The organism is Pseudomonas sp. NPDC086278 (assembly GCF_050280905.1).
Taxonomy (GTDB): domain Bacteria; phylum Pseudomonadota; class Gammaproteobacteria; order Pseudomonadales; family Pseudomonadaceae; genus Aquipseudomonas.
In genome coordinates this window covers 1-57,671 of record NZ_JBNNWE010000017.1, presented here as the reverse complement: position 1 = coordinate 57,671, position 57,671 = coordinate 1, and the positions used below count along the sequence as shown (strand labels likewise).

The 57,671-nt window shown below is 60.9% G+C and carries 45 protein-coding genes and 2 pseudogenes; 29 read left to right on the top strand and 18 right to left on the bottom strand.

Annotated features, from left to right (window positions below):
* Nucleotides 1-33 precede the first annotated feature (33 nt).
* From grxD to ACQKP4_RS07825, 3 genes are all read right to left on the bottom strand, one after another.
* Nucleotides 34-375: a Grx4 family monothiol glutaredoxin gene (gene grxD, locus ACQKP4_RS07835; protein ID WP_149631462.1), complete on the bottom strand. Its 342-nt coding sequence runs from the start codon at nt 373-375 to the stop codon at nt 34-36.
* Nucleotides 376-472: 97 nt separating this feature from the next.
* On the bottom strand, nt 473-2,581 hold the full coding sequence (locus ACQKP4_RS07830) for a molybdopterin oxidoreductase family protein (RefSeq protein WP_427631944.1): 2,109 nt from the start codon (nt 2,579-2,581) through the stop codon (nt 473-475).
* Between the two features lie 134 nt (nt 2,582-2,715).
* Nucleotides 2,716-3,006: a hypothetical protein gene (locus ACQKP4_RS07825; protein WP_427631942.1), complete on the bottom strand. Its 291-nt coding sequence runs from the start codon at nt 3,004-3,006 to the stop codon at nt 2,716-2,718.
* A 404-nt stretch (nt 3,007-3,410) separates the two neighbouring features.
* On the opposite strand from ACQKP4_RS07825, the gene argF reads away from it, so the two are divergent.
* Nucleotides 3,411-4,331 carry an ornithine carbamoyltransferase gene (gene argF, locus ACQKP4_RS07820; RefSeq protein ID WP_427631940.1) on the top strand — a complete coding sequence of 307 codons (921 nt, stop codon included), beginning with the start codon at nt 3,411-3,413 and terminating at the stop codon, nt 4,329-4,331.
* Entirely contained in the window at nt 4,328-5,437 is a 1,110-nt protein-coding gene (locus tag ACQKP4_RS07815) for an ABC transporter ATP-binding protein (RefSeq protein ID WP_427631938.1), read from the top strand. The genes argF and ACQKP4_RS07815 overlap by 4 nt, the downstream gene beginning before the upstream one ends.
* A gap of 50 nt (nt 5,438-5,487) precedes the next feature.
* On the opposite strand, the gene ACQKP4_RS07810 is transcribed toward ACQKP4_RS07815, so the two are convergent.
* Nucleotides 5,488-6,270, bottom strand: coding sequence for a PhzF family phenazine biosynthesis protein (locus ACQKP4_RS07810; protein ID WP_427631936.1), 783 nt, complete (start codon nt 6,268-6,270; stop codon nt 5,488-5,490).
* A gap of 92 nt (nt 6,271-6,362) precedes the next feature.
* Nucleotides 6,363-6,833 carry a Cys-tRNA(Pro) deacylase gene (ybaK, locus tag ACQKP4_RS07805; protein ID WP_427631934.1) on the bottom strand — a complete coding sequence of 157 codons (471 nt, stop codon included), beginning with the start codon at nt 6,831-6,833 and terminating at the stop codon, nt 6,363-6,365.
* 371 nt (nt 6,834-7,204) lie between these two features.
* On the opposite strand from ybaK, the gene ACQKP4_RS07800 reads away from it, so the two are divergent.
* From ACQKP4_RS07800 to glpD, 4 genes are all read left to right on the top strand, one after another.
* Nucleotides 7,205-8,056: an MIP/aquaporin family protein gene (locus ACQKP4_RS07800; RefSeq protein WP_427631932.1), complete on the top strand. Its 852-nt coding sequence runs from the start codon at nt 7,205-7,207 to the stop codon at nt 8,054-8,056.
* 75 nt (nt 8,057-8,131) lie between these two features.
* On the top strand, nt 8,132-9,637 hold the full coding sequence (glpK, locus tag ACQKP4_RS07795) for a glycerol kinase GlpK (protein ID WP_427631930.1): 1,506 nt from the start codon (nt 8,132-8,134) through the stop codon (nt 9,635-9,637).
* 95 nt (nt 9,638-9,732) lie between these two features.
* Nucleotides 9,733-10,488 (top strand): DeoR/GlpR family transcriptional regulator, encoded by a 756-nt coding sequence (locus ACQKP4_RS07790; protein ID WP_007916700.1) that lies wholly within the window; start codon nt 9,733-9,735, stop codon nt 10,486-10,488.
* A gap of 333 nt (nt 10,489-10,821) precedes the next feature.
* Nucleotides 10,822-12,360 (top strand): glycerol-3-phosphate dehydrogenase, encoded by a 1,539-nt coding sequence (gene glpD, locus ACQKP4_RS07785; RefSeq protein ID WP_427631928.1) that lies wholly within the window; start codon nt 10,822-10,824, stop codon nt 12,358-12,360.
* A 5-nt stretch (nt 12,361-12,365) separates the two neighbouring features.
* On the opposite strand, the gene ACQKP4_RS07780 is transcribed toward glpD, so the two are convergent.
* Entirely contained in the window at nt 12,366-12,689 is a 324-nt protein-coding gene (locus ACQKP4_RS07780) for a hypothetical protein (RefSeq protein ID WP_427631926.1), read from the bottom strand.
* Between the two features lie 117 nt (nt 12,690-12,806).
* Between ACQKP4_RS07780 and ACQKP4_RS07775 the strand changes: the two genes are divergently transcribed.
* From ACQKP4_RS07775 to ACQKP4_RS07735, 9 genes are all read left to right on the top strand, one after another.
* Complete coding sequence (locus tag ACQKP4_RS07775) at nt 12,807-13,721, top strand: glutamate/aspartate ABC transporter substrate-binding protein (protein WP_427631924.1); 915 nt, start codon at nt 12,807-12,809, stop codon at nt 13,719-13,721.
* A gap of 192 nt (nt 13,722-13,913) precedes the next feature.
* On the top strand, nt 13,914-14,660 hold the full coding sequence (locus tag ACQKP4_RS07770) for an amino acid ABC transporter permease (RefSeq protein WP_427631922.1): 747 nt from the start codon (nt 13,914-13,916) through the stop codon (nt 14,658-14,660).
* Complete coding sequence (locus ACQKP4_RS07765) at nt 14,660-15,331, top strand: amino acid ABC transporter permease (protein ID WP_427631920.1); 672 nt, start codon at nt 14,660-14,662, stop codon at nt 15,329-15,331. Before ACQKP4_RS07770 ends, ACQKP4_RS07765 begins: the two co-directional genes overlap by 1 nt.
* Entirely contained in the window at nt 15,328-16,062 is a 735-nt protein-coding gene (locus ACQKP4_RS07760; RefSeq protein WP_427631918.1) for an amino acid ABC transporter ATP-binding protein, read from the top strand. The genes ACQKP4_RS07765 and ACQKP4_RS07760 overlap by 4 nt, the downstream gene beginning before the upstream one ends.
* Nucleotides 16,063-16,312: 250 nt before the next feature.
* Nucleotides 16,313-18,214 carry a sensor histidine kinase gene (locus ACQKP4_RS07755; RefSeq protein ID WP_427631916.1) on the top strand — a complete coding sequence of 634 codons (1,902 nt, stop codon included), beginning with the start codon at nt 16,313-16,315 and terminating at the stop codon, nt 18,212-18,214.
* Nucleotides 18,211-19,539: a sigma-54-dependent transcriptional regulator gene (locus tag ACQKP4_RS07750; protein WP_427631914.1), complete on the top strand. Its 1,329-nt coding sequence runs from the start codon at nt 18,211-18,213 to the stop codon at nt 19,537-19,539. Before ACQKP4_RS07755 ends, ACQKP4_RS07750 begins: the two co-directional genes overlap by 4 nt.
* An 8-nt stretch (nt 19,540-19,547) precedes the next feature.
* Nucleotides 19,548-19,877 carry a GlpM family protein gene (locus ACQKP4_RS07745; protein WP_427631985.1) on the top strand — a complete coding sequence of 110 codons (330 nt, stop codon included), beginning with the start codon at nt 19,548-19,550 and terminating at the stop codon, nt 19,875-19,877.
* Nucleotides 19,878-20,065: 188 nt separating this feature from the next.
* Complete coding sequence (locus ACQKP4_RS07740; protein WP_427631983.1) at nt 20,066-20,440, top strand: EamA family transporter; 375 nt, start codon at nt 20,066-20,068, stop codon at nt 20,438-20,440.
* On the top strand, nt 20,433-20,849 hold the full coding sequence (locus tag ACQKP4_RS07735; protein WP_427631912.1) for a transporter: 417 nt from the start codon (nt 20,433-20,435) through the stop codon (nt 20,847-20,849). Before ACQKP4_RS07740 ends, ACQKP4_RS07735 begins: the two co-directional genes overlap by 8 nt.
* Before the next feature lie 318 nt (nt 20,850-21,167).
* Here the strand turns inward: ACQKP4_RS07735 and ACQKP4_RS07730 are convergent, their stop codons facing one another.
* Nucleotides 21,168-21,929 (bottom strand): MipA/OmpV family protein, encoded by a 762-nt coding sequence (locus ACQKP4_RS07730; protein WP_427631910.1) that lies wholly within the window; start codon nt 21,927-21,929, stop codon nt 21,168-21,170.
* Between the two features lie 218 nt (nt 21,930-22,147).
* On the opposite strand from ACQKP4_RS07730, the gene ACQKP4_RS07725 reads away from it, so the two are divergent.
* The 5 genes from ACQKP4_RS07725 (at nt 22,148) to ACQKP4_RS07705 (ending at nt 28,340) form a co-directional block, all read left to right on the top strand.
* The gene (locus ACQKP4_RS07725; RefSeq protein WP_427631908.1) at nt 22,148-22,846 is read left to right on the top strand and encodes an MtnX-like HAD-IB family phosphatase; all 699 of its coding nucleotides are present in this window, start codon (nt 22,148-22,150) and stop codon (nt 22,844-22,846) included.
* On the top strand, nt 22,839-24,233 hold the full coding sequence (locus tag ACQKP4_RS07720) for an aspartate aminotransferase family protein (RefSeq protein ID WP_427631907.1): 1,395 nt from the start codon (nt 22,839-22,841) through the stop codon (nt 24,231-24,233). Before ACQKP4_RS07725 ends, ACQKP4_RS07720 begins: the two co-directional genes overlap by 8 nt.
* Nucleotides 24,230-25,108, top strand: coding sequence for an alpha/beta hydrolase (locus ACQKP4_RS07715; RefSeq protein WP_427631905.1), 879 nt, complete (start codon nt 24,230-24,232; stop codon nt 25,106-25,108). Before ACQKP4_RS07720 ends, ACQKP4_RS07715 begins: the two co-directional genes overlap by 4 nt.
* Before the next feature lie 81 nt (nt 25,109-25,189).
* Entirely contained in the window at nt 25,190-26,962 is a 1,773-nt protein-coding gene (locus ACQKP4_RS07710; protein ID WP_427631904.1) for an ATP-binding protein, read from the top strand.
* Nucleotides 26,952-28,340 (top strand): sigma-54-dependent transcriptional regulator, encoded by a 1,389-nt coding sequence (locus ACQKP4_RS07705; RefSeq protein WP_427631903.1) that lies wholly within the window; start codon nt 26,952-26,954, stop codon nt 28,338-28,340. Before ACQKP4_RS07710 ends, ACQKP4_RS07705 begins: the two co-directional genes overlap by 11 nt.
* A gap of 43 nt (nt 28,341-28,383) precedes the next feature.
* Here ACQKP4_RS07705 and ACQKP4_RS07700 read toward each other — a convergent pair whose 3' ends face one another.
* The 4 genes from ACQKP4_RS07700 to ACQKP4_RS07685 all read right to left on the bottom strand — a co-directional run bounded on the left by ACQKP4_RS07700 (nt 28,384) and on the right by ACQKP4_RS07685 (nt 32,091).
* A complete protein-coding gene (locus ACQKP4_RS07700; protein ID WP_427631901.1) occupies nt 28,384-29,292 on the bottom strand; it encodes a hypothetical protein in 909 nt (302 codons plus the stop codon).
* Nucleotides 29,289-29,984 carry a hypothetical protein gene (locus ACQKP4_RS07695; RefSeq protein WP_427631900.1) on the bottom strand — a complete coding sequence of 232 codons (696 nt, stop codon included), beginning with the start codon at nt 29,982-29,984 and terminating at the stop codon, nt 29,289-29,291. Before ACQKP4_RS07695 ends, ACQKP4_RS07700 begins: the two co-directional genes overlap by 4 nt.
* Before the next feature lie 113 nt (nt 29,985-30,097).
* Nucleotides 30,098-30,763 (bottom strand): DsbA family oxidoreductase, encoded by a 666-nt coding sequence (locus ACQKP4_RS07690; RefSeq protein ID WP_427631898.1) that lies wholly within the window; start codon nt 30,761-30,763, stop codon nt 30,098-30,100.
* 293 nt (nt 30,764-31,056) lie between these two features.
* Nucleotides 31,057-32,091, bottom strand: a complete 1,035-nt coding sequence (locus tag ACQKP4_RS07685) for an alpha/beta fold hydrolase (RefSeq protein ID WP_427631896.1) — start codon at nt 32,089-32,091, stop codon at nt 31,057-31,059.
* A 205-nt stretch (nt 32,092-32,296) separates the two neighbouring features.
* Between ACQKP4_RS07685 and ACQKP4_RS07680 the strand changes: the two genes are divergently transcribed.
* Nucleotides 32,297-37,510 (top strand): hypothetical protein, encoded by a 5,214-nt coding sequence (locus ACQKP4_RS07680; protein ID WP_427631894.1) that lies wholly within the window; start codon nt 32,297-32,299, stop codon nt 37,508-37,510.
* A gap of 41 nt (nt 37,511-37,551) precedes the next feature.
* On the opposite strand, the gene metE is transcribed toward ACQKP4_RS07680, so the two are convergent.
* Complete coding sequence (gene metE / locus ACQKP4_RS07675; RefSeq protein ID WP_427631892.1) at nt 37,552-39,864, bottom strand: 5-methyltetrahydropteroyltriglutamate--homocysteine S-methyltransferase; 2,313 nt, start codon at nt 39,862-39,864, stop codon at nt 37,552-37,554.
* A gap of 108 nt (nt 39,865-39,972) precedes the next feature.
* Here metE and metR point away from each other — a divergent pair, with 108 nt between their 5' ends.
* Nucleotides 39,973-40,890 (top strand): transcriptional regulator MetR, encoded by a 918-nt coding sequence (gene metR, locus ACQKP4_RS07670; protein WP_427631890.1) that lies wholly within the window; start codon nt 39,973-39,975, stop codon nt 40,888-40,890.
* Nucleotides 40,891-41,056: 166 nt separating this feature from the next.
* Here the strand turns inward: metR and ACQKP4_RS07665 are convergent, their stop codons facing one another.
* The 4 genes from ACQKP4_RS07665 to ACQKP4_RS07650 form a co-directional block, all read right to left on the bottom strand.
* Nucleotides 41,057-41,572, bottom strand: a complete 516-nt coding sequence (locus ACQKP4_RS07665; protein ID WP_427631981.1) for a GNAT family N-acetyltransferase — start codon at nt 41,570-41,572, stop codon at nt 41,057-41,059.
* 2 nt (nt 41,573-41,574) lie between these two features.
* Nucleotides 41,575-42,213: a LysE family translocator gene (locus ACQKP4_RS07660; protein ID WP_427631888.1), complete on the bottom strand. Its 639-nt coding sequence runs from the start codon at nt 42,211-42,213 to the stop codon at nt 41,575-41,577.
* A gap of 25 nt (nt 42,214-42,238) precedes the next feature.
* A complete protein-coding gene (locus tag ACQKP4_RS07655) occupies nt 42,239-42,673 on the bottom strand; it encodes an NUDIX hydrolase (protein ID WP_427631886.1) in 435 nt (144 codons plus the stop codon).
* A gap of 91 nt (nt 42,674-42,764) precedes the next feature.
* Nucleotides 42,765-44,144: an HD domain-containing phosphohydrolase gene (locus ACQKP4_RS07650; protein ID WP_427631884.1), complete on the bottom strand. Its 1,380-nt coding sequence runs from the start codon at nt 44,142-44,144 to the stop codon at nt 42,765-42,767.
* A gap of 264 nt (nt 44,145-44,408) precedes the next feature.
* Between ACQKP4_RS07650 and ACQKP4_RS07645 the strand changes: the two are divergent.
* The 5 genes and pseudogenes from ACQKP4_RS07645 to ACQKP4_RS07625 all read left to right on the top strand — a co-directional run bounded on the left by ACQKP4_RS07645 (nt 44,409) and on the right by ACQKP4_RS07625 (nt 52,792).
* Nucleotides 44,409-46,707 (top strand): annotated as a pseudogene (locus tag ACQKP4_RS07645) (EAL domain-containing protein).
* Nucleotides 46,704-48,578 (top strand): putative bifunctional diguanylate cyclase/phosphodiesterase, encoded by a 1,875-nt coding sequence (locus ACQKP4_RS07640; protein WP_427631882.1) that lies wholly within the window; start codon nt 46,704-46,706, stop codon nt 48,576-48,578. The pseudogene ACQKP4_RS07645 and the gene ACQKP4_RS07640 overlap by 4 nt, the downstream one beginning before the upstream one ends.
* 44 nt (nt 48,579-48,622) lie before the next feature.
* Nucleotides 48,623-49,582 carry a cytochrome-c peroxidase gene (locus ACQKP4_RS07635; RefSeq protein WP_427631880.1) on the top strand — a complete coding sequence of 320 codons (960 nt, stop codon included), beginning with the start codon at nt 48,623-48,625 and terminating at the stop codon, nt 49,580-49,582.
* Nucleotides 49,579-51,390 carry a DAHL domain-containing protein gene (locus tag ACQKP4_RS07630; RefSeq protein WP_427631878.1) on the top strand — a complete coding sequence of 604 codons (1,812 nt, stop codon included), beginning with the start codon at nt 49,579-49,581 and terminating at the stop codon, nt 51,388-51,390. The genes ACQKP4_RS07635 and ACQKP4_RS07630 overlap by 4 nt, the downstream gene beginning before the upstream one ends.
* Nucleotides 51,387-52,792 (top strand): annotated as a pseudogene (locus ACQKP4_RS07625) (ATP-binding protein). Before ACQKP4_RS07630 ends, ACQKP4_RS07625 begins: the two are co-directional and overlap by 4 nt.
* Nucleotides 52,793-52,915: 123 nt before the next feature.
* Here the strand turns inward: ACQKP4_RS07625 and ACQKP4_RS07620 are convergent.
* Both ACQKP4_RS07620 and ACQKP4_RS07615 read right to left on the bottom strand, forming a co-directional pair.
* Complete coding sequence (locus ACQKP4_RS07620; protein ID WP_427631876.1) at nt 52,916-54,241, bottom strand: APC family permease; 1,326 nt, start codon at nt 54,239-54,241, stop codon at nt 52,916-52,918.
* 227 nt (nt 54,242-54,468) lie between these two features.
* Nucleotides 54,469-55,290 (bottom strand): carbon-nitrogen hydrolase family protein, encoded by an 822-nt coding sequence (locus ACQKP4_RS07615; RefSeq protein WP_427631874.1) that lies wholly within the window; start codon nt 55,288-55,290, stop codon nt 54,469-54,471.
* 130 nt (nt 55,291-55,420) lie between these two features.
* Here ACQKP4_RS07615 and ACQKP4_RS07610 point away from each other — a divergent pair, with 130 nt between their 5' ends.
* Both ACQKP4_RS07610 and ACQKP4_RS07605 read left to right on the top strand, forming a co-directional pair.
* Nucleotides 55,421-56,221 (top strand): response regulator transcription factor, encoded by an 801-nt coding sequence (locus ACQKP4_RS07610; RefSeq protein ID WP_427631872.1) that lies wholly within the window; start codon nt 55,421-55,423, stop codon nt 56,219-56,221.
* 171 nt (nt 56,222-56,392) lie between these two features.
* Nucleotides 56,393-57,671, top strand: a 1,279-nt coding sequence (locus tag ACQKP4_RS07605; protein WP_427631870.1) for an FMN-binding glutamate synthase family protein, incomplete at its 3' end; no start/stop codon positions are given.

Here is a 57,671-nt window from a genome sequence, read left to right as displayed (position 1 = left end):
GGCGGGGCTTTTTTATTACCTGCAGAGATCGAATCAGGCTTCGGTCTTGTTGGCAGCAGCCGCTTCGACAGCGGCTTTGATCGTGGTCTGCAAAGAACCATCAGCCGACATTTCAGTCATGATGTCGCTACCGCCGACCAGCTCACCACCGACCCACAGTTGCGGGAAGGTTGGCCAGTTGGCGTACTTTGGCAGGTTGGCGCGGATTTCCGGGTTCTGCAGGATGTCCACGTACGCAAACTTTTCACCACATGCCATCACGGCCTGCGCGGCTTTCGCGGAGAAGCCACACTGCGGGGCATTCGGCGAACCTTTCATGTAAAGCAGAATGGTGTTGTTAGCAATCTGCTCTTTAATCGTTTCGATGATATCCATGGAGCACCTCGGCTGAACTTTCCGACTCATGGGTCGGCACGGTGGCGCATTGTAACGGAAACCCGAGCGCCATGCTCGGTCTCCCCGACAGACTCCCTCACGCCGCCGCTACAGTCACCGGCACGCCATTCAACGCCGCATTCCCTGACAACTCATCCAGCTGACATTCATCCGTGAGGTCATTGGCGCTGGAACCGGGCTGCCCGCTGGCAATCGTCATCTGCACGCCCGGCCGCGCATGGCCCCAGCCATGCGGCAGGCTGACCACGCCTTTCATCATGTCGAGGCTGGCGACCACTTCGACTTCGATCATGCCGACCCGCGAACTGACCCGCACGCGCTGCCCGTCGCTGAGCCCACGGCTGGCCAGATCGTCCGGGTGCATCAGCAATTGATGGCGCGGCTTGCCCTTCACCAGCCGGTGATAGTTGTGCATCCACGAATTGTTGCTGCGCACATGGCGGCGGCCAATCATCAACAACTCGTCAGCGGCAGGCGCTTGCAAGGCAGCGAAGCGCGCCAGGTCGGCAAGAATCACGGCAGGCGCAGCCTGGATCCGCTGACCCGGGGTTTTCAGACGTGGCGCGAGGTTGGATTTAAGGGCACCCAGGTCAACACCGTGGGGATGATCGAACAGCGTGGCGAGCGACAGCTTGTGCGGCGAAGCATCCCCATACAGTCCCATCCGAAGACCCCGATCAATCATCTGCGCCGGGGGCATGGTCGGTTTCAGCTCCTTGCCGGTCTTCGCGGCAAACGCCTTGGCCAGGCCGACAAAGATCTCCCAGTCATGCAACGCGCCTTCCGGCTTGGCCAGAATCGCCCGGTTGAAGCGGGTCACGTTGCGCACCGCGAACATGTTGAACGTGGTGTCGTAGTGATCGTTTTCCAACGCCGAGGTCGACGGCAGAATCAGGTCGGCGTATCGCGTGGTTTCGTTGATGTACAGGTCAATGCTGACCATGAACTCCAAGCCGTCCAGCGCCTGCTCCAGTTGCCGGCCATTGGGCGTGGACAACACCGGATTGCCGGCGACGGTGATCAGCGCGCGAACCTGTCCCTGCCCCTCGGTAAGCATTTCCTCGGCCAGTGCCGACACCGGCAACTCCCCGCCATATTCGGGACGCCCGGAGACGCGGCTCTGCCACAGATTGAAATGCCCGCCCGACGTCGAAGCCACCAGGTCCACCGCCGGCTCGGTGCACAGCGCGCCGCCGACCCGATCCAGGTTGCCGGTGACCAGATTGATCAACTGCACCAGCCAATGGCACAACGTGCCGAACGCCTGGGTCGAGACCCCCATGCGGCCGTAGCAGACGGCGGTCGGCGCCGCCGCGAAATCCCGCGCCAGTTGCCGAATCCGCTCGGCCGGCACCGCGCACAGCGGGCTCATGGCTTCGGCCGTAAAAGCGCCGACTGCCCGCCGAACCTCGTCGAGACCGTCCACCGGCAAATGGCTGTCGCGGGTCAGTTTTTCATCAAGCAAGGTGGTCAGCAGGCCGAACAACAACGCCGCATCGCCGCCCGGGCGCACGAACAGATGCTGATCGGCCATGGCCGCGGTTTCACTGCGGCGCGGGTCGACCACCACCACTTTGCCACCGCGTGACTGAATCGCCTTCAGGCGTTTCTCCACATCCGGCACGGTCATGATGCTGCCGTTGGACGCCAGCGGGTTGCCGCCGAGAATCAGCATGAAATCGGTGTGATCGATGTCCGGAATCGGCAATAACAGGCCGTGCCCGTACATCAAATGGCTGGTCAGGTGGTGAGGCAGTTGATCGACCGACGTCGCGGAGAACCGGTTGCGGGTTTTCAACAGGCCCAGGAAGTAGTTGCTGTGGGTCATCAAACCGTAGTTATGGACGCTGGGGTTACCCTGATAAACCGCCACCGAATCCTGGCCGTGCCGCTCCTGAATCGCCGCCAGGCGTTCGGCGACCAGGCTGAACGCCTCTTCCCACTCGATGGGCTGCCATTCGCTGCCCACTCGCAGCATCGGCTGACGCAGGCGATCCGGATCGTTCTGAATGTCCTGCAGGGCGACCGCTTTGGGGCAGATGTGCCCACGACTGAACGTGTCCAGCGGGTCGCCCTTGATCGAGGTGATCTGCACGCCGCTGGCGTCTACCTCGGTGGTTTCGATGGTCAGGCCGCAAATGGCTTCACACAGGTGGCAGGCACGGTGATGGAGAGTCTTGGTCATGGCCAGTCTCTGTTTTGTTCTGGGCGGGCAAAAACGGCCGCGGAAACAAAACTATGGCGCCTGACCCGCCGCTGCGCCAGCGACGTTCGTCTTGTGAATCGGCGGCCATCAGGCCAGCCGATGGCCGCGCGCGGTCAGTTGGGCGGCAGCCGGGGCGGCGTCTGCAACTGGATTTCCTGAACGGTTTCGATCTGCTCCTGGGGCACATGCACACCGGTCAGCTCACCGATCAGTCGCCAGTGCTCGTCGAGCCCGGTGCTGATGGTTGCCATGCGGTCGATCATCCGGCGCCCGGCGGCCTTGGTGACTTCGTCGTCGCTGCGCATCAACTCGAAAGACATCGAGGTCATCGAGGCAGTGAGGTGGGTCAGAGAGCGGGCCGTGAGGCCGAGTAAATCCATTAACAGCTGTTCTTTCGATTCCATTCCGAAGGCTTCCCGCGTCGCTCGTGAGGTAGTTATAACCCAGCACTTTGCATTAGCAAATGTTTCAGACCAGACATCTTGTCGGCCGGGCGCCAGAATGACAGGTCAGAAACCGACTGTCATTGCGCCATCCCCGCCCGGCTGATTGCAAAGCCCCGCAACCCCGGTGTACAAATGGCGGGCTGCGGCCAGTAAACAGGCTTCAAAAGCGCTACCGCGGTCACCCCGTAGCCCCTCTGAAATCCCCTAAGCACCGTAGCCTATTGGAAAAACGCGACATTTAATGTCAAGATCGCGCCTTCCCCTATTTCGTCGCCCCGTGCGGCTTACGCCGCAGGTCTCGCCCGTTGTTCCGTTAAACAAGGCTTTGAGCATCTGCGGTTTGTAGCAAAAGGTAGTCAATGATGAGCGCAAGGCACTTTCTCTCCCTGATGGATTGCACGCCCGAAGAGCTGGTCAGCGTGATCCGTCGAGGCGTTGAGCTCAAGGACCTGCGTAACCGCGGCGTACTGTTCGAGCCTCTGAAAAACCGCGTCCTGGGGATGATTTTCGAGAAGTCCTCTACTCGCACCCGGATCTCGTTCGAAGCCGGCATGATCCAGCTCGGCGGCCAGGCGATTTTCCTGTCCCCGCGCGACACCCAACTGGGGCGTGGCGAGCCGATCGGCGACTGCGCGATCGTCATGTCGAGCATGCTCGACGCAGTGATGATCCGTACCTTTGCCCACAGCACCCTGACCGAATTTGCCGCCAACTCCCGCGTGCCGGTGATCAACGGCCTGTCCGATGACCTGCACCCGTGCCAGTTGCTGGCCGACATGCAAACCTTCCTTGAGCATCGTGGTTCGATCCAGGGCAAGACCGTGGCGTGGATCGGCGACGGCAACAACATGTGCAACAGCTATATAGAAGCGGCGATCCAGTTCGACTTCCAGTTGCGCATCGCCTGCCCTGAAGGTTATGAACCCAGCCCTGAATACGTGGCGAAGGCCGGTGATCGCGTGACCATCGTCCGCGATCCGAAGGACGCCGTGCGCGGCGCGCACCTGGTGAGCACCGACGTCTGGACCTCCATGGGCCAGGAAGAAGAAACCGCCAAGCGCCTGAAGCTGTTCGCACCGTTCCAGGTCAACCGCGCCCTGTTGGACCTGGCCGCAGAAGATGTGCTGTTCATGCACTGCCTGCCGGCCCACCGTGGCGAAGAGATCAGCGTCGACCTGCTCGACGACACGCGCTCCGTCGCCTGGGATCAAGCCGAAAACCGTCTTCACGCACAAAAGGCCCTGCTCGAATTTCTCGTCGAGCCGGCGTATCACCACGCATGAGCCAGCCATTACTGCTTAACCTGCGCAACCTCGCCTGCGGCTATCAAGACCAGCGGGTCGTCCAGAACCTCAACCTGCATTTGAATGCCGGCGACATCGGTTGCCTGCTCGGCTCTTCGGGCTGCGGCAAGACCACCACGTTGCGAGCGATTGCCGGTTTCGAACCGGTGCATGAAGGTGAAATCCAGCTCGCGGGCGAGACCATCTCCAGCGCCGGATTCACCCTCGCTCCGGAGAAACGCCGGATCGGCATGGTGTTCCAGGACTACGCACTGTTCCCGCATTTGAGCGTGGCCGAGAACATCGCCTTCGGGATTCGCAAACATCCGCAAAAGGATCGTGTAACCGAAGAGCTGCTGGAACTGGTCAACCTCAAAGGACTCGGCAAGCGCTTCCCCCATGAGCTTTCCGGTGGACAGCAACAGCGTGTCGCACTGGCCCGCGCATTGGCGCCAGAACCGCAACTGCTCCTGCTCGACGAACCGTTCTCCAACCTCGATGGCGAACTGCGGCGCAAGCTCAGCCATGAAGTGCGCGACATTCTGAAAGCCCGTGGCACCAGCGCGATTCTGGTCACCCACGATCAGGAAGAAGCCTTCGCGGTCAGCGATCATGTCGGGGTGTTCAAGGAAGGTCGCCTGGAACAGTGGGACACGCCCTACAACCTTTATCACGAACCGCTGACCCCGTTTGTGGCGAGTTTCATCGGCCAGGGTTACTTCATTCGCGGCCAGTTGAGCAGCCCGGAATCGGTGCAGACCGAGTTGGGTGAACTGCGTGGCAATCGGGCCTACACGTTTGCGGTGGGCGGCGCAGTGGATGTCCTGTTGCGCCCCGACGATATCGTTTATGCGCCCGACAGTGCGCTGAAGGCTCGAATTGTCGGCAAATCGTTCCAGGGAGCGTCGACGCTGTATCGGTTGCAGATGCCGACCGGGGCGCAACTGGAGTCGATCTTTCCGAGCCATATCGATCAGCAGGTCGGTGCCAATGTGGGCATTCGTGTGGCAGCGGAGCATCTGGTGTTGTTCCAGGCGTCCGGCAGCACAGCGGCGCATATTCCAGCGGTTGAGTCCGGCGTTCGCCGCTACAGCACCGCTCACTGACACACCGAAAACATTGTGGGAGCGAGCTCGCTCCCACAATGCGTTTGGGGTCAACCGAGCATCAGCGTGCCGCTCGCCACCAGCGTCGCATTCCCACCAATCTTCACGCGATCGCCGTCCAGCCGGCAGAACAACTCCCCGCCGCGCTTCGAACATTGATAAGCCGTCAAACTCGACTTGCCCAACCGCTTCGACCAATACGGAATCAGGTTGCAGTGGGTCGAGCCGGTCACCGGGTCTTCGTTGATGCCAATCGCGGGCGCGAAGTAGCGCGAGACAAAATCATGCTTCACGCCTTTGGCCGTCACGATTGCACCCTGCCACGGCAACCTGGCCAACGCGAGCATGTCGGGCTGGCAATCGAGCACGGCTTGCTCGGAATCCAGCACCACCATCAACTTGTTTGAACCCAGCACGTCGACCGCTTGCACATTCAGCGCGCGCTCGACTTCCACTGTCACGCCCAACTCCGCCGGCTCAATGGCCGGGAAATCCAGCCACAGCCGACCACCCTCGCGACTCACGCTCAGTGGCCCGGACTTGCTGATGAATTCCAGGCGTTCCGCTGGCTCTTTATAGATGTCGAACAACACGTGGGCACTGGCCAGCGTGGCATGGCCGCACAACGGCACCTCCGCCGTCGGCGTGAACCAGCGAATGTGCCAGCCCTGCCCTTCGCGCACCACGAAAGCCGTTTCGGAAAGGTTGTGCTCGGCGGCGATTGTCTGCATCAAGTCATCGCCGAGCCAGGTGTCGAGCCGATAGACCATCGCCGGGTTGCCACTGAATGGCCGATCACTGAATGCGTCGACCTGATAAAACTCAAGCTGCATAACTGTCTCCCTCTGTCAGGTCAGCGAGCATGCAGCGCCCGGCACACCCGCGCCAGTGACAGAGCAGGCCGATTTCAACCATACAGAACCGCTCAGGGTCGGCCGATATCGGCGAACATGGCCTGGGTGTGTTCGGCCAGTACGGCAGGTGCCAATTCAACTTCAAGACCGCGCCGCCCTGCACTGACAAAAATGCTGGCGAACGATTGAGCCGACTGATCAATAAATGTGCGCAACCGCTTCTTCTGTCCCAACGGACTGATGCCGCCCAACAGATAACCAGTGGAACGCTGCGCAGCCGCCGGGTCGGCCATCTCGACTTTCTTCACACCCGCCGCATGCGCCAGCGCCTTCAAGTCCAGACTTCCGACGACCGGCACCACCGCCACCAGCAACTCGCCTTTCTCACTGGCCGCCAGCAGCGTCTTGAACACTTGTGCAGGCTCCAGCCCCAGTTTTTCCGCAGCCTCCAAACCATAGGACGCGGCCTTGGGGTCATGTTCATAACTGTGCACGCGATGTTCGGCTCGAACTTTTTTCAACAAATCCAATGCGGGGGTCATGACAGCTCCAGACTGGGCGACGTGGAAAAATCTTGCGCCCGATTCTAGGTGATTGAGCAGCAAAAGGCTCTATCGCGCCCCTGTTTCAAAGGGCGCGGCGCGTTTCTTTACCGTCCGTCCGTGAGCGAACCGCTGCGTGAACAATACGATCATTCACCTGACTAATAGTTGAATTGTGACCGACTGTTCACTTTCGACCTTTGACAGCAGTGTTTCTTGTCTATATTTTTTCGAATCTGAATGCCGCAGCAATCGCCTGTCCGCAACACCCAGCAGTAGGCCGAGCACAGGATGGGGATCCTGCCTCGGTGAAAATCGCGCTCTGACCATTAAGAACAAGCGCCAGACAACAACAAAAACCGAGGTTTTCAATGACAACTGCTTTACAACAACCGTCGCTCTCGAGCCAATGCATGGCCGAGTTTCTGGGCACTGCCCTGCTAATCTTTTTCGGCACCGGTTGTGTCGCTGCGCTCAAGGTCGCGGGTGCCAGCTTCGGCTTGTGGGAAATCAGCGTCATCTGGGGCGTTGGCGTCAGCATGGCGATCTACTTGACCGCCGGCGTTTCCGGCGCTCATCTCAATCCTGCGGTCAGCATTGCCCTGAGCATTTTTGCCGACTTCGAAAAGCGCAAACTGCCGTTCTATATCCTTGCGCAAATCGCCGGTGCGTTCTGCGGCGCGCTTGTGGTCTACACGCTGTACAGCAATCTATTCTTCGATTACGAACAAACTCACCATATGGTTCGCGGCACTCAGGCCAGCCTCGAATTGGCGTCGGTGTTCTCCACTTTCCCCAACCCTGCCCTGTCCACTGCCCAGGCGTTCCTGGTCGAAGTGATCATCACCGCCATCCTGATGGGCGTGATCATGTCCCTGACCGACGACAACAACGGCCTGCCCAAAGGGCCCTTGGCGCCGCTGCTGATCGGCCTGCTGATTGCGGTGATTGGTAGTTCGATGGGCCCGCTGACCGGGTTTGCGATGAACCCGGCGCGCGATTTCGGCCCCAAGCTGATGACTTTCTTCACCGGCTGGGGTGAAATTTCCTTCACTGGCGGCCGTGATATTCCGTATTTCCTGATTCCGATTTTTGCACCGATTGTCGGTGCCTGCCTCGGCGCTGCCGCGTATCGCGGGCTGATTGCCCGTCATTTGCCCAGCGCCATACCTGCTACAAAGGACGTATCACCGGCCATTGACGGCAAACCAAGAACTTCTTGATACCGTAGGCGCGTGGTCCTGCCCCTATGATCGCGCGCCTGACCTCACTCCCTTTTTTCGTCCAAGGCAATCGACATGACCGACTCTCAGAATAAGAACTACATCATTGCCCTCGATCAGGGTACGACCAGCTCCCGCGCGATCATTTTCGACCGCGACGCGAACGTGGTCTGCACCGCCCAGCGCGAATTCGCCCAGCATTACCCGCAAGCCGGTTGGGTAGAACATGACCCGATGGAAATCTTCGCCACCCAAAGCGCCGTGATGGTCGAGGCTCTGGCCCAGGCCGGGCTGCATCACGACCAGGTCGCGGCCATCGGCATCACCAACCAGCGCGAAACCACCGTGGTCTGGGACAAGACCACCGGCCGCCCGATCTACAACGCAATCGTCTGGCAGTGCCGCCGCAGCACCGAGATCTGCCAGCAGCTCAAACGCGATGGCCACGAGCAATACATCAGCGACACCACCGGCCTGGTCACCGACCCGTACTTCTCCGGCACCAAGCTCAAGTGGATCCTCGACAACGTCGAAGGCAGCCGCGAACGTGCGCGCAACGGCGAACTGCTGTTCGGCACCGTCGACAGCTGGCTGATCTGGAAATTTACCGGCGGCAAAGTGCACGTCACCGATTACACCAACGCCTCGCGCACCATGCTCTTCAATATCCACACCCTGGAGTGGGACGCGAAGATGCTGGAGGTGCTGGATATCCCGCGCGAAATGCTGCCGCAGGTTAAATCCTCGTCCGAAGTCTACGGCCACACCAAAAGCGGGATTGCCATCGGCGGCATCGCCGGCGACCAACAAGCGGCCCTGTTCGGCCAGATGTGCGTCGAGCCCGGCCAGGCGAAAAACACCTACGGCACCGGCTGCTTCCTGTTGATGAACACCGGCGACAAAGCCGTGAAGTCCAAGCACGGCATGCTGACCACCATCGCTTGCGGTCCTCGCGGCGAAGTGGCCTATGCACTGGAAGGCGCGGTGTTCAACGGCGGCTCCACGGTGCAGTGGCTGCGTGATGAACTGAAAATCATCAACGACGCCCACGACACCGAATATTTCGCCAACAAGGTCAAGGACAGCAACGGCGTGTACCTGGTGCCGGCGTTCACCGGCCTGGGCGCGCCCTACTGGGACCCGTATGCCCGTGGTGCGCTGTTCGGCCTGACCCGCGGCGTACGCGTGGACCACATCATTCGCGCCGCCCTGGAGTCGATTGCCTACCAGACCCGCGACGTGCTCGACGCCATGCAACAGGACTCCGGCGAACGCCTCAAAGCCCTGCGCGTGGATGGCGGCGCGGTGGCGAACAACTTCCTGATGCAATTCCAGGCCGACATCCTCGGCACTCAGGTCGAGCGTCCGCAAATGCGTGAAACCACCGCACTCGGCGCCGCCTACCTCGCCGGCCTGGCGTGTGGCTTCTGGGGCAGCCTGGACGAACTGCGTGGCAAAGCGGTGATCGAACGCGAATTCGCGCCGACCCTGGACGACGCCGCGAAGGAAAAACTCTACGCCGGCTGGAAAAAAGCCGTCAGCCGCACCCGCGACTGGGAACCGCACGAAGGCGCCGAATAAGCCAACGTACGTACTCGTATCAGTATGTAACTGGCAGGGAGCAGATTCCTGCGGCATCATGGGCAAATTTTGCACGGCAGCCCAAAGGAAGCCCCATGAATCTGCCTCCCCGTCAGCAGCAAATCCTCGAGCTGGTTCGCGAACGCGGCTACGTCAGCATCGAGGAAATGGCTACGCTGTTCGTCGTCACACCGCAGACCATCCGCCGCGACATCAATCAGCTCGCGGAAGCTAATTTGTTGCGGCGCTACCACGGTGGCGCCGCCTACGATTCCAGTGTCGAAAACACCGCCTACGCCATGCGCGCCGATCAGATGCGCGATGAAAAACAGCGTATCGGCGAAGCCATTGCGGCGCAGATTCCCGATCACGCCTCGCTGTTCATCAATATCGGCACCACCACCGAATCGATTGCCCGGGCGCTGCTCAATCACAATCACCTGAAAATCATCACCAACAACCTGCACGTGGCCTCGATGCTCAGCGCCAAGGACGATTTCGATGTCCTGCTGACCGGCGGCAATGTGCGGCGTGACGGCGGTGTGGTCGGTCAGGCCAGTGTCGATTTCATCAACCAGTTCAAGGTCGACTTTGCGCTGGTCGGCATCAGCGGCATCGATGAAGACGGCAGCCTGCTCGACTTCGATTACCAGGAAGTGCGAGTGTCGCAGGCGATCATCGCCAATGCGCGGCAGGTGATTCTGGCGGCGGACTCCAGCAAATTCGGGCGCAACGCCATGATTCGCCTGGGGCCGATCAGCCTGATCGATTGCTTGGTCACCGATCAGCAGCCGGTGCCGGCGCTGGCGCAATTGTTGAGTCAGCACAAGATTCGGCTCGAAGTCGTCTAACCCCATCGGTCTCCTGTGGCGAGGGGGCTATCCCCCGTTGGGCCGCGAAGCGGCCCTGAAACCTGCAAATACATGCCGTCTGACCCACCGCATTAGCCGGTTAACGACTGCTGCGCAGCCGAACGGGGCGGTGCGGCGTTCCGACAAGCCCCCCTCGCCACAAAAGCCCCCGCGCCCAGCGCAATGTTCGTAAATTTTCCTTTCTCGGCCCTTCGATCAGTTTTTTCAATCGAAGTTGACTGGCTGTGCGCGTCTTTATGGGCTACCATTTTCGCAAATGAACATTCATGTTCGAATTCCAATACAGAAATCAAAAAATCCCGAGGCCAGCCGATGCCCACTTCTACCTTGCCTACGCCCCCTCTCGCTGAGGTTTACGACATTGCCGTCATCGGTGGCGGGATCAATGGCGTAGGGATCGCGGCGGACGCCGCCGGCCGCGGTCTTTCGGTGTTCCTTTGCGAAAAGGACGATCTGGCCAGCCACACCTCGTCGGCCAGCAGCAAGCTGATCCACGGTGGCTTGCGCTACCTCGAACATTACGAATTCCGTCTGGTGCGCGAAGCCCTCGCCGAACGCGAAGTGCTGTTGGCCAAGGCGCCGCACATCGTCAAGCAAATGCGCTTTGTGCTGCCGCATCGCCCGCACCTGCGTCCGGCGTGGATGATCCGTGCCGGCCTGTTCCTGTATGACAACCTTGGCAAGCGGGAAAAACTGGAAGGCTCGAAAAGCCTGAAGTTCGGCCCGGACAGCCCGCTGAAAAGCGAAATCACCAAAGGCTTCGAATATTCCGATTGCTGGGTCGACGACGCGCGCCTGGTGGTGTTGAACGCCATGGCCGCCCGCGAAAACGGTGCTCACGTGCACACCCAGACCCGTTGCGTCAGCGCTCGCCGCACCAAAGGCTTGTGGCACCTGCACCTGGAACGCGCCGATGGCAGCCTGTTTTCGATTCGGGCCAAGGCGTTGGTGAATGCGGCCGGGCCGTGGGTGGCCAAGTTCATTCGTGATGACCTGAAAATGGAGTCGCCGTACGGCATCCGCCTGATTCAGGGCAGCCACCTGATCGTGCCGAAACTGTACGAAGGCGAGCACGCGCACATTCTGCAAAACGAAGATCAGCGCATCGTGTTCACTATTCCGTATCTGAACCACTTCACCCTGATCGGCACCACCGACCGCGAATACACCGGCGACCCGGCGAAAGTGGCGATTACCGAAGGCGAAACCGATTATCTGTTGAAAGTAGTCAACGCCCACTTCAAAAAGCAGATCAGTCGCGACGACATCCTGCACAGCTATTCCGGGGTTCGCCCGCTGTGCAACGACGAATCTGACAACCCGTCGGCCGTCACCCGCGATTACACCCTGGCGCTGTCGGGCACCGGCGAAGAGGCGCCGCTGCTGTCGGTGTTCGGCGGCAAACTGACTACCTACCGCAAATTGGCCGAGTCGGCGCTGGCGCACCTGGCCCCGTACTTCACGCACATCAAGCCAAGCTGGACCGCCACGGCGACGCTGCCGGGCGGCGAGCACATGACCACCCCGCAAGCCTTGAGCGCGCTGATTCGCGACAAGTACGACTGGGTGCCGAGCGAAATCGCCCGGCGCTGGGCCACTACTTATGGCAGCCGCACGTGGCGCATGCTTGAGGGCGTGCAGGGCCTGGGCGATATGGGCGAACACATCGGCGGCGGTCTCTACACGCGCGAAGTCGATTACCTGTGCAGCGATGAGTGGGCCACCACCGCGCACGACATCCTGTGGCGTCGCAGCAAGCTCGGCTTGTTCACGACCGCAGCGGAACAGCAAAAGCTGGCGGATTACTTGAGCAAGGTCGAACAGAACCGCAGCAAGATCGAAGCGGCCTGATCGGATCACCGGCTAAAGCAAAGCCCCTGAATCGCAAGATTCAGGGGCTTTTTGCATTCTCGATCACGCCACCCACCCAATGTGTGGGGCTTGCTCGCGAAAGCAGCGTGCGAGTCAGCATCGATGTTTAAGGTGATGACCACTTCGCGAGCAAGCCCGCTCCCACAGGGGGATTTCGTTGTTCTCAGGATTTCATTCGGTTTTCCGAACGCGACCTGCCGGTCAATTCGGTTATCCGGATGAATCATCACTAAAAAATCCGCCATTAATACGTAATACCCTTCTAAATCAATAACTTGACCTGAATCACCTGGCCTGGCACGACTCATGCTCTACACTCTTGGACGAATATCCGCCGTGCCTGACTTCAAAGGCCAACGGGCATTCGAAGCACAAAAGGGCCGATGAACTGGCTCCATAAAAAAAACAATGTCGAGGAAAATTTGATGCGCATCGTTCCCCACATCCTGGGCGCAGCCATTGCTGCCGCTCTGATTAGCACTCCAGTTTTCGCTGCCGAACTCACCGGCACACTGAAGAAGATCAAAGAGTCCGGCACCATCACCCTCGGGCATCGCGACGCTTCCATTCCGTTTTCCTACATCGCGGACGCTTCCGGCAAGCCGGTCGGCTACTCCCACGATATCCAGTTGAAAATCGTTGAAGCGATCAAGAAAGATCTGGACATGCCGGATCTGAAAGTCAAATACAACCTGGTCACCTCGCAAACCCGTATCCCGCTGGTGCAGAACGGCACCGTGGACGTCGAGTGCGGCTCCACCACCAACAACGTCGAGCGTCAGCAGCAAGTTGACTTCTCCGTCGGCATCTTCGAAATCGGTACCCGTCTTCTCTCCAAGAAAGACTCCGCCTACAAAGACTTCACCGACCTGAAAGGCAAGAACGTCGTGACCACCGCCGGCACCACGTCCGAGCGCCTCCTCAAAGCGATGAACGCCGACAAGCAGATGGGGATGAACGTCATCTCCGCCAAAGACCACGGCGAGTCCTTCCAGATGCTGGAATCGGGCCGCGCTGTTGCCTTCATGATGGACGACGCTTTGCTGGCTGGCGAAGCGGCCAAGGCCAAGAAGGCCGATGACTGGGCCGTTACCGGCACTCCACAGTCCTACGAAATCTACGGTTGCATGGTCCGCAAGGGCGACGAACCGTTCAAGAAGGCTGTGGATGACGCAATCATCGCCACCTACAAGTCGGGCGAGATCAACAAGATCTACGACAAATGGTTCATGTCGCCAATCCCGCCTAAAGGCCTGAACCTGAACTTCCCGATGAGCGACGAGCTCAAGAAACTGATCGCCAATCCGACCGACAAAGCGGCTGACGACAAGAAAGCCTGATTCCTGACTAACCTTACCTCCTGACGGGGCCGTTGCCCTTTCAGGAGGTTGTCACTCCCTGCTGGCATTTTTGGAAACACTCGAACCGGTGGCTGTCGAGCCGCTCGTGTGTGCCTGATTTTTTGATCGGGCGGGAACGGAGCTTCCCCAGGCGGGCACTCGTACATCGATCGATCTGAGGGGAGACCCTGAATGAATTACAACTGGGACTGGGGCGTGTTCTTCAAGTCCACCGGCGTTGGCAGCGAGACCTATCTCGACTGGTACATCTCCGGTCTGGGCTGGACCATCGCCATCGCCGTCGTGGCGTGGATTATCGCCCTGCTGCTGGGCTCGATTCTGGGCGTCATGCGCACCGTGCCTAATCGCATCGTATCGGGCATCGCGACCTGCTACGTCGAACTCTTCCGTAACGTACCGCTGCTGGTGCAGTTGTTCATCTGGTACTTCCTGGTGCCCGATCTGCTGCCGCAAAACCTGCAGGACTGGTACAAGCAAGACCTGAACCCGACCACTTCGGCTTACCTCAGCGTTGTCGTCTGCCTCGGCCTGTTCACCGCTGCTCGCGTTTGCGAACAGGTGCGCACCGGTATTCAGGCGTTGCCGCGTGGCCAGGAATCCGCCGCTCGTGCCATGGGCTTCAAACTGCCGCAGATCTACTGGAACGTACTGCTGCCGCAGGCCTACCGGATCATCATTCCGCCGCTCACCTCGGAATTTTTGAACGTGTTCAAAAACTCTTCCGTGGCCTCGCTGATCGGCCTGATGGAACTGCTCGCGCAGACCAAGCAGACCGCCGAGTTCTCCGCCAACCTGTTCGAAGCCTTTACCTTGGCAACGTTGATCTACTTCACCCTGAACATGAGCCTCATGTTGCTGATGCGCGTGGTCGAGAAGAAAGTCGCCGTACCGGGCCTGATCTCCGTAGGGGGTAAATGATGGAATTCGACTTCTCGGGCATCATCCCGTCCCTGCCGGGTTTGTGGAACGGCATGCTCATGACCCTGCAATTGATGGCGCTGGGCGTCGTCGGCGGGATCATCCTCGGCACTGTTCTCGCGCTGATGCGCTTGTCTCACAACAAGCTGCTGTCGCGTGTTGCCGGCGCCTACGTCAATTATTTCCGTTCGATTCCATTGCTGTTGGTCATCACCTGGTTCTACCTGGCGGTGCCGTTCGTGCTGCGCTGGATCACCGGCGAAGACACGCCAATCGGCGCGTTCGCCTCCTGCATCGTGGCGTTCATGATGTTTGAAGCGGCGTACTTCTGCGAAATCGTCCGGGCTGGCGTGCAGTCGATTCCCAAGGGCCAGATGGGCGCTGCCCAGGCGCTGGGCATGAGCTACGGCCAGATGATGCGGTTGATCATCCTGCCGCAAGCGTTTCGCAAGATGACTCCGCTGTTGCTGCAACAAAGCATCATCCTGTTCCAGGACACCTCGCTGGTCTACACGGTCGGTCTGGTGGACTTCCTCAATGCTTCGCGCGCCAGTGGCGACATCATCGGCCGCTCCAATGAGTTCCTGATCTTCGCAGGTCTCGTGTACTTCACAATCAGCTTTGCCGCCTCGCTGCTGGTCAAGCGTCTGCAAAAAAGGTTTGCCGTATGATCTCTATCAAGAACATCAACAAGTGGTATGGCGACTTCCAGGTACTGACTGATTGCAGCACCGAGGTCAAAAAAGGCGAAGTGATTGTGGTCTGCGGCCCGTCCGGCTCGGGCAAATCGACCCTGATCAAATGCGTCAACGCCCTGGAACCGTTCCAGAAAGGCGACGTGATTGTCGATGGCACGTCCATCGCCGATCCGAAGACCGACCTGCCGAAACTGCGTTCGCGCGTGGGCATGGTGTTCCAGCATTTCGAACTGTTCCCGCACCTGACCATCACCGAAAACCTGACCATCGCGCAGATCAAGGTGTTGGGCCGCAGCAAGGAAGAAGCCACCAAAAAAGGCCTGCAATTGCTCGAGCGCGTCGGCCTTTCGGCGCACGCCCACAAGCATCCGGGGCAGCTTTCCGGGGGTCAGCAACAGCGTGTGGCGATTGCCCGTGCGCTGGCGATGGACCCGATCGTCATGCTGTTCGACGAACCGACCTCGGCGCTCGACCCGGAGATGGTCAACGAAGTGCTGGACGTGATGGTGCAACTGGCCCACGAAGGCATGACCATGATGTGCGTGACCCACGAAATGGGCTTCGCCCGTAAAGTGGCGGACCGCGTGATCTTCATGGACCAGGGCAAAATCATCGAAGACTGCCCGAAAGAGGAGTTCTTTGGCGACATCAGCGCCCGCTCCGAACGCGCACAGCACTTCCTCGAGAAAATTTTGCAGCATTAAGAAAGACACCGCTCCCTCGCGGGAGCGGGTTTTTGTGGCGAGGGGGCTTGCCCCCGTTGGGTCGCGAAGCGGCCCCAAAACCTGCACATGCATGCTGTCTGGCACACCGCATTAGCCGGTTTAACGACTGCTTCGCAGCCGAACGGGGGCAAGCCCCCTCGCCACACAAGTCCCCTCGCCACAGCCCGCTCCGACATTGGGTCTGTGGTGATCTTGAGATTTGTGTTGTGGTTGACCCAAGGCATCTGTGATGAAATGCGACCCCACTCTCTATCGCGCCGCGCCGCCATCACTCGCCGTGAAACCCCGTCTGATTCGCCATTTGTTCCTGCCGCCGCTGATCATCGCGCTGATGATCGGGTTGGGTTACGTCGGCTTCTGGGTCAGCGAGCATTACGGGATTCGCAGCCTCAGCGAGAACGGCCAGCGTCAGCTCGAACTGCACGCCCGCGCCGTCGAGAGCGAGATCAGCAAATACACCTACCTGCCCAGCCTGCTGGAACTCGAATCCAGCGTGTCCGAACTGCTGGCCGACCCGTCGCCGGAGCACCGGCAAATGGTCAACGATTACCTTGAAGGCCTGAACCGGCGCAGCCGCAGTCGGGCGATCTATGTCATGGACACCACCGGTCGGGTCGTGGCCACCAGCAACTGGCGCGATGTCGACAGTTACCTCGGTGAAGACCTGTCCTTTCGCGCCTATTTTCAGAACGCCATCCGCGGTCAGCCGGGACGTTTCTACGGCATCGGCAGCACCAGCGGCGAACCGGGTTATTACCTGGCCCACGGCCTGGAAGAACACGGCAAAGTCATCGGCGTCGCGGTGGTCAAAGTCCGCCTCGAAGCCATGGAAGAACGCTGGCAACGCGCACGCCTCGAAGCCTTCGTCAGCGACGAGAACGGCATCATTATTCTGTCGAGCGATCCGGCAAGACGCCTGAAGTCGGTGGTGCCATTAAGCGACGAGACCAAAGAAAAACTCGCCCGCAGCCTTCAGTACTACTGGTTCCCGCTGAACGAACTGCAACCGCTGGCCCGCGAAACCCTGGCCGAAGGCGTGGAAAAACTGACCTTCCCCGCCAACAGCGAAGTGGCCTCCGACGAACAGGACATCAGCTATCTGGCCCAGACCCGGCCGTTGAGCGATACCCCGTGGAATTTCACCCTGCTCACGCCATTGCAGGACTTGCGCCGCGAAGCGATCAACCAGGGGATTCTGGTCGCGGTGGCGTTTGCCTTGGTCGCGTTTCTGCTGATCGCCTGGAACGAGCGGCGCAAAGTGATCGCCACCCGCCTCGCTGCCCGCGAAGCCTTGCAGGAAGCCAACAATCAACTGGAGCGTCGGATTACCGAACGCACCACCGACCTGCGCGCCAGCAACGAACGACTCAAGGGCCAGATCCGCGAACGGCGGCACGCCGAAGAGACGCTGCGCCGCGCGCAAGATGAACTGGTGCAGGCCGGAAAACTCGCGGCCATCGGCCAGATGTCCACCAGCATCGCCCACGAATTGAACCAGCCGCTGGCGGCACTGCGCACGTTATCCGGCAACACCGTGCGCTTTCTGGAGCGCGGTCAGCTGGACGTGGCCAGCACCAACCTCAAGACCATCAACGAACTGATCGACCGCATGGGCCGGATCACCGCCAGCCTGCGTTCCTTCGCCCGCCGTGGCGATGACAAAGGCCAGGCCAGCCTTGGCAAAGCGGTGGACGCCGCCCTGCAATTGCTCGGCGGGCGGGTGGAAAGTGCACATCTGCAACTGCACCGCGACTTTGCCGATGTGCAGGTGCAGATCGACCAGACCCGCCTGGAACAGATTCTGGTCAACCTGATCGGCAACGCCCTCGACGCCATGCAGGCGCAACCACTCCCGGCGTTGTGGCTCGAAGGCGAAGCGTTCGACGGCAAATATCGCCTTCGCGTGCGCGACAACGGCCACGGCATCGACGCCGAAGCGCGCAAGCATCTGTTCGAACCCTTCTTCACCACCAAGCCCGGCGAACAGGGACTGGGCCTCGGCCTGACCTTGTCCGCCAGCCTGGCCGCCGCCACGGGCGGACAGTTGGGTGTCGAACACCCGGCCAGCGGTGGTACCACCTTCGTCCTCAGTTTACCGTTGGTAAGCCCCACTCCCGCCGAGCCAATATGAACAACGACCTTAGTGTGCTGATCGTCGAAGACGACCCTCATGTGCTCCTCGGCTGCCAACAGGCGCTGACCCTCGAAGACATCCCCTGCGTGGGCGTGGGCAGCGCCGAAGAAGCGCTGGAGCGCGTCGGCGACAATTTTGCCGGCATCGTCATCAGCGACATTCGCCTGCCGGGCATCGATGGCCTGGAACTGCTGACCCGGCTCAAGGCCCGCGACCGCAGCTTGCCGGTGGTGCTGATTACCGGCCACGGCGACATTTCCATGGCCGTCGGCGCGATGCAGAAAGGCGCGTACGACTTCATGGAGAAACCCTTCTCCCCCGAGCGGCTGGTGGACGTTGCCCGACGCGCGCTGGAACAACGCAGCCTGGCACGGGAAGTGTCGTCGTTGCGCCGGCAACTGGCCGAGCGTGATTCCCTCGAAGGGCGGATCATCGGCCGGTCGCCGGCCATGCAGAACTTGCGCGAATTGATCGCCAACGTCGCCGATACCTCGGCCAACGTGTTGATCGAAGGCGAAACCGGCACCGGTAAAGAGCTGGTTGCGCGCTGCCTGCATGACTTCAGCCGCCGCCACAACAAACAATTCGTCGCGCTGAATTGCGGCGGTTTGCCGGAGAACCTGTTCGAAAGCGAAATCTTCGGCCATGAAGCCAACGCCTTCACCGGCGCCGGCAAGCGGCGGATCGGCAAGATCGAACACGCCGACGGCGGCACGCTGTTCCTCGACGAAGTCGAAAGCATGCCGCTGCCATTGCAGATCAAATTGTTGCGGGTGTTGCAGGAACGCACCCTCGAACGCCTCGGCTCGAATCAGAGCGTGGCCGTGGATTGCCGGGTGATCGCGGCGACCAAGTCTGATCTGGATGAATCGAGCAAGGCCGGCGAATTCCGCAGCGACCTGTATTACCGGCTGAACGTGGTGACCCTGGAACTGCCGCCGCTGCGCGAACGTCGCGAAGACATCCTGCAACTGTTCGAGCACTTCCTGCAGCAGTCGTCCCTGCGTTTCGACCGCACGGTGCCGGAACTGGATAACCAGACCCTGTCGAACCTGATGAGCCACGACTGGCCGGGCAACGTGCGCGAATTGCGCAACGTCGCCGAGCGCTTTGCCCTCGGCTTGCCGGCCTTCAAGAAGTCCGGCGCCAGCGGCAGCAATCAAGGGCTGGCCTTCGCGGAGGCGGTGGAAGCCTTCGAGCGCAACTTGCTCGGCGATGCCTTGCAACGCAGCGGTGGCAACCTGACCCAGGCCAGCCTGGAGCTGGGCATGGCCAAGACCACGCTGTTCGACAAAGTGAAAAAGTACGGGTTGAGCCACTGATGGATCTGTTGCTGAAAGCAGCGCTCGGTGCCGGTGTGGTGCTGATCCTCGCCGCGCTGGCCAAGACTAAAAACTATTACATCGCCGGGTTAGTGCCGCTGTTTCCGACCTTTGCGCTGATTGCGCATTACATCGTCGGTAAGGGGCGTTCGCTGGATGATTTGAAGGCCACCATCGTGTTCGGGATGTGGTCGATCATTCCGTACTTTATTTACCTGGCGACGCTGTACGTGATGGTCGACCGCCTGCGCCTGGAAGCTTCACTGGCCGTGGCGGCGGTGGCGTGGTTGATGGCGGCGACCGTGCTTGTCAGCGTCTGGGTGCGCCTCCACGCCTGATCGCCACAATCCCCTGTGGGAGCGGGCTTGCTCCCACATTGGCAGTGTGTAGTCAGATAGCGGTGGCTGGCCCGACCCTTGCACTTACCCCCGAAGCCCTGCCGGCTGGCGTTCATGTTCGATGACGCCGGTGTCCGGGAGCGGCCGCCAAAGGGTGAATCCTGACCGTGAACATCTTAGATCCCGACCTGACCTTTACCGTCATCCTGCTGGTCGCGTTTTCCATCGTGCTGGACGTCATCGGCCAGCTCTGTTTCAAGCTCGGCCTGGACCGTTTGCCGGAACTTGAAGGCGGTTTCCGGCTGAATGCGTTCTGGGGCCAGGTGTTCAACGCACCGCTGCTATGGGGCGGCATCGGCGCCTATGCGCTGGAGTTTTTCGTCTGGCTTGAAGCCTTGTCCCGCGCCCCGTTGAGCCTGTTGTTCCCGGCCGGCGCCCTGGCTTATTGCGGCGTGGTGCTGGCCGGCAAACTGGTGCTGGGCGAAACCGTCAGCCGTCGGCGCTGGCTCGGCACGTTAGTGATTACGGCGGGCGTGATGCTCGTGTGTGTTCCCCATGCATGAGGCGCAATCGAGGGTCCGAAGCAGGACCGACTGGCTGCATGAGCGACTCGGCACGGTCGTGCTGTGGGCGCTGTTGATCGGACTGGAAAGCGCCGGGCAGATCGCGACCAAAGTCGGCGGCGATCAGTTGGGGCAGATGAGTTTCACCCTGCAATGGCTGCAAGCGGTGGTGGTCGACCCCGGTGTGCTGGTGGCGGTCGGCTGCGGCATTGGCGCGTTCTTTGTGTGGATGCTGATCTTGCGGCGCAGCAGTTTGTCGCTGGCGTTCCCCCTGAGTTCACTGGTGTTTGTCGGGGTGTTGCTGGGGTCGTGGCTGGGGTTGGGAGAGCAGATCAGCGCGCTGCACTGGCTCGGGGTGGCGGTGATCATGGGCGGGATTGCGTTGTTGGCTGAGGGTGAAGAAACCTGAGAGCGGCCCAATAACTGTGGTGAGGGGGCTTGCCCCCGTTGGGTGGCGAAGCCGCCCTATCACAATCCGCCGCGGTCCATCCGATAAACCCCGCTTGCAGGGTTTGCGACTGCTTCGCAGCCGAACGGGGGCAAGCCCCCTCACCACAAAAGCCCCATCAGCACAAAAGTCCTCTCTTCACAAAAGCCCCCTCAGCATAAAAGCCCTCGCTCCACAAAAGCCCCTCAGCACAAAAGCCCCCTCTCCACAAAAGTCCCCTCGCCAGGAAGTCCCTCGCCAGAAAAGCTCGCTCGCCACAGTGGTACCTGTGTGCTGAGGTCAGTCGAACTTGTAGGCAACCGCCGCCTGCACTGATCCCTGATTGGTATCGCCAATCGCTTTGACGATGCTGCTGTCCGCCGCCGAGCCGGTCAGGTGAGTCCAGCTCGCGCTGGTCAGCAACGACCAGTGTGGTGCCAGCGGAAACTCGAAACTCTGGGTCAACGCCACGTTCTGCAAACCACCGCCGGCGTTGTACGGGCGAATCCCCGACGCCTGCGACTCATCGCCACTCACGCCGAAGAACGTCTGGTTCTGTCGGGCGTCGGCAAAGTGCGCGGTCACATTCGAGCTGCCAATCACGCCGCCACCCAAGGGATAACCCACTTCCCCGCCCACCCGTCCCAGTACACCGCCCTGCCCGCCAGCCCCACCCAGCGCCTGCCCGACCGAGGCAAACACGCGCCAGAAATCGGCCGGCGCGTACTGCACGAATCCGCCCACTTCGCCCATGTCCGACACATCGCGAAGGCCTTGCAGATTGCCATTGGCGGTCCGGCCCGGCAGGTAGTTGACGAACGGCCCGGCGCTGAAACCGTTGGCCTTCAGCGCATTCCAGGTCAACCCGTCATCGGTGCTGAGGCTGACGTCGCCCCAGTCCAGATCGAGGTACGGCACCGGTCGGGTTTCATAGCGACTGCCGGTCGGATCGTGCGGTTGATAGCTCAGGCCCAACCCGGCTTCGCCGGTTATGCCGTCCGCTGAAACAGTGCCCGACAGGCAGGTCAGCGCGGCGAATAAAGCAACAGTAATCCTCGACATGAGGCGTTTCCTTGAACGGGACATGCGCGCATCAATCCCCAAATCACCCGCCCCGCGCAAGCACTCATGTTGTTTGTAGCGAGCTACAAAAATTGTAGCTTCGCCGCTAGCAAAACCTGCCAGAACCCCGGTTCTACGGGGCCAAGCCCGTTTGGCACAGTCCCTGCTCTATCCACTTGGCAAGCGCAGACAGCGCATCCAGACCCATAGGTACAGAGATGATTGACTGGCATATCGTGTGTGATTTCGACGGGACCATCACCCGCACCGACGTGATCGACAGCATCCTCCAGCGCTTCGCCGACCCGAGTTGGGAAGCGATCGAAAACGAGTGGCTGGCCGGTAGCATCGGTTCCCGTGAATGCCTCAGCCGCCAACTGGCGCTGGTCAAGGCCACACCCGCCGAACTGCTCGAGTTCTTCGACAGCGTCGAGATCGACCCGGACTTCCCCGACTTCGTCGACCACGCCATCGGCCTCGGCGCTTCGTTTGAAGTGGTCAGCGACGGCATCGAGCAAGGCATCGCCCGGATCCTGGCGCGCAACTACGTCAGCCTGTTGCCGATCCTCGCCAACCGCTTGCGTCAGCTCGACCACGACAGCTGGCGCATCGACTTCCCCCACGCCAGCGACGCCTGCCGCGCCGCCTCCGGCAACTGCAAATGCAAATCCACCCCCAGCGCCAAACGGGTGCTGGTGATCGGCGACGGCCAGTCCGACATGTGCGTGGCCGCCACCGCCGATTTCGTGTTCGCCAAGGATCGCCTGGCCGAGCACTGCGAGCGCAACGGCATCGCCCATGCGCGCTTCGACAGCTTCGCCGAACTCCCCGCGTTGCTTGCCCTGCTGCCCAACGCCAGCGCTGCCAACGCCACCACTTTCACCGCAGAAACACAGGAACTCTTCCACCATGTCTGATATTCGAATCGCTACCGCCGAAGACCAGCTCCTGCTGGATAAAGAAGCCAAATACTGCTCCTACGGCGACACCGTTCACTACATCGACCCGCCGCGTATCTTCAGCCGTTGCGAAGGCTCGTACGTCTGGGACACCGAAGACCAGGCCTACCTCGATCTGCAAATGTGGTACTCGGCGGTCAACTTCGGTTACGCCAACCCGCGCCTGAACAACGCGCTGAAACAGCAGATCGACACCCTGCCGCAGATCGCCAGCCAATACCTGCACAAGGGCAAGATCGAGCTTTCGGAAATGATCGCGGTCGACGCGAAGAAGAAGTTCGGCCTCGACGGCCGCGTGCACTTCAACGTCGGCGGTTCGCAGTCCATCGAGGACTCGCTGAAAGTGGTGCGCAACGCCACCAACGGCAAAAGCCTGATGTTCGCCTTCGAGGGCGGTTACCACGGTCGCACCCTCGGTGCGTCGTCGATCACTTCCAGCTACCGCTATCGCCGTCGCTACGGCCACTTCGGCGAGCGTGCGCAATTCATCCCGTTCCCGTACCACTTCCGTGGCCCGAAAGGCATGACCAAGGAAGAGTACGGCAGCCATTGCGTGCAGCAATTCGCCCGGCTGTTCGAGACTGAATACAACGGCGTCTGGGACCCGAAAGTCGGCCAGAGCGAATACGCAGCCTTCTATGTCGAGCCGATCCAGGGCACCGGCGGCTATGTGATTCCACCGATGAACTTCTACAGCGAACTCAAGCATGTGCTGGACCAGCACGGCATCTTGATGGTGGTCGACGAAATCCAGATGGGCTTCTACCGCACCGGCAAGCTGTGGTCGATTGAACACTTCGACGTCAAACCCGATGTGATCGTGTTCGGCAAAGCGTTGACCAACGGCCTCAACCCGCTGGGCGGCATCTGGGCCAAGGAAGAGCTGATCAACCCGAAAATCTTCCCGCCGGGTTCGACTCACTCGACCTTCGCCTCCAACCCGTTGGGCACGGCGGTGGGCCTTGAAATGTTCAAGATGACCAGCGAAGTCGATTACGGCGCGATGGTCATGGCCAAGGGCAAATATTTCCTCGAAGGCTTGAAGGACTTGCAGAAACGCTACCCGATCATCGGCGACGTCGACGGTCTTGGCCTGGCCCTGCGCTGCGAAATCTGCGGCCCGGACGGCTTCACGCCGGACAAGGCGACCCTGGACTTCATGGTCGAAGAAGGCATGAAAGGCGACATCGAAATCGACGGCAGACGCCTCGGCCTGATCCTCGATGTGGGCGGTTACTACAAGAACGTGATCACCCTCGCGCCGTCGCTGGAAATCAGCTACCCGGAAATCGACTTGGGCATCGCCCTGCTCGACCGCTTGCTAGACCGGGCGATGAAACGATGAATGCCGCTGAGATCGACATGGGCGAAGGCAGCGCCGGTTTCGTTCTCGGCACCGGGGAGGTCGCGGTGTTGTTGATCCACGGCCTCACCGGCACCCCGACCGAGCTGCGTCGGGTGGCCATGGGCCTGGCGGCGGCGGGTTGCACGGTGTACGTGCCGACCCTCGCCGGCCACTGCGGCAACAACGCCGACCTGCAAGCCACCGGGTGGCGCGACTGGTACGAAAGCGCACGCAACACTTTCGTCGGCATACGCCGCAAACACGAGCATGTATTTGTCGGTGGCTTGTCGATGGGCGCCGTGCTCTCGATGTACCTGGCCGCCGAGCATCCGGGGCAGATCGAAGGCTTGCTGCTGTATTCGACGACCCTGCGCTACGACGGCTGGAACATGCCGAAAGTCGCGGTGCTCACGCCGTTGCTGATGGCGATTCCGTATGGCGTGCACCTGTGCCGGTTCAACGAAAAATCACCGTTCGGCATCAAGGACGAACGCTTGCGGGCGATTGTCGAGCGGCAGATGAAGGCCGGTGAAAGCAGCAATGCCGGGCTGCTGACCATGTCCGGGGTCAGCGTGCGGGAACTGCATCGACTGGTGGCGGCAGTGAAAAAACGTATGCCGCAGATCACCACCCAGGCGCTGGTCCTGCACTCACGCGAAGACGACATCACCAGCCGCTGGAACGCCGATTACGTGGAACGCCACTTGGGCGGGCCGGTGGTCAAAGTCCTGCTCGACAACTGCTACCACATGATCACCGTCGACCTGCAATACCGGCGCGTGGTGGAGCTGAGCGCGGATTTCATCCGGCACCGTTTCATCCAGCAGCGGTCGGCCCCGCAACCGATGCGCCAGGATTACCGGCAACTGGCGTGAACCCGACCTGTAGCCGATGGCGAAGTCGGCTACTGTATTGCAATTGTTTTTACGACCGGTCACGGCAATAAGCGAAACCCAATGATCAAAGACTCACGCCCCACCGCTCGACCCTTCGCCCTCTCCGGTTGGAGCCTGCAACGCAAACTGGTGCTGGCGTTCTGGCTGGTCAGCGTGATCCCGACCATGATCGCCGCCGAACTGGCGGCCACCACCCTGTCGCAGATTTTCGACAGCAACGTGCGGATCTGGCTGCAGGAGTCGACCAAGATTGTCGAGGACGAGATCAGCGGAATCCTGCGGGACAACGCCCGGGCCGCGCAGTTGTTCCTGCGCTACACGCGCCCGCCCACGGATCGGCTGTCAAGCCAGCACGACAAACTCAGCGCCGACATCGCCGAATCGATGGGCATCGACGTGGTCGCGCTGGTGCGCAGCAACGATCACAAAGTGGTGTTCAGCACCGCCGCCGACGACATCGTCCGCCAGATCAGCATTGCGCCCAAAGCGGTGCTGCAAACCCTGCAAGTCGGCGGCGTGCCGACCGGCACCGTGGTCTCGACCTTCGAAACCGATCAGGACGGCGTCGACTACAAACTGGTGATCGCCACCTACCTCGACAGCAGCTTCCTCACCAGCGTGGCCGACGTGCATTCCCTCGACTTGCGGTTGTACCTGGCCAAGGCCGACGACTTTTCCGAGATCTTTTCCACCCAGCGTTTCGAAGATCACCCGGCGACCGTGCCGGAGAAAATCGAACAGCAACTGCGCAGCACCAAGCAACCGATTGAACAGTCGACCAGCCGTTACAGCGGTGTCTACCGGCCGATTCTCAACGAAGACGGCGATCTGCAAGGCGTGATCTTCAGCGGTTTGCTGCGCCACACCAGCCTGGTCGGGCTGGTGAACCAGAGCAACCTGTTCATCCTGATCTTCATCCTCAGTTCGGCGGCTTCACTGGCGGTCGGCTGGCTGGTGTCGCAGCGCCTGACCAAGCCGTTGCGCGGTTTGTCCAACGGCGTGCAAGCGGTGATTGCCGGGGATTATCGCCAGCGTCTGCCAGTCACCGGCGGCGACGAACTGGCGGAACTGAGCAGCACCTTCAACCACATGAGCGAACGCCTCGGTGAGTTGCAGCATCTGGAATCGCAACTGCGCCGGCGTGACCGCTTGCATGTGCTGGGTGAAGTCGCGATGGGCCTGGCCCATGAAATCCGCAACCCGCTGGGCATCATCAAGACGGCGACCCAATTGCTGCACCGCCGCGCCGACCTGGCGGAAAACGACAAGCGCCATCTGCAATACGTGGTCAGTGAAGTCAGCCGCATCAACGACCTGCTCACCGACTTCCTCGACTTCGCCAAACCCAGCGCGCCGATGCGCTCGACCCAACTGGCCCGGCCTCTGGTGGATGAACTGGCCGGTTTCTGCGCCCCGGAACTGGCCAGCCGCAACATCGACGTCCTGGTCGACGACCGGGCGCCGGGCGCGACGCTGTATGCCGACGCGCGCCAGCTCAAGCAGGCGGGCCTGAACCTGATCGTCAACGCCATCGACGCCATGCCCGACGGTGGCCGCTTGACCCTGGCCATCGACAGCGATCCGTGGCACACGGTGATCAGCATCAGCGACACCGGCCAAGGCATCGAAGCCGACATGCTCGAACGGATGTTCACGCCGTTCGTCACCACCAAAGCCTCGGGCACCGGGCTCGGCCTGGCCAAGGTCTTCTCGATCATGGAAAACCACGACGGGCGCGTCGAATGCGTCAGTGAAAAAGATGCCGGAGCCACGTTCAGCCTGTACATTCCGGCCAACGGCGAACACTTCGAAGGGGGCAGCGATGACACATAACGTACTGGTGGTCGACGACGAGCCCAAGCTCTGCGACCTGCTGGCGTCGGCCTTGAGCCAGAACGGCATCCAGGTCTTCACCGCCGGCAATGGCCTGCACGCGCTCAAGGTGCTGGAGTGTGAAGACATCGACCTGGTGATCAGCGACTGGCGCATGCCCGGCATGGACGGCCCGCAACTGCTGGCGGAAATCAAAAGCCGTTTTCCGCAGTTGCCGGTGATCGTCATGACCGCCTACAGCACGGTGAAAAACGCCGTGCAGTCGATGCGCAATGGCGCCTTCGACTACATCGCCAAACCGTTCGACATCGATGAGCTGGACATCACTGTCAGCAAAGCCCTGCAATTTCGCGACATCCTCAAAGACAACCAGCGCATGCGCGCCGAACTCGACGAACACCAGCAATTCGACAGCCTGGTCGGCGACAGCCCGAGCTTTCGCCGGGTGCTGCACGCCATCGAGTCGGTGCGCGAAAGCAACGCGACGATTCTGCTGACCGGTGAAAGCGGCACCGGCAAGGAAATGGTCGCCCGGGCGATTCACAAACATGGCAACCGCGCCGACAAACCGTTTGTCGCGGTCAACTGCGCGGCGATCCCGGAAGGCCTGATGGAGAGCGAAATGTTCGGCCATCGCAAAGGCGCGTTTACCGGCGCGGTGGCGGATCGCGTGGGGCGTTTCATGCAGGCCGACAAGGGCACGCTGTTTCTCGATGAAATCGGCGAGATGCCATTGGCCTTGCAGGCGAAAATCCTCCGGGCGTTGCAGGAACGGGTGATCGAACCGGTGGGCGACCCGCGTGAGCGCAACGTCGATGTGCGGGTGATCGCGGCGACCAACAAGAACCTGCTGGATGCGGTGGCCAACAAGGAATTTCGCGAGGACCTTTACTACCGCCTCAACGTGTTCCCGATTCCGTTGCCGGCGCTGCGCGAACGGGTGGAAGACATTGCGCCGCTGGCCCGGCATTTCGCTCATTCCCTGGGGGCCACGGCGGGCAAGCGATTTACCGGTTTCAGCGCCGAAGCATTGCAGACGATGGCCCAGTACTCGTGGCCAGGCAATATTCGCGAACTGCAGAACTGCGTGGAGCGCGCGACCATCGTCGCGTCCGGGACGGTGATTGAAGAGGAAGATTTGCCGGCGTATCTGTTTGCTTCGCGGCCCGGCGAACAGGGCGCGCTGGTGGCTGAAGGCAGCGTGCCGGCAGACCTGGAAGCGGCGCTGGCAGCGGTTGAGAAAAACTACATTCTGGCCGCGCTGGCGCAAAGCAACGGCGTGCAGGCCGCGGCGGCGCAACTGATCGGAATCTCCGAGCGCAGCTTTTGGTATCGACTCAAAAAGCTCGGCATCCACGTCGACAAAATCGTCAGGTAAAGATCAAACACTGAACCGTGCGGCGATGACCATCGTCGCTCGGCTAGTGCGCATACACCTTCTGCAACTGAGCCTGGCTCATGGCGTCTTCAAAGGGCACGGGCACTGACTTCACCGCACCGTACAGGTTGCGATAGCGCCAGTAGCTGCCGTTGTTGGCCAGTTGATAACCGCGCTCGACCACCCGCTGACCATCGAGTACATAACGCAAGGTTTCCTGCGCCGCCGGAGGTGGCGTCGGCTGCATCAAGTCGGTGGCCAGCACCCGCATGGACTCGTCGATGCACTCGTTGAGCACGGCCATGACCTTTGCCAGGTCAAGCCCCCCGTCATCGATACATTGGCTACCGCAGCGCCGGATCGGTTGGCTGACCACTTCGATGCGCATGCGATACAGCGCCGAACCGGCGATGTCCTGGACCTGCACCTGATTAATCAACACAAAACTGCCGCGATCAGGGCCGAGCATCAATGTGGGCTCGATCACCAAATGCGCGGTGACAGCCCCCTCGCCCTGCTTGAGCCCGGCCACGTTCGAGGCCTGCTGATAACGCTGTTGCAGACGCTCCTGCAACGGCATGCCAGCGAGCAAGTCGGCCATGGGCCGCGCGTCATTGAGCGCCGCTTTTTCGGCATCACGCTGCAACGTGCCACTGCCCATTTGCGTGTTGATCAGGCTGGCGACCAACACGCCAGCAAGCCCGGCACTGTTGCCCGAACTCGCCACCATGTTGTAACTCGAGGTCGCGGCGGCCTGGGCAACCTTGGTATCGATTACCGTGCTGGCACCGACAAACGTTGGCGGTAGTTGCACATCGACTTTGAGTCCGTGGGACTGGACATAGGGCAATGCGCCCTGGTCTTTAAAACCGGGCTCTGGGCCCGGTTTTTGCGCACAACCGCCCAACATCAGCAACGTCAAAGCCGCAGCGGCCGCGCTTGAGCGTTTCATTGTGCGAACGGGGTGATCATTTGCTGACGGCTAGTGTCCATGGCCTGGTAGAAGGCATTGGACAAGTTGGCGTAGTTCGGCTCATCCCACTCGCCCTGGGCGGGTTGCACCGTGGCAAAAGGCTGGAACCACAACAGTTTGTTGTCGGCCAGATCGACCACCATGCCCTCCCCGGTCACCTGGGCCATCGGTGCGCTGGTTGGCACGATGCTGTAGTAGCTGCGAGTGGCGCCGGTGGCGAACACATTGACCAACAACAGGCGATCGACACCGTGAGTCGCTTTGACCGGGGTCAAGTCGCGCACCGTGTAGCCTTCACGGAAACTGGTTTCCTTGAATTTTTGCAGGTCCAGCGGCTCGTCGATCCGCTTGGCCTTGTAGCCCTTGGCCTGCAGCTTGGCGACGATCACATCCGGCAACGTGTTGAGGTCGCGGGTCTGCCAGTGCTCGACGTTGTCACTGAGCTTGCTGTTCACGCCACGGTTGATCGCATAATCGATAAGGCCCTGGTTGCCGGTCAATGCCAGCACCGGCGCTGGCAGCACCGTGATTGCCACGCCGATGGTCGGCTCTTTGGCATCCCAGAATTGGTGGTCCAGCGGTACTGGAGGTTGCACGTGAGCACAGCCAGTGAGTGTCAGGCAGGCGAGCAACGTGATGGCAGCCCAGGTACGAAACGCGTGAAAGGTCATGGATCAAGTCCCTATGATTGATAACAGTGCTCCTTGTGTCGGCAGCCTTTGTTTCAACTGTAGTGGCACATTGATATTTTTTCACGGGTAACGCTCTAGCGGGCGTGCTGTCCTCAGTTCACTTGCCCGCCCCTGGACTCACTCATGATCTGGCGGATCGCCCCGACAAAGGTTTCCACCGGTTGCCCACCACTGACGGCGTACTGCCCGTTAAACACCACCGTCGGCACCGAACTCACGCCACGGGTCAGCCACAGTTGCTCTTCTTCCTTGACCTCTCTGGCGTATTCATCCGACGCCAGAATCACCTCGGCCCGCTGCCGGTTCAGCCCCACGCTTTCAGCGATCTGCGCCAGCTGCCGGTGATCGGACGGATTGCCGCCGTCGGTGAAATACGCCTTGAACAGCGCTTCTTTCAGATTGAACTGCAACCCTTCCAGCCCCGCCCAATACAACAGGCGATGCGCATCAAAGGTGTTGTAGATGCGGCTGTTGCCGTCGGTGCGAAACGCGAACCCGACCTCGGCGCCACGGGCGCGGATCATTTCGCGGTTTTTCTGCGATTGCTCGGGCGTCGATCCGTACTTCTCGGTGATGTGTTCCGTGATGTTCTGCCCTTCGGGGCCCATTTTCGGGTTCAGCTCGAACGGCTGGAAGCGGATCTCGGCCTGAACCTCATCGCCGAGCAGGTCCAGCGCCCGGGTCAGCCCGTACAAGCCGACCACGCACCAGGGGCAAGACACGTCGCTGACGAAATCGATTTTCAGTGGAGTACTCATCACACACCTCGCAGGCTTGAATCGCGCCGGAAAGCTCGAACGATACACCCGAAAAGTCCGCATTGGCAGCCGTCGCCCAATCCCCCCGTGGGAGCCCTGTGGCGAGGGGGCTCCTGTGGCGAGGGGGCTTGCCCCCGTTGGGTGGCGAAGCCGCCCCAAAACCAGCCATCGCAATGATTCAAGCAGACCGCGCGCACCGGGTTTACGACTGCTGCGCAGCCGAACGGGGGCAAGCCCCCTCGCCACAGGGTTTAACCCCACATTTAGATTGGGTCCATAGTCTTGGTTGGGGATTAGAGGAGATTCGGGGTTGCCACCGGGTCAATCTGCGCCCAATGCGAGGTGTCTTCGCGATGGGCCTGCAAGTACGGCAACACCGCCGCCAGCAACGGGGCCTTGAACGCTTCCTGGAACCGATGCGCCAACCCTGGGATCAGCACCAGCTGACTGCCGTGAATGTGCGCCGCCAGGTGCACACCGTGCATCACCGGCAACAGCGGATCAGCCGTGCCGTGGACCACCAGCGTCGGCACGCGCAACTGATTGAGCAACCCCACGCGACTGCGCTCGGCGAGGATCGCCATGATCTGGCGCTTCACGCCCTCCGGGTTGAACGCCCGGTCGTAGGACAGCGCCGCTTGTTGCAGCAACGCCTGGCGGTCGTCCGTCACCGATGGACTGCCCAGCGCCGCGAGCAAATCCGCCTGTTGTTCCAGCGCCACTTGGCGATTCGGTGCACCGCGCCGCGACAACAGTTGCACCAGCGCCGCACTCGGCGCCGGCAAGCCTTCGGCCCCGGAACTAGTCATGATCAACGTCAGGCTTTCGACCCGCTGCGGCGCCATCGCCGCCATGTGCTGCGCAATCATCCCGCCCATGCTCGCGCCCAATACGTGGAATTGCTCGACATGCAACGCGTCCATCAACCCCAGCGCATCGTCGGCCATGTCGGTCAGGGTGTATGGCGCCGACACCGGCAAGCCGAGTTTGTAGCGCAAGGCTTCGAACGTCAGGTTGGCCTCGGCAGGCGCCTGACGCCAGGTCGACAGACCGACGTCGCGGTTGTCATAGCGGATCACCCGAAACCCCTGCTGACACAGCGCGACCACCACTTCGTCCGGCCAGTGAATCAACTGCCCGCCCAGGCCCATCACCAGCAGCAACGCAGGGTCCGAGGCACGGCCGATGCTCTGGTACGCCAGGCTTACCTGCGCCAGATCGACGTGTTCGGTCGGGACATTGACGTCGCAACGCGAGGCCGCAAAGGACGGTAACCCAAACAGCAACGCGGCCAGGAAGGCCGCTGTGGATAAAAATCGTGCACGCATGAAAAACACCGAAACGCAGAACCCCAGTAGAGCGCGAGTCTGATGAAGTTTGTGCAAGCGCGCTGCCACAGTTGCGTGACAGTTTCGTGAATATCGCCCAATGGTCGACGCGATAACTATGTAGTGCCACGCACCGCCGCAAGTTTCCTCTAATGGAGCGACTCAAGAGCGGGTACGCCGCTCCACCGCACAGAGCCACGTAGCCATGTATGAAACCCTGCCCCTCTCCGCGCCGATCGCGACGACGGCCCATTCGCCCCTGAAGAACAATCCCGATGACAGCCTGCTGCTGCACGCCACCCGGCGCTGGCGCGAAGCCAGCCAGGCATTGCAAGCGCTGTTCGCCGCCGCGCCACTGAGGAGTCACCGTGCCCCGCAATCCGTCGGCGAACACTGGAACAGCTACTGGGACGCCCGGGCTCCGGGGACGCCGATGTCCCGGCGCGAGCAGGCCGGCCAGCTGTACCGCCGCCATTTCGAGGCGTGCGCGCAAGTGGCGTTCGCCCGCCGGAGCCTGACTGCCGAACAGTTGAAACCGTTGCTGCTGATCATCGATCCGCCCGCCGAGGGGCAGCATCCGGAAAGTCAGGCCCTGCGTACCGAACACATGACCCTGATTCTGAGTGACAGCGGCGCGCTGAAATTCCCCGCTGCCTGGGTGATCAGCGTGGGTGACCACCCCCCTGTCGCGCAGTGGCTGTACCTGCCCAGCCGTCCTGTGCCCATTCAGTTTTTTCATCAGCGCAGCGACATGGAGGCGTGGCTGTCTGGGCAATCGCTGATCCCGCAGGGCCTGCCGGATAAAGACTTTCGCTTCGAGTACTCCACGAACACCGAGCCGATGACGGCGGGCATTACCGAACTGCTGTTACGACCGCATCACGCGAATACCGTCATTTTCGCCACGCCGCCTGACCCGCAATGGCCAGCGCTTGATAACGACCAACCGTCCCTGTTCGACAACCTGTTTGCCGACATCCCCTGGCCCCTGCGCCAGGCGTCACTGAACCGACAGCGTGACGCGCTCGATACGCTGTTGGGCACGGAGGTCGACAGCGACCGACTCTCGGCATTCAAGGCAGCAATGGCGCGGCTTGAGACGTCGGAGCAAGCTGCCGACAAGGCCGCCGCTGCGCTGACTGACCGACCGCGAGTCCTCGACTTTGCCACGGTCAACCGCGAATTCAGCGCGCTGTATCAGGCGCACAGGAATGGCCTGCGGGCCGAGTCCGAATTGCAGCGCGACCTCAATCAGCTCGACAGCGATGAGTTCGGCTGGATCAACGCGGTGCTGGACACACCAAACGCGGCGGATCGCGATGCCCGCATCACCGCGGCCCGCCTGACGCTGTCGATGAAGGGGCCAACCGGCACCGTCACGACCCAAGCGCTTGCGGGTCCGTTCGTCATCACTGGCGCGCGGCTCGACGGCGCTGCTCCAAGCCGTCTGTTGCTGTACTGGCCCGGGACCGGCGGCGGCTTGCAACGGTTCGCCAATCGCACGGCGCTGGAATGGCAAGTGTTCAAGATTCAGCCACAGGACCCGGTGCTGTCGTTGCAGCTGACGACCATTGACGCCGACCCGCTGTGGTTCAGCCTTGATCGACAAACCACCGACTTCGAAGAAACAGCCGCGCACATACGCACGCACACCCCTGATGCCGCGCAGGCTGTAGAGCGTGCCGAGCAACTGCAAAAGCTGCGCAAGGCCACCGTGGCCAGCCTGCAAGTCCCGGTGCAAGCGGCACGAAACCTGGCATTCGCACACACCCTGGAAGAACACCGCAGCGTCGCCCTTTTTAGCCTGCGCCCCGCCTGGCTGACCACGTTGCGGCCACCCGAGCGCGCCCGACTCAAGACCGTATTCGAGGCCTGGCTGGTGGCCATGCGCCGCAGTCACGAGCAGCTGGAAATGGCCCTGCCGCCCCGTGACGAATTCACCCGCAAACAGTTGCATGCCCGCCTGCGAACCGACTTCGCGGCCAACGGGCATTTCGACGTGCAACTGGATTTGCCCGACGCGGTCTCGCTAAAAAAACAACTGGCGCACGGCGCAGCCCCCGGCACTCCGCAAAAACTCGTCGCGATCCCCAGCAAAACCCGTAGCAAGCTGTCACTCGAAGCGCTCGCCCAGCTCAATATCGACAACACCCCCTCGATGCAACTGGAACCACTGGCGCTGCGCCTGGGCTTCATGCGGGTGGACGTCACGGCGGCTGACCCCAGCGACCAACAGGCATTGGCCAGCGGCATCACCCTGCCCTGGCTGCGCAAAGTGTTGCCCGAACTGGATCTGCCCCGCGCCTACGAAACGCTGATCCGCGAGGCCTTCAGCGGATCGGACAGCGAGCCTGCCTACGTTTATGAGCATCGCCGCGAATGCCTGCTAGAACCCTGGCGCCTCATGCTGACCTTGCAGGGCACCTGCGCGCACCTGCGCAAACAGATCGACCAGAACGATTGGCAGGTGTTCGACATCGCCATCACCGCCGCGACGCCCCAAGCCTGGGAGGCGGATGGCAAACGCATCGTGCTCCGGCCGGCGTACCTGAGCGCTGGCGGCAAGGACACCCCCAACGACGGACCGACGACCTTGTCCGGCGTGACGTTCATTGAAGAACAGATCAGCCACGTGACCCTGCTTTATTTGCCCGATAGCCCCGACGGTCAGTTCCTGCGTCGTTACGACACGCTGGAGTCGGCCCGCAAGGCCCTGTTCAACCTGTGCCTGCACAGCGAAATGGTCGCGTATCTGGCCGGGCGGGCCTTGCACGGCAAGGTGCCGGCTCACATCAGCCGCATCGATCAGGCCGTGCTCAAACACTTCGACGCCATGATCGGCGTCGGAATACCCTGGCCGAAAACGACCTCCCTGGCGGCGCATCTGCTCGATGCTCACATGGGACGCCTGATCGAAGCCCATCGCGGCACATCACGCGCCAACGATGCGCTGTACCTGGAGCGCTATGCCCTCAGCGGTCCGAGGGCATTCAATTACATGAAGATGGCTTTGGGCGTGGTGCCCTTCGTCGGCACGGGGGTGGCGCTTTACGATGCCTGGAACAGCGCGAACAAGGCCGTGGCCGCTTTTTTGCGCGGTGCCGTGGGTGACGGGCTGACGGAAGTCGAGTCAGTGCTGTTGTCATTGATCGACGCGGCCATGGACCTGGCGCCCGGTGAGTTCACCACCTCGTTGATTGCAAGCGAGGTCCGCGCCCTGACCCGTGCCCGACAGCTGCGCGCACTGGCCAGCAGCAGCGCAGCGTTGCACACGCCCTCGATACGTCAGGCCCGCCACGTGGCCAGACGCTTCGTCGGCTATGAGTATGAACAACCGATCTCGCTGGTCGGTCTGCACCCGGCCAGCCATGGCCTTTACCGCAACATCTACCGGCACGCCGACGGCGACTTCATCGTGCGTCAGGGCCGCATCTTTCAGGTACAGCGCAGCAACGATTCGCGTAACTGGCGCCTGCGCGGCACCCGCCGAGCCACTTACAAACAGCCGATTGCGCTGGATGAAACGGGGCAATGGGACACCTGGTTCGGCGTCTACGGCACCACGGTCGAAGGCGGCGGGCTCGGCGGCGGCGCCATGCTCGGGCACATGGCCGACGCACTCGATCCGCTCTGGCCGCAGGCCATTCGCCAGCGATTGCCGCGCTGGTGGGCTGATCAGGTCTATCGCCGTCATAACCAACTGACCAACGCCGCCGATGACCTGTCCGTGCGCCTCAACGAGCAGGTTTCACGCAGCAGCACCACCATCGAAAGGTACATCGACAGCCCGGTGGCCGAGCGCCCCTCACTGATGGCCGCTGCCGAGGCGGCGTGCAAAGCGGACATTGAAATGGCCGGCCGGCATTACCGTACCCTGGAAGATTTGCGGCCCCTGACCCACGGCAACAAACGCCGGATGCTGATCGAAATGCAAAGCAACAACGCGGTGCTGCTGGCTGACCGCTACAAACATCGCGTGTACTTCGCCAACCATCGGGGCGACCCGATCCTCGCCCGAATCGAAGGGCTGACGGACCGCCTGGACCATCTGGCGCCGGATGCCAGCAGCCAGCGCCTGGACATTCTGGCGCAGACCCGCCAGACGCGTGTCGAGCTGTTGCAGCAACTGGACGAAATCGAAGACCTGATGCTCGACCTCAATCACTGGTACGAGCGCATCACAGTCAGTTCGCACCGCACAGAGCTCAAGCCCGAAGTCACGATGCTCAACGGGCGCCTCAGCGAAGCCAACCTGCTTTATCTGAAAACCGGTCACTTGCTGGAAACCGTCAAGCGTTTCGACAGCATCGGCGATGTGTCCTGGCTGTATCTGCATGGCCAGGCCGAAGGCCTGCGAGCCAAGGTCGATCGCGCCCTGTTCACCCAATTCAGCCTGCCCGAAGTCAGCTTGAGCAAGGCACAGCGCAACCGGATCCTCCTGGACTGCCTCGAGCTGTACAGTCAGTTCCGGCGTGAAATGAAGGTCTGGACGTCCAGCTACCCGCAACACTTTTACCTGGATGCGGTTGAACCGCTGCTGACGGGCATCGACAAGATGGCCGAACGGGCACGCAAGGGCATTGAGCTGCCAACGGCCGCCACGCCTGCGGGCCGCAGTGACAAGAAAGTCTTTACGAGCGAAGACGGCCAGTTGCTGATCGGCGTCGAACGCTGGGAACCGACCACCCAAAAACACCAGTACGTGATGACGGGGCGCGGCGGTTACGACGAAATCTGGGAACAGGGCAGCAACGGCAAATTCCGTCTGTTGAACCCACAAGCATCGGCGCCGGTTCAAACGGATCTGGCGACATTGGTGGCCGACGCCCGGGCACGTCTGCACTACCAGCCGACGTACCAGGCCAAGGTCCAGGCGTATGCCGGGCAAGACATGCTGCCGGTCGACCTGGAACACATGATGATCAGCGAAGCCGACGAACTGCTCCGTCGCGCCGTGCTCATAGAGCAAGCCTCCGCCACCCACCCGCTCATTCAACAGCTGCGCGACAAGGCGGGCGAACTCAGAGCCCTCGGACGGCAACTGCGTACCCGGCAATCCCTGAGCAGCCGTAAACCGACTGACGGAATGCTCGACGACCTCATGGGGCAAAACACCGATGCGGTGACGCTCATCGACATCCGCAAGAACCAGCCTTTGCAGCGCCTGGGCAAACGTGCGGATGGGCGCAACGACTTCATGCAGGAGTATGAAATACGCGACCTGAGCCACACCCCGGCGCAGCTGCTGTGGTACGCGCACTTCCATTATTCCGACGCAAACCCTGGGTTCAGGCAGTTCGAGAAGGCGCACCTGAAACTGCCGGAGCACCGGTTCGTGACCCACGCCGACAATGCCGCGCTGCCCTACGCCGACATCGGCAAACAGTCCCCGGCGCTCAAACACTTCGAGCACCTCTAGAACGTAAAACGGGAGCGGTGTGTCCGCTCCCGTCCGGGTGTTTACGCCAACTGGCTTCGCAGTTGCCGCGCCGCCGCCACCATGTTGACCAATGCCGCTTCGGTCTCGGGCCACGCCCGCGTCTTCAAGCCGCAATCGGGGTTGACCCACAACCGCTCGGCAGGAATGCGCTTCGCGGCTTTGCTCATCAACTTGACCATCTCGGCGGTGTCCGGCACACGTGGCGAGTGGATGTCGTAGACGCCCGGCCCGATGTCGTTCGGGTAATCGAAAGCTTTGAACGCCTCCAGCAACTCCATGTCCGAGCGCGAGGTTTCGATGGTGATCACGTCGGCGTCCATGGCCGCGATGGACTCGATCACGTCGTTGAATTCGCTGTAGCACATGTGGGTATGAATCTGGGTTTCGTCGCGCACCCCGCTGGCGCTCAAGCGGAACGCTTCCACCGCCCAGTCCAGGTAGTGCGGCCATTGTGCCCGGCGCAGCGGCAGGCCTTCGCGGAACGCAGCTTCGTCGATCTGGACGATTTTGATGCCGGCGGTTTCCAGGTCCACCACCTCGTCGCGCAGGGCCAGCGCCAACTGCTGCGCCTGGATCTTGCGTGACACGTCTTCACGGGGGAACGACCACATCAGCATGGTCACGGGGCCGGTGAGCATGCCTTTCATGACCTTGTCGGTCAGGCTCTGTGCGTAAGTGATCCAGTCGACCGTCATCGCCTTCGGACGGCTGAGATCGCCATAAATGATCGCCGGTTTCACACAGCGCGACCCGTAGCTCTGCACCCAGCCGAAACGGGTGAACAGGTAGCCGTCCAACTGCTCGGCGAAGTATTCGACCATGTCGTTGCGTTCGGCTTCCCCGTGTACCAGCACGTCCAGGCCCAGGCGTTCCTGGACTTGCACCGCGTGGCGGATTTCGCTGTGCATGGCGTCGGTGTAATCGTTGGCCGACAGCTTGCCTTGCTTGAACGCCTGACGCGCCAGACGGATCGAACCGGTCTGCGGAAACGAACCGATGGTGGTGGTCGGGAACGCCGGCAGCTGCAAGCGCGCGCGCTGCTGTTCGATGCGTTTGGCGAACGGTGAATGACGTTGGCTGTGCGCTGCATCGATGGCAGCGATTCGGGCCTGAACTTCAGCTTTATGAATACGTGGCGATTGCGCACGACTGGCCTGAATCGCCCGGCTCTCGGCCAGTGCCGCGTGCACTTTGGGCGATTGCGGGTCGTTGAGGGCATCGCGCAGCACCGCGATCTCGCCGCACTTTTGCACGGCGAAGGCCAGCCAGGATTTCAGTTCCGGGTCGAGCTTGTCTTCGCGCTCCAGGTCCACCGGGCTGTGCAGCAGCGAGCAGGAACTGCTGACCCAGAGGTTGTCGCCGAAGCGTTCCTGCGCCGATTGCAGTTGCGCGAGAACAGGCTCCAGTTCGCAGCGCCAGACGTTGCGACCGTTGACCAGCCCGACCGACAGAATCTTGTAGGTCGGCAGGCGATCCAGCACCTGACCGAGTTGATCCGGCGCACGCACCGCGTCGATGTGCAGGCCTTGCACCGGCAGGCTCACGGCCAGGCCAAGGTTGTCTTCCAGCCCGCTGAAGTAGGTCGCCAGCAGTTTTTTCAGCGGCGAGTATTGAAGGATGTGATAGGCGCGTTCGAAGGCATTTTTCCAGGCTTGCGGCAGGTCGAGGGTCAGGATCGGCTCGTCGATCTGCACCCATTCCACACCCTGCTCGGCGAGACGCACGAGGATTTCGTTGTACACCGGCAGCAGGCGTTCCAGCAGCTCGAGTTTGTCGAAGTCGTTGCCTTTGGCTTTGCCCAGCCACAAGTAGGTCAGCGGGCCGATGATCACCGGTTTGACGTTGTGGCCCAGGGCCTTGGCTTCGTCGACTTCGTCGAACAGTTGTTCCCAGCTCAGCTTGAATGGCTGGTCAGCGCTGAATTCCGGGACCAGGTAGTGGTAGTTGGTGTCGAACCACTTGGTCAATTCCTGGGCGTATTGCGCTGTGGAATGTTCGCCGCCGCAGCAGCTTGCGGTCGCGCCTCGGGCCATGGCGAACAGCGTGTCGAGGGTCGGCAGGCCGCGCTCATCCCGGGTGCTGTCGAAACGCTCGGGAATCACTCCGAACGCCAGGGAATGCGTCAGGACCTGGTCGTACCAGGCGAAGTCGCCGACCGGCAGCAGGTCGATGCCGGCGTCTTTCTGCAACTGCCAATGGGTGGCGCGCAATTGGCGACCGACGCTGTTCAGCGCGTGCTGATCGAGGTCGCCCTTCCAGTAGGATTCGAGGGCTTTTTTCAGTTCGCGGTCAGCGCCGATGCGCGGAAAACCTAATGTGTGGGCCAGAGCCATGGTGTGTTTCTCCCTGTAAAAGATGGCGCTATTGTCGACAGCCCAACCAACATGAGACAAACTCAACCTTTTCGTGTTGATCACAAGTTTTCCTCATGGAGCCAGCCGGTGCTTGAAATCCGTCACCTGAAGACCCTGCACGCCTTGCGCGAAGCCGACAGCCTGGTCGATGCCGCCGACCGGCTGCACCTGACGCAGTCCGCCCTGTCCCACCAGTTCAAGGAACTGGAGGAGCGCATGGGCATGCAGTTGTTTGTGCGCAAGACCAAACCGGTGCGCTTCACCAGCGCCGGTTTGCGCCTGCTGCAATTGGCCGACGCCACTCTGCCGCTGCTGCGTGGCGCCGAGCGCGACATCGCGCGGTTGGCCGGCGGCACCGCCGGGCGCCTGCACATGGCAATCGAGTGCCACAGCTGTTTCCAGTGGCTGATGCCGACCATCGACCAGTTCCGCGATGCGTGGCCGGAAGTCGAACTCGACCTGGCCTCGGGCTTCGCCTTCGCGCCGCTGCCGGCCCTGGCTCGCGGTGATCTGGACTTGGTGGTGACCTCCGATCCGCTGGAAATCGCCGGCATCACCTACGTGCCGCTGTTCACCTATGAGGCGATGCTGGCGGTCGCCAATCAGCACAAGTTGGCGAGCAAGGCCTACGTCGTGCCCGAAGACTTGCTCACGGAAACCCTGATCACTTACCCGGTGGAACGTGATCGGCTGGACATCTTCACCCGCTTCCTCGAACCGGCCGACATCGAACCGGCGCAGGTGCGCACCTCGGAGCTGACGGTGATGATGATGCAGTTAGTCGCCAGCGGACGCGGCGTGTGCGGCATGCCGCATTGGGCGCTGCACGAATACAGCTCACGCGGTTACGTGAAAGCCAAGCGGCTGGGCGAAAAAGGCTTGTTTGCGACGCTGTACGCGGGCATTCGCGCCGACATGCTGGATGCGCCGTACATGCGCGATTTTTTGCTGACGGCGAAAGATACGTCGTTCTCGACACTCGATGGTGTGAGCGCTGTTCGCTGATCAATTTTTCTGACAGCCCCCATTTACTGTGGCGAGGGGGCTTGCCCCCGTTCGGCTGCGCAGCAGTCGTAAATCTGGGGAATGCGGTTTACTTGAGGAAATCGGTGGATGGTTTTAGGGCTGCTTCGCAGCCCAACGGGGGCAAGCCCCCTCGCCACAGTAGCGTTTACACTTCAGGTTCCGCAGTGATCTCACGCCACATATGGATTTTGTCGAAGTAATCCTCGCCGACCCGCACCGCCAGCGGTTCCAGGCCGAACTGGATGAAGCCGCAACGCTGGTACAGGTTGAACGCGGCGTCGTTGCCGGCGGTGACGGTGAGCTGAATGAGTTTCAGCGAAGGATGGTTTTGCGCCTCGGCCAGCACGGCTTGCACCAGTTCAAAACCCAAGCCGTGCTGACGAAAATCGGCCGACACGTACATGCCGAACAGGGTTGCCTTGTGCCGGGCCTTTTCCCGGGGTTCAAAAGCAAGGCCGACGATGCCGGCCAACGTTCCTGCTTCGAACGCACCCAGCACCACATCCAGCTTGCTGGTCAGGCGCGACTCCCACCAACTCAACGGCATCGCCGCGCGCTCACGCACGCTGGAGGTGAAGGCCTGCGGATGCAAGTCGTAGGCTTCGAGCATCAGTGCCCGATAGTCCAGCGCATGGCTGGCATCCAGCCGTTCGATCCACATGTTCACGCCACCCTTCGTTGCTCAAGCATCAGCCGCACCGCCAGCGCGGCCAACACAAAACCCATGAAATAACGCTGCACTGCCAGCCAGGTCGGGTTGCTGACGAACCACGAGGCGATGCCCGCCGCGAACAGCGCGATCAGCAGGTTGACGCAGAAACTGACGCTGATCTGCGTCAGGCCAAGAATGAGGCTTTGGGTAAACACCGAGCCATGCTCAGGGCTGATGAACTGCGGGAACACCGACAGATAGAACACCGCGATCTTCGGATTCAACGCACTGGTGAGAAAGCCCATGGTGATCAGTTTGCGCGACGAATCCGGCGGCAACTGCTGTGCTTCAAACGGCGACCGCGCACCGGGCTTGACCGCCTGCCAGGCCAGCCACAGCAAGTACAACGCGCCGGCCCATTTCAACACTTCATAGGCCATCGGCACGGCCAGAAACACCGCGGTCAAACCGGCAGCGGCGGCGAACAAGTGCACAAAAAATCCCGCGACCACGCCGAGCAGTGACGTGACCCCGGCCTTGCGCCCCTGGCAGATCGAACGGGAAATCAGGTAGATCATGTTCGGCCCTGGCGTCAGCACCATCAGCAACGCGGCGGCGGCGAAAATCAGCACGTCTTGAAGCGGGATCATGGGGCGGTCCTTGGTCCGTGGACGCTCAGCCGGTGGCGATAAGCGAAGCCCGATAAAACGGCAGGATCAGGTCCCGTGTCAATGGCGCCAAGCTGACATCGCCGTCGGTGGCCGGATCGATCCAGCGCACCTCTTCAATCTCCGCAGCAGGCGAAACCGGCGTATCAATCGTCAGCAAAAACAGCTCGGCCTGTACCACGAAACCCGGCTCGTTGGCGGCCGGCGCCGAGAACTGCCCCAGGTAAGTGGCAAGCGCGGGCTCGATGATCAACGCCAATTCTTCTTCCAGCTCACGGGCCAGAGCCTGAACCGGTTGCTCATGGGCTTCGATCTTGCCACCCGGTTGCATGAAAGCTTCGGTGCCGCGTTTGCGTACCAGCAAGGTGCGGCCGTCGGGACCGATCAACAGCGCGGCGGCGATGCGGATGATGCGGGGGGAAGTGGCGGTGGAAAAGGTCATGGATCTGAAGGGCCCTGGGTGAAAGACGCAAAGGATCACATCGATGCCGGGGCGTCGTCACGAGGAAAATAGCTGTCCCCCCCACAGGGGTTCAGTGTTGCGCCTGGACCACCGGACTCGCCTCGAGGCTTGCACCCTCCACGTCTTCAGGCACTTTCACAAAAACGCTGTATTTCGCTCCTTCCATCGCCTCGAACGCGATCAGTTTCTCCACCAGCAGCCCACTCAGCACCTTGCCCGCATTGAGCAGCAGCATGCCGTTATCCGCATTGAGGTTGCGCGCCAGAATCATGCCGGCCACCAGGTCCCGGGGAGTCAGTACCTTGACCGTCGGATCGGCCAGCGACACATCGCTCAGGTAGGCGGCGCAGACCTGAATGAAGTCCTCCACCAGATCAGGATCGTAGAGACGACCGGCGTACTGGCGGATATAAACCAGGGCTTCATCGCTGTTCATCTGGCGCTCAAGGATCAGCCCACGCTGCAACTCGATGAAATCCACCGCCAGTTTCAGCCACCGCGAACCCAGCGGAATCGCCTCGCCCTTGAGCCGGTCGGGGAAACCCGTGCCATCCCAGCGCTCCTGATGGTGAAGGATCAGGCGAGCGGCATCTTTCATCGGATCGAGGGTCATCAGCAGCGATTCGCTCTGCTTCGGATAACCGCGATAGCGTTCCTTATCGCTGTGGTACAGCAGGTCAGCAGGCGCGGTCAGCATGCTGTCGGTCCAGCTCAGCTTGCCGATGTTATAGAGCGCCGCGGCCATGGTCAGGTCGCGGGTACTGCCTTCGTCCAAATCATGACGTTTGCAGTACACCCGCACCAGTTCGATGATCTGCCGGTTCGTCTGCTTGGCCGGCGGCAAACGCAGGTTGGCCAGCAGCGAAAACACCTCGGTGCCGGTGACGTAGCTGTGTTTAAGCTCTTCGTAGGCCAGGTCGAGCATGTCGGCGGTCTGCTGCAGCTCGGCAGTGCGGGACGCGACGCGTTTTTCCAGGGTCGCGTTGAGTAACTTCAATTGCTGGTTCCGGTCCGACGTCTCCTGCACCAGACGCAACCGCTCGCGCTCGGAATGCTGGTAGGCGAGGGATTGGCGTAGCGTCAGCAGCAATTCCTCATCGTTCCAGGGTTTGCTGATGTAGCGGTCAATCTGCCCCTCGTTGATCGCGTTGACGATCATTGTCAGGTCGGCATAACCGGTGAGCAGAATGCGCAGTGTCTCGGGATGGCGCTGGTGAATGTGCGTCAGCAACGTCGCGCCGTCCATATCGGGCATGCGTGCATCGCTTATTACCAGGTCGACGGGCTGTTTCGCCATGATATCGAGGGCCTGGGCTCCGCTGGTGGCCAGCAGCACGTCGTAGGGCTGGCCGCGCAAGAGCCGGCGCAGACTATTGAGGATCGATTCCTCATCGTCGACCAGCAAAACCGTGGGTTTATAGCTGACAGTCGTGGGCAGTTGCTCTTCCATGGCATTACCTCAAGCGAATCGGGCATTGTTGCGTCAGTCATCAGCCAGAACATTCCGTTTCTGGCCATGCCTGAGCTACAGGCTAGATGATTTTCAGCCAGGCCCGTGGAAATGATTCCTTTGCGTCGGCCGGGCGAAGTGCTCCACGGGCGACTATGCTCTGTTCACTCGGATCCATTATCTGCACCGTTGCCATGTGATCAGGGAAAGGAATCCCCAAATGAGCACAGCGCACCACACTGCTACCGCTACCGGCGTAGGCCTATGAATACGCTGCTGGAGCGGACCAACCGTCGGATTCTTATCGTCGACGACACCGCTTCGATTCATGCGGACTTCAGCAAGATCCTCAGCCCGCTATCGACCGATGACGATGAGCTGATCAACGCTGAAAAAACCCTGTTCGGGACCCAAGCGACCGCCCCCCTGCAAAGTTTCATGCTCGATTCTGCCTTCCAGGGCCTCGAAGCACTGGACAAGGTCGAGCGAGCGCTGGTCAACGAGCAGCCCTACGCGATGGCCTTCATCGATATGCGCATGCCGCCGGGCTGGGACGGCCTGGAAACCATCGAGCGGCTGTGGCAGGTCGATCCCAAGCTGCAAGTGGCGCTATGTACCGCTTATTCCGACTATTCCTGGGAAGACATCGATGAACGCCTGGAGCTGGGCGATCGGCTGCTGATCCTCAAAAAACCTTTTGATGCCATCGAAATCCGTCAACTGGCCAGCGCCCTCACCGCCAAATGGCAGATGACCGAAGACGCCGAACTGAAGATGTCGCTGCTGGAACAGGCCGTCGAAGAACGCACCCGGGAGCTGTCCGACGCCAACATAATCGTGCAGAACAGCCCGACCATTCTCTATCGGCTACGGGGCGAACCGTCGTTTCCGCTGATGTACATCTCCCACAACATCACCAAATACGGTCACGTCGCGGCGAACCTGGTCGCCTCGGCCAACTGGGCCCAGGAGTTGATCCATCCCGACGATCAATCGAAAGTCGACATCGCCATGGCCCAGGTGCTGGACCGTCATGCAGCGGGTGCCTCCATCGAGTTCCGGATGCGCACCGGCGACGGTGCCTGGCGCTGGGTCGAAAACCGCTACATCCCGGTGCGCGACGATGAAGGACGTTTGCTGGAAGTCGAAGGCATCATCATCGACGTCACTGAACGCAAGGTCGCCGAAGAGAAAATCGCCCTGCTGGCCCGAACCGACGGACTGACGGGGCTGGCCAACCGTGCCACCTTGATCGAGCGCCTGCACCAGGCGTTCGCCGCCGCGCGCCGCGGCGCTACTCCGTTCGCGATGTTCTACCTGGACCTCGATCACTTCAAACGGATCAACGATACCCTCGGTCATCCGGTCGGCGATCTGTTGCTGCAGGAAGTGGCGCGGCGCATCAAAGCCTGCGTGCGCGAAAACGACCTGGTCGCCCGCCTCGGCGGCGACGAGTTCGCCATCCTGCAACTGGACGTCAGCGACCCGACCCAGTCGGCGGCGTTGGCCGGCAAGGTCCGCGATACGCTGGTGCTGCCCTACTCGCTGGCCGGCAACGACGTGCGCGTATCGGTCAGCATCGGCATCAGCAGCTATTCGCCGCTCATCACCAGCGCCGAAGGCCTGCTGAACCAGGCCGACATGGCGCTCTATCGCTCCAAGGAAAAGGGCCGCAATCAGTACCACTTCCATTCCGAGGAGATCAATCAGGAGGTGGTCGAGCGCATGACCATCGCCAGCGACTTGAAGGCCGCCATCGAACATGGAGAACTCGAACTCAATTACTGGCCGGAAGTCGATCTGAGCAGCGGCAAGATTCTCGGCATGGAAGCCCAGGTCAGCTGGAACCACCCCCAGCGTGGCTTGCTGGAAGCGCCGGCGTTCCTGCCGACCGCGGAAAAAACCGGCGCCATCATCGCCCTCGGTCATTGGGTGCTGGATCGCGCCTGCCAGCAAATGCGCCAGTGGCGCGACGAAGGGCGTGGCGCCGCCGGTGATTGCCATCAAGCTGTCCCTGGCCCAACTGAAAAGCGGATCCGAGCTGATCTACGACGTACTGCGCACCACCGCGCGCTGGGAATTGTGCGTTTGGGACCTGCGCTTCGATGTCACCGAAGCGACCCTGGCCCAGACCAAATGGACCCATAACGATGTGCTGCCGCGCCTGCGTGAGCTGGGAGTGAAGATCGCCATCGACGACTTCGGCACCGAATACTCCTCGTTCGACTACCTCAAGACCTATCAGGTCAATCACCTGAAACTCGCCCAGGCCTTCATCGACACCGCTGCCCGCGACCCGGCGAGTGCCAACACGTTGCGCGCAATCATCAACTTCGCTCGCGAAGTAGGGATTGGAATCATTGCCGAAGGTGTCGAAACCCAGGAACAGCGTAATTCGCTGATGGCCACAGGCTCGCCAATGAACGCTCAGGGTTACTTTTTCAGTAAAGCGGTCAGCAGCCAACAAGCCGCCCAATTGCTCAAAGCCGGCAGCATCATGCCCCCGATCCACCACACCGGACCGATTCAGGACAATCCGCACGCCACGGAGGGCAACGAATGAAAGCTCCGTCCGTCCAGACCAACCGGCGCATCCTCATCATTGACGACACGCCGTCGATCCATCAGGACTTTCGCAAGATCCTCGGCCCCGACACCGAAGACGAACAGCTCCTCGCCGGCACTGAAGAGGCGCTGTTCGGCACGCAACAGCAGGCTCGGCTCACCTTCCAGCTCGATTCCGCCTACCAGGGCCAGGAAGCCCTCGAAATGGTCAAGCGAGCCCAGGACGAAGGGCGTCCCTACGCCGTGGCGTTCATCGACATGCGCATGCCGCCGGGCTGGGACGGGCTGGAAACCATCGAGCAACTCTGGAAAGTCGACCCGCATCTGCAAATCGCGCTGTGCACCGCCTATTCGGATTACAGCTGGGAGGACATGGCTGAACGGCTGGAGTTTGGCGACCAGTTGCTGGTGTTGAAAAAACCCTTCGACAGTCTGGAAATCCGCCAGATGGCCAGCGCCCTGACCTGGAAATGGCAGATGACCCAGGACGCGGAGACGAAAGTGCAGAGCCTGGAGGAAACCATCGAGGCGCGGGTCCACGAACTGCTCAAGGTGTCCCACCTGCTGCAATACGACGTCTTGACCGAGTTGCCTAACAGCACGTTGCTGGGTGATCGGCTGAATCAATCCCTGGCGTTGTCCCGCCGCCATGACAAGCAACTGGCGGTGGTGTTTCTGGGTCTTGATCGCTTCAAGCGCATCAACAATGCCCTGGGCCATCCGGCCGGTGACGAGATGCTCAAGCGGGTCGGGCAAAGCCTGGTGTCCACGGTGCGCGAATCCGATTCGGTGTTTCGCTACGGTTCTGATGAGTTCGTGGTGATCCTCGCCGATATCCACCATCCCCTGCAGACCAAAGGCATCGCCGAAAAACTCTTGAACGCCATCGGCACGCCCCAGCACATCGCCGGCCATGACCTGAGCGTGACCGCCAGCCTGGGCATCAGCATCTACCCCGATGATGGCTTCGATGCCATCGCACTGATCAAGAAAGCCGAGACCGCGATGCGCAACGTCAAGGAAAGCGGCCCCAACGACTTCCGCTTTTTCATCGAAGAAATGAACCAGCGCGCCCGGGACCAGCAGACCATCGAGTCGGGCATTCGCCTGGCATTGGAGCGGGACGAATTTGTGCTGCATTACCAGCCCAAGCTCGACCTGGGCACCGGTGAGGTGGTGGGTGCCGAGGCACTGATCCGCTGGCTGAAACCGGGGGATGGCTGGGTCTACCCGTCGGATTTCATTGGCGTGGCCGAAGACAGCGGCCTGATCGTGCCGTTGAGCAAATGGGTTCTGCGCCAGGCCTGTCGACAAGCCTGCGCCTGGCAGGCGCAGGGGCTGCCGAGGCTGTGCATGTCAGTCAATGTGTCGGCCATCGATTTCCGCCAACGAGGTTTTGTCGAAGGCATTGAGCTGGTCCTCGAACAAACCGGTCTGGACCCGTCGTTGCTGGAGCTTGAAATCACCGAAGGCGTGCTGATGCAGAACGTCGATACCACTGTCACCGCCCTGAAGCGGATCAAGGCACTGGGGGTGCGGCTGGCCATCGACGACTTTGGCACCGGTTATTCCAGCCTGAGTTACCTGCGACGTTTTCCCATCGACGTGCTGAAAATCGATCAGTCGTTCATTCGCGGCCTGAGCCGTGACAGCAATGACGCAGCCCTGGTCAGCGCCATCATCAGCCTGGGCAAGAGCCTCAAGCTGACCATCATCGCCGAAGGGGTGGAAACCCTCGAACAGCTGGATTTCCTCAAGGCCCATCAATGCGAGGAAGGCCAGGGTTACTACTTCAGCAAAGCCGTGGCCCCGGACGCCTTTGTGCAGTACCTGACGTCGGTGAACTCCCCGCCCCCTGCCGCCACATGATCGATAAGCAGCGACACACGGGCTATCAGCCAAGGAACTACAAGATGTCGCCATTTCTTCACCGTCTGCTTCTGTTGCCTCTGCTCGGGCTCTGCCTGACGGCCAGCGGCGCGCCACTGGACGAGCCGCTCAAACCGCTGCCGGCCGTGCCGCAGCAAAACCCTCTGCGCGTCGAACTCGGTCGCCAGTTGTTCAATGAGCCACGCTTGTCGGTCAACAACAGCCTGTCCTGCGCCAGTTGTCATCGACTGGAGAACGGCGGTGCCGACAATAAGGCGTTTTCCATCGGTTTCGCGGGCCTTCCGGTGGGGGTTAACACCCCCAGCGTGTTCAACGCCAGCCTGAACTTCCGGCAATTCTGGAACGGCCGCGCCGACACCCTGGAAACTCAGATCCACGAAGTGGTGCAGAGCCCCAGTGAAATGGGCAGCAACTGGGAACACGTGGTGCAAATGCTGTCCGCCGATGCGGCCTATCAAACCTCGTTCGGTGAGGCCTACCCCGACGGCGTGACCATGAGCAATGTGCAAAACGCCCTGACCACCTACGAGCGCACGCTGATCAGTGCCAACTCACGCTTCGACCAATACCTGCAAGGCAATACCGACATTCTCAGCAGCGACGAGAAGTACGGGTACCAACGCTTCAAGGACTACGGCTGTATCGCCTGCCATCAGGGGGTCAACATCGGCGGCAACATGTTCCAGAAGTTCGGCGTGATGGGTGATTATTTCAAAACCCGAGGCAACGTTACCGAAACCGACCTGGGCCGCTACCTGGTCACCAAGGACGAAGAGGACCGCAACGTGTTCAAGGTCCCGAGCCTGAGGAACGTCGCCGTAACCGCGCCGTACTTTCACGACGGTTCGGCCAAAACCCTCGACGAGGCCGTGGACGTGATGTTCACGTTTCAGCTGGGGCGCATCCCCTCCGCCGAGGACAAGGTGCTGATCATCAAATTCCTCAAGACCCTGACCGGCGAATGGGAGGGCAAGCCATTATGAAAATGTCCCGCCGACGCAGTTTGGCGCTCCTCGGTATCGTGGCCGTGATACTGGCCTCGACACTGCTGTTTCTGTACCTCAAATCCAACTCGAACCAGACGTCGACGTACACGGAGTCCCGGGATCTGATTTCCCGAATGAAACAGCTGAATGCGCAGTGGGAAACGGAAATCCTCAAGGCCAGGATCGCGATCAACCACAACTACGATCCGCTGGTTACGCCGCTGGCCGAGATGACGTCACTGTGGGATCGGTTCGACACGATGAAATCGAATCACAGCCGTAGCGACTCGCCCGCCTGGCAGGCCAGCCATGATGCGTACCTTGGCGCCATCGAGGAAAAGACCCGGCTGGTGGAGCGGTTCAAGTCCCACAATGCCGTATTGCGCAACTCACTGGCGTATATGCCGACCGCCGAAGACGACATTCAGCAACCCCTCGCCCAGTTGCAGGACGTAGACAAACTGCAACTGCAATACATCGCCAACGACACCTATGACCTCGTCCTCAGCACCATGGAGTTCGCCATGGTCATCTCTGACGACAAGGCCGCCGAAATCCTCGTGGGGTTAGGCAAACTGCAAGTGAACAAACTGCGACTGCCGGAGCCATTGCACGGTCCGCTGGATGTTCTCAGTAATCACATCGAGCTGATCCTGCGTGAACAACCGGTGGTCAACCGCTTGCTGGAAAACATTGAGGCCACTCCCGTGGCCGACCGGCTGGACGACATCACCAATCTGCTGAACAACGATCAGCAGCGTACCGATGCGATCGACCAGCGTTATCACTTTTACATGCTGGTGTTTTCGGTGCTGCTGGTGATGTTGCTGGTGTACCTGGCGATTCATTTGATGCGCAGTTTCACCGTGATCAATCGCGTCAACAAAGCCCTGAATACCGCCAATGATGACCTCGAAAAACGGGTCGAAGAACGCACCCGCGAGCTCAAGGATACCCAGAGCGAACTGCTGGACACCGCGCGTCAGGCCGGCATGGCCGAAATCGCCACCAATGTGTTGCACAACGTCGGCAACGTGCTCAACAGCGTGAACATCTCCGCCGACCTGGTTAGCCGGAAACTGCGCAACAGCAAGGCCCAGGGGTTGGGCAAGGCGATGCAGTTGATTAACGAACACCAGAGCGACCTGGGTACTTTTCTGGCGCAGGACGAGAAAGGCAAGTTGCTGCCCGGCTACCTGAATCAACTGGTGGATGCCATTGCGCTCGAACAACAGAGCATGACCGAGGAACTGGCCCGACTGACCAAAAGCGTCGACCACATCAAGGACATTGTCGCCACCCAGCAATCCTACGCCGGCGCCAACAGCCTGATGGAACCGCTGCACATCAGCGAACTGCTGGAAGACGCGCTGCGCATGAACGCCGGCGCCCTGACCCGGCACCAGGTCACAGTGGTCAAGGAGTACAACGAAGTGCCGCAGGTCATGGGCGACAAACACCGGTTGCTGCTGATCCTGATCAACCTCATCAGCAATGCCAAATACGCCATGTCCGACCTCAGCAATCGTCCGCGACAGATGACCCTGGGGGTGAAAATAGTCGAAGACGCCACCCTGCAGATCAGCGTCAAGGATGATGGCGAAGGCATCGCGCCGGAGAACATGACGCGCATCTTTGCCCACGGCTTTACCACCCGCAAGGAAGGTCACGGTTTTGGTCTGCACAGCTGCGCACTCGCGGCAATAGAAATGAACGGCCACCTCAGCGCCCACAGCGACGGACCCGGCAAGGGCGCGCAGTTCACCCTGCAGATCCCGCTGAAAACCGTTCCGGAGGAGGCATGAGTGAACTTTCAAACCGGCGCATCCTGCTGATCGACGACACGCCGTCCATTCATGACGACTTTCGCAAGATCCTCACACCGGTTTCGATGCAGCACGTCGAACTGGACGAGATGGAAGCCACGCTGTTTGGCAGTGAAGTCAAATCCACCCGTACCCTGTTCGAGCTGGATTCGGCTTTTGGTGGCCAGGAAGGTTTGGACAAACTCACTCAGGCCTTGCAGGAAAACCACCCCTACGCCCTCGCGTTCGTCGACATGCGCATGCCTGAGGGCTGGGACGGCGCACAGACGATCGAACATCTGTGGCAGGAAGACCCGCGCCTGCAAGTGGTGGTGTGTACCGCGTACTCCGACTATTCCTGGGATGAACTGCTGGACCGACTGCAAGCCCATGATCGTTTGCTGATCCTGAAAAAACCGTCGACAACATCGAAGTCCAGCAGATGGCCAACACGTTGCTGACCAAATGGGAGATGACCGAGCGTGCCTTTGTTCAGATGAGCCACTTGGAGCATCTGGTGGACCAGCGCACCACCGAGTTCAAAGAGGCCAGCGAGGCGTTGCAGCGCGAAATCGACGAGCGCAAACAGCTTGAATCGCAACTGGTGCAATCGGAAAAACTCGCCTCACTGGGGCAATTGGCCGCCGGGGTCGCCCATGAAATCAACAACCCCATCGGCTTCATTTCCTCCAACCTTGGCAGTCTTGACGGCTACTTCAAGCAACTGCAGGAAATGCTCGACGCCTATCGCGAAGCCGAAGAGGCAATGACGTCTACTGAGGTGATCGAACGGCTCGGGCAGTTACGGGAACGGATCGAACTGGAGTTTCTGCGCGAGGACATTCCGTTGCTGATCAAGGAATCCAAGGAGGGCATCAACCGGGTAGGGCAGATCGTCAAAGACCTGAAGGACTTCTCCCGGGTGGATTCCAACCAGGAATGGCAGTGGACCAATCTGCAACAGGGTATCGAATCGACCCTGAACATCGTCGCCAATGAACTCAAGTACAAGGCCGATGTGCTGAAGGAGTATCAGCAACTGCCCGACATCGAGTGCCTGCCGTCGCAAATCAACCAGGTGATCATGAACCTGATCGTCAATGCGTCCCAGGCGATGGGCCCACAGCGCGGCACCATCACCCTGCGCACCGGGCTTGAGGGCGAACGGGTGTGGATCGAGGTGGCTGACACCGGCTCCGGTATTGCGCCGGACAGCCTGCAGAAAATCTTCGACCCGTTCTTCACTACCAAACCGGTGGGCCAGGGGACAGGGCTTGGCTTGTCCCTGTCCTATGGCATCGTGAAGAAACACCGGGGGGATATTTCGGTACGCAGCGAGGTGGGTGCAGGAAGCACGTTTCGAGTCGAATTGCCCGTGCACCAGACAAAACCGGCTGCCTGAACACAATCCAAATGTGGGAGCGGGCCGGCTCGCGAATGCGGTGTATCCGTCGCGAACAATGTCGCCTGACACGGCCCCTTCGCGAGCCTGCCCGCTCCCACGCGGTTCTTCGCTGTCAGGACGTTATGTGGCTTCCTGGAAATCCATCTCCGGAGGCTGTCGACGGAAGCCGCCGGTCAGCACCGCCAGGTACACCACGCCAATCGCCAGCCAGCTCAGGCCCAGGTAAATCGCCAGGTGATCGAGGCTGACCATCAGCCACAAGTCCGCCACCAGGCCGATGAACGGGAACACCAGGAACAGCACCAGTTCGCGCGGGCCTTTTTTCTCGCCGCCGATCCAGTAGTGAAAGATCACCGAGAGGTTGACCAGGCTGAAGGCGAGGAACGCGCCGAAGTTGATGAACGAGGTTGAAGTAGTGACGTCGAGTTTCAGCGCCAGCAACGCTACGACGGCGCACAACAGGATGCTGTTGACCGGGGTGCCGAAGCGTTCGTGCAAGGTGCCGAAGAACGATTTTGGCAGCACGCCGTCGCGGCCCATGGCGAACAGCAGACGCGAACCGCTGGCCTGCGCCGAGAGGCCCGAGGCGAACTGGCCGACGATCAGGCCGATAAGGAAGATCGACACGAACAGGTCGCCCCCGATGTTGCGCGCGATTTCATAGGCCGCCGAGTCGACGTTGTCGAACTGGAACGAGGGATGGGCGATCTGCACAAAGTACGAGACGCTGACGAAGATCAGCCCGCCGATCAGGGTGATCAGCATGATGGCCCGCGGGATGGTGCGGCGCGGATCTCGGGTTTCCTCGGTCAGGGTGCTGACCGCGTCGAAACCGAGGAACGAGTAACAGGCGATGGCTGCGCCGCTCATGATCAGCGGCATTTGCATGTCGCCGTTGAAGAACGGTTTGATCGACCACAACGGGGTGCTCGCATCGCCGCCGACGTAATGGATGCACAGCACCACAAAAGCGATCAATACCAGCGCCTGCACCAGCATCAGCAAGGCGTTGATGCCGTTGGCCAGTTTCAGGCCGACGATGTTGATTGCGCTGGTGATGCCGATGAACGCCAACACCCAGAGCCACTGCGGCACGGCCGGGAACGCGGAGTTGAGGTAAGCGGCGCCGATCAGCCAGATCGCCATCGGCAGGAACAGGTAATCGAGCAGCACCGCCCAACCGGCGATGAAGCCGAGTTTGGGGCTGATGGCTTTGCGCACATAGCTGTACGCCGAGCCGGCCACGGGGAATGCCGACGCCATTCGGCCGTAGCTCATGGCGGTGAAGAACATCGCCACCAATGCCGCAAGGTACGCGGCCGGGACCATGCCAGCGGTGGATTGAGCGAGGATGCCAAAGGTGCCGAGCACAATGATCGGCGTCATGTAGGCAATGCCAAACAGCACCACCGACCCCAATGACAGGGTGCGTTGCAAACGAGCCATGAGCGACTACTCCGAATTTTATTGGATTTATGGCAGAGCCGAGTTCGGCGCAAAGTTTCGGGTGTTCTTTGTTTTTTTGGGGGCCATCGGTCAAGCAGTATGTTGTCTGTCAGGGCCTCTTCGCGGGCAAGCCCGCTCCCACAGGGTTTGTGGTGTACCTAAAATGCGAACTACTGTGGGAGCGGGCTTGCTCGCGAAGGGGCCAGCACAGATAAAGAGCATCCGGATCAGCGCACAGGAATCAGCAACTCCCGCAATCCGCCAGCCTGCTCGACAACCTCCCCCGGCAATTTCAGCCGCTGGTCATCCAGGTAGCGATAGTCCTTGCGTGCCGCGTCCAACCGGCTGAAATCCAGCTCCACCGTAAATTGCCCTTCATCCCGTCCGGCCTCGAACAACACGCTGCCGAGCGGATCCACCAGGGCACTGCCGCCGGCGAACATCAACCCGTCGTCCCCCGCTTCCACCCGGTTGACCATCAGCGCAAACGCCTGATTTTCCTGGGCGCGGGCCATGATCGAGGTGCGGTGGGTCGGGCCGTAGGGGTCCATGTTGCCGTTGGTCACGATCAGCAATTCAGCGCCCAGTTGCGCCAGGGCGCGGGCGGTTTCCGGGAATTCGATGTCGTAGCAAATCAGCAGGCCGACCCGCACACCGTTCCACTCACAGGTGGCGTAACGGTCGCCGGGCTCGAACACGCCGCGATCCGAAGCCCATAAATGCGTCTTGCGGTATTTCAGCGCGATGCCTTCGGGCGTGATCAGCAGCGTGGTGTTGTAGAAGCGGCCGTTGTCGTTCTCGGCCATGCCGATCACCACGGCAATGTTGCGCTTGCGAGCAGCGGCCAGCACCGCGCTGACGGTCGGGCCGTCCAGCGGTTCGGCGGTTTGCGCCACGGTGTCGGCGCTCGGAAAGCCCATCAAGTGGGTTTCCGGGAAGACGATCAGTTGCGTGTCGGCAGCGCTCGCGGCAATCGCCGCCAAGGCACGTTCGAGGTTGTACGCAGTGCCGTTGTCACGGCCCGCCAACTGGGCGAGTTCGACTTTCATCGGTATTCCTTGTTTTTGAGTGCGCCGGGCTGGCAGAAAGATTGCCCGGTTGGTGTCTGTGCGCCAGTATGCGCAGCAAGCCAGCGGCCGGGGAATCACGCTGCTGTGGTAACCCGTTAGGGGTAGACGCATGACACTTTCGTTAGACGACATCGCGTGGCACCGTTCGGTCGGGCAACTGATCGACGCACTGGACAAGCCCAACTTCTGGACGCAACTGGTGCGCCTGCTGGATCAGTACGTGGCCTTCGACAGCTGGGTGGCCCTGCTTTTCAGCGCCGACCAGTACCCACAAGTGTTCGCCGAATGCCCCGCCGAGGACGGCAGCCCCGATCAGTTGTTTCAGGACTATTTGCGCGGTTTGTACTTGCTCGACCCGTTCTACATCGCGTGCCGCGAGCAATCGCGCACCGGGCTCTATCGCCTGTCGGAGGTGGCGCCAGAGCACTTCGAGCTGACCGAGTACTACCAGCGCTACTTTCGGCTGAATGTGGTGGCCGATGAAATCCAGTTCAATTGCCAACTCGAAGGCGACCGCACGTTGTGCCTGTCACTGGGCAGCAAGCAGCGTTTCAGCGGCCAGCAGATTGCCTTGCTGTCGCTGATCCAGCCGTGGGTGCTGGGCCTGTTGCGCCAGCGGTTACCTTATGAAATCAACGAAGTCGTGGCGCTCGCGCCGTCGCCACCGCAACCTGACTGGCGGGTGCAGCTGGAAGCTTCAGTGCAACAACTCAAAGGCGCGCAACTGACAGCGCGGGAGCTGGACGTCGGGCGTTTGATGCTCAGCGGTTGCTCCAGCAAAGAAATCGCCCGTAAGCTGCAAATCTCCGTCGAAACCGTGAAAGTCCATAAGAAACACATCTACAGCAAGCTGGGGATCAAGTCCCAGTCCGAGCTGTTTTCGATATTCCTGCAGGCACAAAATGCCTGAAACACCGCTGATCCGCTGTTCATGTGGGCGCGGGCTTGCTCGCGAAAGCTATCTTTCATTCAACATTGATGTCGACTGGACCAGCGCTTTCGCGAGCAAGCCCGCTCCCACAAGTTCTGTGCATTCACAGATTGCGCTGATAACTACCGAGTCCGAACCCAGGGAAACCGTATGAGCCTGTCACTCCTGAGCCGTTACGCCTTCTTTGCCGCTTGCGTGATTTTTACCCTCGCCAGCCTGCCCTTTCTGCAACATGACTGGCTCTGGCCGATCACCGCCGTCACCGGTGTGCTGAGCCTGATCGGTGTATTCGACCTGCTGCAAACCCCGCACGCGGTGCGGCGCAATTACCCGATCCTTGGCAATATCCGCTACCTGGTGGAAGGCATTCGTCCGGAAATCCGCCAATACCTGCTCGAATCCGACAGCGACGCCCTGCCCTTTTCCCGGGCCCAGCGGTCGCTGGTCTATTCGCGGGCCAAGAACGAGAGCGCCGACAAACCCTTCGGTACGTTGATCGACGTGTATCAGTCGGGTTTCGAATTCATCGGCCACTCGATGCGTCCCGCGCCATTGAGCGACCCGAGCGCGTTCCGCGTCATCGTCGGCGGGCCGCAATGCACCCAGCCGTACTCGGCGTCGGTGTTCAATATTTCGGCGATGAGTTTCGGCTCGCTGAGCGCTAATGCGATTCGCGCATTGAACCAGGGCGCCAAGCTCGGCAACTTCGCCCATGACACCGGCGAAGGCAGCATCAGCGCATACCACCGGGAAAACGGCGGCGACCTGACCTGGGAACTCGGCAGCGGCTACTTCGGCTGCCGCACCGCCGACGGCCGCTTCGACCCGGAACGCTTCGCCGCCCAAGCGCAAACGCCACAAGTGCGCATGATCGAAATCAAGATGAGCCAAGGTGCCAAACCCGGCCACGGCGGCATCCTGCCCAAGCACAAAGTGACCAAGGAAATCGCCGAAACCCGCGGCATCATGATGGGCGAAGACTGCGTCTCGCCGTCGCGGCACAGCGCGTTTTCGACGCCGATCGAAATGATGCATTTCATTCAGCAACTGCGTGAACTGTCGGGCGGCAAACCGGTGGGTTTCAAGTTCTGCCTCGGTCACCCGTGGGAGTTCATGGGCATCGCCAAAGCCATGCTCGAAACCGGCATTCTCCCGGACTTCATCGTCGTCGATGGCAAGGAAGGTGGCACCGGCGCCGCACCCGTGGAATTCACCGACCACATTGGCGTGCCGTTGCGCGAAGGCCTGTTGTTCGTGCACAACACGCTGGTGGGCTTGAACCTGCGCGACAAGATCAAACTCGGCGCCAGCGGCAAGATCGTCAGTGCCTTCGACATCGCCAGCGTGCTGGCCATCGGCGCCGCGCAAGCCGGCATTTATAGTGCCGACGCCAGTGCCAAGACGTACAGCCGCCTGCATGAAATTGCCG

Excerpts from the sequence above, each read along its gene's own strand:
- grxD (WP_149631462.1), bottom strand. The coding sequence starts at position 375 with ATGGATATCATCGAAACGATTAAAGAGCAGATTGCTAACAACACCATT.
- ACQKP4_RS07830 (WP_427631944.1), bottom strand. The coding sequence starts at position 2,581 with ATGACCAAGACTCTCCATCACCGTGCCTGCCACCTGTGTGAAGCCATT.
- ACQKP4_RS07825 (WP_427631942.1), bottom strand. The coding sequence starts at position 3,006 with ATGGAATCGAAAGAACAGCTGTTAATGGATTTACTCGGCCTCACGGCC.
- argF (WP_427631940.1), top strand. The coding sequence starts at position 3,411 with ATGAGCGCAAGGCACTTTCTCTCCCTGATGGATTGCACGCCCGAAGAG.
- ACQKP4_RS07815 (WP_427631938.1), top strand. The coding sequence starts at position 4,328 with ATGAGCCAGCCATTACTGCTTAACCTGCGCAACCTCGCCTGCGGCTAT.
- ACQKP4_RS07810 (WP_427631936.1), bottom strand. The coding sequence starts at position 6,270 with ATGCAGCTTGAGTTTTATCAGGTCGACGCATTCAGTGATCGGCCATTC.
- ybaK (WP_427631934.1), bottom strand. The coding sequence starts at position 6,833 with ATGACCCCCGCATTGGATTTGTTGAAAAAAGTTCGAGCCGAACATCGC.
- ACQKP4_RS07800 (WP_427631932.1), top strand. The coding sequence starts at position 7,205 with ATGACAACTGCTTTACAACAACCGTCGCTCTCGAGCCAATGCATGGCC.
- glpK (WP_427631930.1), top strand. The coding sequence starts at position 8,132 with ATGACCGACTCTCAGAATAAGAACTACATCATTGCCCTCGATCAGGGT.
- ACQKP4_RS07790 (WP_007916700.1), top strand. The coding sequence starts at position 9,733 with ATGAATCTGCCTCCCCGTCAGCAGCAAATCCTCGAGCTGGTTCGCGAA.
- glpD (WP_427631928.1), top strand. The coding sequence starts at position 10,822 with ATGCCCACTTCTACCTTGCCTACGCCCCCTCTCGCTGAGGTTTACGAC.
- ACQKP4_RS07780 (WP_427631926.1), bottom strand. The coding sequence starts at position 12,689 with ATGAGTCGTGCCAGGCCAGGTGATTCAGGTCAAGTTATTGATTTAGAA.
- ACQKP4_RS07775 (WP_427631924.1), top strand. The coding sequence starts at position 12,807 with ATGCGCATCGTTCCCCACATCCTGGGCGCAGCCATTGCTGCCGCTCTG.
- ACQKP4_RS07770 (WP_427631922.1), top strand. The coding sequence starts at position 13,914 with ATGAATTACAACTGGGACTGGGGCGTGTTCTTCAAGTCCACCGGCGTT.
- ACQKP4_RS07765 (WP_427631920.1), top strand. The coding sequence starts at position 14,660 with ATGGAATTCGACTTCTCGGGCATCATCCCGTCCCTGCCGGGTTTGTGG.
- ACQKP4_RS07760 (WP_427631918.1), top strand. The coding sequence starts at position 15,328 with ATGATCTCTATCAAGAACATCAACAAGTGGTATGGCGACTTCCAGGTA.
- ACQKP4_RS07755 (WP_427631916.1), top strand. The coding sequence starts at position 16,313 with ATGAAATGCGACCCCACTCTCTATCGCGCCGCGCCGCCATCACTCGCC.
- ACQKP4_RS07750 (WP_427631914.1), top strand. The coding sequence starts at position 18,211 with ATGAACAACGACCTTAGTGTGCTGATCGTCGAAGACGACCCTCATGTG.
- ACQKP4_RS07735 (WP_427631912.1), top strand. The coding sequence starts at position 20,433 with ATGCATGAGGCGCAATCGAGGGTCCGAAGCAGGACCGACTGGCTGCAT.
- ACQKP4_RS07730 (WP_427631910.1), bottom strand. The coding sequence starts at position 21,929 with ATGTCGAGGATTACTGTTGCTTTATTCGCCGCGCTGACCTGCCTGTCG.
- ACQKP4_RS07725 (WP_427631908.1), top strand. The coding sequence starts at position 22,148 with ATGATTGACTGGCATATCGTGTGTGATTTCGACGGGACCATCACCCGC.
- ACQKP4_RS07720 (WP_427631907.1), top strand. The coding sequence starts at position 22,839 with ATGTCTGATATTCGAATCGCTACCGCCGAAGACCAGCTCCTGCTGGAT.
- ACQKP4_RS07715 (WP_427631905.1), top strand. The coding sequence starts at position 24,230 with ATGAATGCCGCTGAGATCGACATGGGCGAAGGCAGCGCCGGTTTCGTT.
- ACQKP4_RS07710 (WP_427631904.1), top strand. The coding sequence starts at position 25,190 with ATGATCAAAGACTCACGCCCCACCGCTCGACCCTTCGCCCTCTCCGGT.
- ACQKP4_RS07705 (WP_427631903.1), top strand. The coding sequence starts at position 26,952 with ATGACACATAACGTACTGGTGGTCGACGACGAGCCCAAGCTCTGCGAC.
- ACQKP4_RS07700 (WP_427631901.1), bottom strand. The coding sequence starts at position 29,292 with ATGAAACGCTCAAGCGCGGCCGCTGCGGCTTTGACGTTGCTGATGTTG.
- ACQKP4_RS07695 (WP_427631900.1), bottom strand. The coding sequence starts at position 29,984 with ATGACCTTTCACGCGTTTCGTACCTGGGCTGCCATCACGTTGCTCGCC.
- ACQKP4_RS07690 (WP_427631898.1), bottom strand. The coding sequence starts at position 30,763 with ATGAGTACTCCACTGAAAATCGATTTCGTCAGCGACGTGTCTTGCCCC.
- ACQKP4_RS07685 (WP_427631896.1), bottom strand. The coding sequence starts at position 32,091 with ATGCGTGCACGATTTTTATCCACAGCGGCCTTCCTGGCCGCGTTGCTG.
- ACQKP4_RS07680 (WP_427631894.1), top strand. The coding sequence starts at position 32,297 with ATGTATGAAACCCTGCCCCTCTCCGCGCCGATCGCGACGACGGCCCAT.
- metE (WP_427631892.1), bottom strand. The coding sequence starts at position 39,864 with ATGGCTCTGGCCCACACATTAGGTTTTCCGCGCATCGGCGCTGACCGC.
- ACQKP4_RS07665 (WP_427631981.1), bottom strand. The coding sequence starts at position 41,572 with ATGTGGATCGAACGGCTGGATGCCAGCCATGCGCTGGACTATCGGGCA.
- ACQKP4_RS07660 (WP_427631888.1), bottom strand. The coding sequence starts at position 42,213 with ATGATCCCGCTTCAAGACGTGCTGATTTTCGCCGCCGCCGCGTTGCTG.
- ACQKP4_RS07655 (WP_427631886.1), bottom strand. The coding sequence starts at position 42,673 with ATGACCTTTTCCACCGCCACTTCCCCCCGCATCATCCGCATCGCCGCC.
- ACQKP4_RS07650 (WP_427631884.1), bottom strand. The coding sequence starts at position 44,144 with ATGGAAGAGCAACTGCCCACGACTGTCAGCTATAAACCCACGGTTTTG.
- ACQKP4_RS07640 (WP_427631882.1), top strand. The coding sequence starts at position 46,704 with ATGAAAGCTCCGTCCGTCCAGACCAACCGGCGCATCCTCATCATTGAC.
- ACQKP4_RS07635 (WP_427631880.1), top strand. The coding sequence starts at position 48,623 with ATGTCGCCATTTCTTCACCGTCTGCTTCTGTTGCCTCTGCTCGGGCTC.
- ACQKP4_RS07630 (WP_427631878.1), top strand. The coding sequence starts at position 49,579 with ATGAAAATGTCCCGCCGACGCAGTTTGGCGCTCCTCGGTATCGTGGCC.
- ACQKP4_RS07620 (WP_427631876.1), bottom strand. The coding sequence starts at position 54,241 with ATGGCTCGTTTGCAACGCACCCTGTCATTGGGGTCGGTGGTGCTGTTT.
- ACQKP4_RS07615 (WP_427631874.1), bottom strand. The coding sequence starts at position 55,290 with ATGAAAGTCGAACTCGCCCAGTTGGCGGGCCGTGACAACGGCACTGCG.
- ACQKP4_RS07610 (WP_427631872.1), top strand. The coding sequence starts at position 55,421 with ATGACACTTTCGTTAGACGACATCGCGTGGCACCGTTCGGTCGGGCAA.